The sequence below is a fragment of the Pseudoalteromonas sp. CNC9-20 genome (genome assembly GCF_022347875.1).
Taxonomy (GTDB): Bacteria; Pseudomonadota; Gammaproteobacteria; order Enterobacterales; family Alteromonadaceae; genus Pseudoalteromonas; species Pseudoalteromonas ruthenica.
Map to the genome: position 1 here is coordinate 171,226 of NZ_JAKRFS010000004.1, position 55,258 is coordinate 226,483.

Below are 55,258 nucleotides of genomic sequence, written 5' to 3' on the forward strand. Positions count from 1 at the left end.
TGCGGATGCCATTCGCGACACGGCCAGCGAAAAGTATTTAGCGCAGACGCTACTCGACATGTCCATGGATCACTCTATGAAAACCGGCTTTAAAGTGGCTGAAGAGGCCATCAAAGAATTACGAAAAGTGGCGAAAATGCATAAACGCTATCCGCAAGCGGCGAGTTTAGCAGTACTGAAATCGCCAGATATTCCCTCTATCTTGGTGGAAACTGGGTTTATATCCAACCCTCAAGAAGAGCGGTTGCTGAAAACAGCGGCGCACCAAGAAAAACTAGCTAAGGCGGTGTTCAGATCAATTCGTGGTTATTACCGTAATAACCCCCCTGATGACTCGCTGTTTGCAACGATCAAGGCGCAAAACCCAACACGACATAAGATTCGTCGCGGTGAGTCGTTAAGTGTCGTGGCGAGTCGTTATGGCGTCTCTGTCGGGGCTATTAAACGCGTCAATAAGCTAAAAACAGACACAGTCTACATTGGCCAAGTGTTAACCATTCCTAATACCTAACGAGCGTATATGAGTATAGCGATATTACCGGCGCGATTAGCTAACCAAATCGCTGCCGGTGAAGTAGTTGAGCGTCCCGCTTCTGTCGTGAAAGAGTTGGTTGAAAACAGCTTAGATGCGGGAGCGACACGTATTCGCGTTGATATTGAACGCGGCGGCCATAAACTGATCCGCATTACCGACAATGGTTCGGGTATAGTCAAAGATGAGCTCACCCTCGCGCTTTCACGCCATGCTACCAGTAAATTAAAAACACTGGATGATTTAGAATGTATTAACTCCTTAGGCTTTCGTGGCGAGGCACTCGCCTCCATAAGCTCGGTATCGCGACTAACGTTAAAGTCCAAGCCTGCCCAGCAAAATGAAGCTTGGCAAGCCTTTGCTGAGGGACGCGATATGGCCGTGCAGGTGCAGCCAACAGCGCATCCTGATGGCACCACCATTGAAGTTAAAGACTTATTTTTCAACACCCCCGCACGGCGCAAATTCTTACGAACCGAAAAAACTGAGTTCAACCATATTGATGAGCTGCTAAAGCGCATTGCCTTAAGCCGCTTCGATATTGCCATTACCTTAACCCACAACGCTAAAGTAGTGCGCCAATATCGGCCAGTGTCGGCGGACGACGTGGGTGCAGTAAAGCGTATTGCTCAGGTCGCGGGCAAAGGCTTTGCCAGCCAGGGAATGCATTTACAAAGTGGTGACCAAGGGCTGTATTTGCATGGCTGGATTATGCCTCAGCACACGCAGACAGAGCCGCAGTATACCTATGTTAATGGCCGCATGATGCGCGACAAATTGATTTTACACGCTATTCGTCAAGCCTTTGAAGAACATACCCAACAAGCGCAAGTGCCGGCATTTGTACTTTACCTAGAAGTCGACCCCCGCCAGGTTGATGTTAACGTGCATCCGGCCAAGCATGAGGTGCGTTTTCATCAGGCGCGATTAGTCCATGACTTTATTTTACAGGCGGTGCAACAGCTGGTGGCCAATGAGCAAACACTAATACCGCAACCCTCGATACCACCCGCAACCGCTGCTCACAGTGACAGTCCTGCTTACCCCAAATCGCAATTGCGTCCTAGTCCTGATAATCAGCAATCGGGGCAGTTTATGGGAACGGCCAGTCGCCCTGGTTCAAGCTATCGAGATTCAGCGCCAGCGAGCACGCGAGCGCACCCTGTTGATGCCCAACGTATTGCTCAAGCGAATCAGTTTTATCAAGGGATCAGTGAAGTACAGGCTTATGAGTTTAATCATGTAGCTGAGTCAGCCCCTGCGGTGCATGTAGCCGCTGAGAGTGTGTCACTCTTGCCCTTAACGGATGGCCACTGTGCAGTGAGTGTGCAAGGGCAGTTACACCTTAGCCACTGGCGTCAGGTGTTACCGCTGGCTTGGCAGCAGCAACTCGAAGCTGAAGCGCAGCTAAGTAGTCGCGCATTGTTGTTACCTGTGCGTGTGGCCTTGCAAGATAAGGAGTTGGCGTGTTTGCAAGGACTGCAATCCTGGCTCTCGGTGTTAGGGTTCGATATCCAGCTTGAAAAACAATTTGCCATGGTAAAGCGTCTACCCAGCAGCTTATATGCCAGCGATGCCAAGCGAGTGATTGAGCAGATACTCAGCGCGCAGTTGACGGCTGAGAGTTCACAGCAGGATTTTCTCACGTGGCTTGCGGCATCTACGCCGAGCAATTATTTCAATGGTAATGACTTTGCAACTTGGCAGACACAGTTACAGAATACTCCAGAAATTGTTCAGCAATTACAGCAAAAAGCCGTTAAAATAGAGCTATCTCAATACGTCAGTCAATTAAGTGTTTAAGCCTTGTGAGTTCATTGCCCGTTATCTGTTTAATGGGGCCTACCGCCTCAGGAAAAACCGCCTTAGCCATTGATTTATGCCAACACTTCGATACCGAAGTGATCAGCGTCGATTCCGCCTTGGTGTATAAAGGGATGGACATCGGCACCGCCAAACCTGATGCGCAAGAACGTGCGTTGGCACCCCATCGACTTATTGACATTGTTGACCCGGCACAGAGCTACTCCATGGCTGACTTTCGCCGCGACGCTCTAGCGCACATCGAACAGCTACATAATCAAGGCAAAGTACCCTTGTTAGTAGGTGGTACTATGATGTATTTCAAAGGCTTACTCGAAGGGCTATCGCCACTACCTGAAGCTGATGCAGGCATTCGAGCTGCCCTCGAAGCCGAAGCAAAAGAGCATGGATGGCCGGCGTTACATCAGCAGTTACAACAAGTGGACCCGCAGGCGGCTGCGAAAATTAACGCCAATGATTCACAGCGAATTAATCGCGCCTTAGAGGTATACCGTATCAGCGGTAAGAGTATGACTGAACTGCAACAAACGAAGGCACAATCCTTAGGGTTTCCAGTTCATCAATTTGCTATTGCGCCAAGCGATCGTCGCGTTTTGCACCAGCGTATAGAGAAAAGATTCCAAATAATGCTCGAGCAGGGGTTTGAAAACGAAGTTTTGTCCCTATATAACAGGAAGGATTTGCACCCGGATCTGCCTTCTATTCGTTGCGTAGGGTATAGACAAATGTGGGATTACATCGCGGGTGAAATTGATTATGATGAAATGGTTTTTCGTGGAGTAGCTGCTACGCGTCAGTTGGCGAAAAGGCAGTTAACCTGGCTTCGAGGTTGGCAGAACCTAACGTGGCTTGAAAGCGGGGACCAAGAAAACTTGCAACGTATAGTAAGTTCGCTAAGCTAGTATTATTGGGACGTTTTTTTCTTTAGAGTCAGTCCTGAACTAGATACATAATAACACCTAAAACGAAGGAAAATAACAATGGCAAAAGGCCAATCGTTACAAGACCCATTTTTGAATGCGCTACGTCGTGAGCGTATTCCTGTTTCAATTTTTTTAGTCAACGGCATAAAACTGCAAGGCAAGATTCAGTCTTTCGACCAATTTGTCATTTTGTTAGAGAACACTGTAAATCAGATGGTGTATAAGCACGCAATTTCCACTGTTGTGCCAGCCCGAGCAGTGAATTTTCATGGTGCGCAAGGACTCGACGCACCGGAGTCAGAAGAAGGGAATTATTAAATCAGTAGGAGCATAATGCTTGTTTGACCGTTATGAAGCCGGCGAACAGGCAGTCTTAGTTCACATCGAATTTCCCCATGAAGGCGATAGAGAAGATCTTCATGAGTTGGAAATGTTGGTATCTTCTGCAGGTGTTAGCAGTCTGGCGGTTGTGCAAGGCAGTCGCCAGGCACCACACCCGAAGCTTTTCGTCGGCACGGGGAAGGCAGAAGAGATAGCTGAGATTGTCAAATCCCACAACGCAGATGTCATTATATTCAACCACGAATTAAGCCCATCACAAGAGCGCAACTTGGAAAAGTTGTGTCAATGTCGTGTGCTCGACAGAACTGCCCTTATCCTTGATATTTTTGCTCAGCGCGCCCGCACCCACGAGGGTAAATTACAAGTTGAATTGGCGCAGCTACGGCATATCTCCACCCGTTTAATACGTGGTTGGACGCACTTAGAAAGACAAAAGGGCGGTATTGGCTTACGCGGCCCTGGTGAGACGCAACTTGAGACCGATAGACGGCTGTTACGAGGGCGCATTAAAAGTATTTTAAAACGTTTAGATAAGGTCGCTAAGCAGCGCGAGCAGGGTCGTCGTGCACGTAACCGCAACGAAATCCCGAGTGTCTCTCTGGTTGGCTACACTAACGCTGGGAAATCAACGCTATTCAACCGCATTACCGAGTCTGAGGTATATGCTGCGGATCAATTGTTCGCGACCTTAGACCCAACACTTAGAAAGCTTGAAGTGCCAGACATCGGTAGTGTTATTTTGGCCGATACCGTAGGTTTTATCCGCCACTTACCGCATGACTTAGTCGCGGCATTTAAAGCGACGCTGACCGAGACTCGTGAAGCCGATTTACAGCTCCATGTAATCGATGCGGCAGACTCGCGTCGTAAAGAGAATATAGAGCAGGTGCAAGAAGTACTAGAAGAGATTGAGGCGAACGAAATACCGCAGCTACTCATCTACAATAAGATTGACCAGCTTGAAGACGTTGAGGCGCGCATTGACCGCGATGATGAAGGCAAACCGATGCGAGTTTGGCTATCGGCGCAGCAAGGTCAAGGAATGGAGCTACTGAAGCAGGCTATTAGTGAGTTGCTCGCGAAGCAAATGCTTAATGCCGACTTGCGTGTGCCCCCCTCACAAGGGCGGCTGCGCGGCGCGTTATACAATCTCAATAGCATTAGCTCAGAGGACTTCGATGAGCAAGGAAACTGGCTGCTTAGCGTTAACGTACCAATGAGTGAATGGAATAAATTGAAAAAGGAAATTGGTGAACAAATTGATGGCTACCTTACGTAGTGCATGAAAATGCGCTAAAGTAGCGACAACCATGATTTTCTTGCGTCAACTTGGGGGCATAAATCTGTCGACTAAGTATGACAACAACGGTAATGCTGCGATAGCATTACCCCTAGCAACAAACATTGATAACTATGGAGTATGGCTATGGCCTGGAACGAGCCGGGTAACAATGGCAACGACAAAGATCCTTGGAACAATAAAGGTGGTCGTGACCAAGGACCGCCAGATTTAGATGAAGTACTGAAAAAGTACAGCGATAAGTTTGGTGGCTTGTTTGGTGGTAAAAAAGGGGGCGGTAACAATAAAAACGGCGGTTTAGGCGGCGTTGGATTGCTTATCGTGCTTGTAATTGCTGCGATCATCTGGGGCCTAAGTGGCTTCTACACCGTTAAAGAAGCCGAGCGAGGTGTGGTGCTACAATTTGGTAAGTTTGACCGTATTGCGCAGCCCGGTTTACGCTGGAAAGCGACCTTTATCGAGCGTGTTATCCCTGTTGATATTGAAGCAGTGCGTTCGTTGTCTGCTTCCGGCTTTATGCTCACCGAAGATGAAAACGTCGTGAGCGTTGAGTTTGAAGTGCAGTACCGTGTGGTTGACCCTTATCTTTACAAGTACAGTGTAACTGACGCTGATCACAGCCTGCAGCAGGCGTTGGACAGTGCTCTACGTTATGTTGTGGGCCACTCGCAAATGGACCAGGTACTCACTACAGGTCGTGAAATTGTGCGTCAAAACACCTGGGATGAGCTTAACGACATTATCGAACCATATAACCTTGGCCTGATAGTGACCGACGTGAACTTTAAAGACTCACGCCCACCTGCTGAAGTAAAAGATGCGTTCGATGATGCTATCGCTGCGCAAGAGGATGAAGAGCGCTTTATCCGCGAAGCTGAGGCGTATGCCCGTGAAATTGAGCCACGTGCCCGTGGTCAAGTAACGCGTATGACCCAAGAAGCTGAAGGTTACCGTGAACGCGTTACCCTGGAAGCACAAGGTGAGGTGGCTCGTTTTGAAAAGCTATTGCCTGAGTATGCAGCAGCGAAAGATGTGACCCGCCAACGCTTGTATCTAGAGACTATGGAGCAAGTACTAGGCAGCAGCACGAAGGTGCTTGTTGATGTCGAAGGTGGCAACAACATGATGTATCTACCGCTGGACAAACTGCTAGATAAGCATCAGTCAGGGCAAAAAATCACCTTGCCTAGCGCTAATAGCATTCAAGACTTACGCAACAAGTTAGGTGCCAATGCATCGCGTAACAGCCAAGTAAATTCTGGCAATGATCGTTTCTCTAAAGACCGCTTTAACGGAGGAAGATAGCAGTGAGAAATTTTAGTATAATCCTCATTATTGCTGCAGTAGTACTTTCGTTTTCTTCGGTGTTTGTAGTACCAGAAGGGCAGCGCGCTATTGTGTTGTTATTCTCTAAAGTACAAAAAGACGATACCGACAACGCTGTGGTGTATGAGCCAGGCTTGCACTTTAAGGTGCCTTTCGTGGCGCAAGTGCGTAAGCTCGATGCGCGTATTCAAACCCTAGACGGAACTCCGGATCGCTTCGTAACCAGTGAGAAAAAAGATCTTATCGTTGATTCTTACGTGAAGTGGCGAGTACAAAACTTCAGTGATTTTTACCTACGTACCCGTGGCGATAAAAATTACGCTGAAACGTTACTAAAGCAAAAAGTAAACAATGGCCTTCGTACCAACTTTGGTGCGCGTACTATCAAAGAAATTGTTTCTGGTGAGCGTAGTGAGTTAATGGAAGAAGCCTTGGTTCAAGCCTCTGAAAGTGCGCGCGAGCTCGGAATTGAAGTCCTCGACGTACGGGTTAAACAAATTAACCTACCAGACGAGGTGAGTAATTCTATTTACCAACGTATGCGTGCTGAGCGTACCGCTGTAGCGAAAGAGCACCGCTCTGAAGGTCAAGAAAAAGCGGAAGAAATCCGTGCGTCAGTGGACCGTCGGGTGACGGTTATGCTCGCCGATGCTGAGCGTAATGCGCGTTCTGTACGTGGTCAGGGTGATGCACAGGCGGCAAAAATCTACGCCAACGCTTATAACAAAGACCCTGAGTTTTTTGGTTTCTTGCGTAGCTTAGATGCATACAAGAAAACCTTTAAAAACAAGCAAGACGTGATGGTGATTGAGCCTGATGGTGAATTCTTCAAGTACATGAAGAACGCAGAACCACAGTAATCTCGTCATAGTCAGTAATAGCCCCGAGAGCCATCGCCTCGGGGCTTTTTTGTCACTGAGAGAGTCTAATGAGCTGGCAATTGTTAGTAAGCGCCTTTGCGCTTATGCTTATTTTCGAAGGGCTAGGCCCAGCACTGTTTCCAAAAAAGTGGCGTGCATACATGGCGCAGCTAGCGAGCAGTGATGAACGCACCTTGAAAGTGGTGGGTATCATCTTAATCCTTACTGGCGCGCTTGTGTTCCACCTTATTAACCTCGTCTAGCTTGCTGAGCTAGCAATGAATTTTCTATTAGCGGAAAAAATAACCAAAACGGGGTGATCTGCCCCCGGCTTTTCTGATAAAATCTGCGCCTAATTTTTTCTAAGTGAATTTGCAATGGGTAAAAACGTCGTTGTACTAGGCACCCAGTGGGGTGACGAGGGGAAAGGAAAGGTCGTAGACCTCCTTACAGATAAAGCATCTTTAGTGGTCCGTTATCAAGGTGGGCACAATGCTGGTCACACTTTGGTGATCGATGGCGAGAAAACAGTTCTACACCTGATCCCGTCGGGTGTGCTACGTGACAACGTAAAATGTGTTATCGGTAATGGCGTAGTTCTGGCCCCCGACGCATTGATGAAAGAAATTACCATGCTTGAAGAGCGTGGCGTACCGGTGCGTGAGCGTCTGCTTATCTCTGAAGCGTGTCCGCTTATTCTGCCCTATCACGTTGAGCTTGATATGGCACGTGAAAAGGCGCGTGGCGCTAAAGCCATTGGTACCACAGGCCGTGGTATTGGTCCTGCGTATGAAGACAAGGTTGCACGCCGTGGTCTTCGTGTTGGTGACTTGTTCAACCCTGAGCAGTTTGCCAATAAGTTGCGCGAAATTCTTGAGTACCACAACTTCACTTTAGAAAACTACTACAAAGTTGAGCCAGTCGACTTCCAAAAGACGTTTGATGATGCCATGGCTGTGGCGGATATCCTTAAATCGATGGTCGTTGATGTGACTGAGCTATTGGATCAGACCCGTGAAAAAGGCGACAACATCCTGTTCGAAGGTGCACAAGGCACGTTGCTGGATATCGACCACGGTACATACCCATATGTTACTTCATCTAACACCACCGCCGGTGGGGTGGCGACAGGGGCAGGTTTTGGCCCGCTGAACCTAGATTATGTGTTGGGTATTGTTAAAGCTTACACTACGCGTGTGGGTTCAGGTCCATTCCCAACAGAGCTTTATGATGGCGTTGATAAGCAAGACCCAGTGGGTAAACACCTTGGCGAAAAAGGCCACGAGTTTGGTGCTACGACCGGCCGTTTGCGCCGTACAGGTTGGTTTGATGCTGTGGCTATGCGCCGTGCGGTACAAATCAATAGCATCTCAGGCTTTTGTATGACCAAACTCGACGTACTTGATGGCCTCGAAACTATTAAGATTTGTACTGGTTATCAGCTTGAAGACGGCACTGTTACTAACGTTACACCGCTTGCTGCTGAAGGCTACGAAAAAGTAACGCCAGTGTATGAAGAAATGCCAGGCTGGAGCGATAACACCTTCGGTGTTACTCGTGTTGAAGACTTGCCTAAAGCGGCAATCGACTATATCAAGCGTGTTGAAGAAATCACCGGTGTTCCGGTTGATATTATTTCAACCGGCCCAGATCGTGTTGAAACCATGATTGTGCGCAACCCATTTGCTGAATAAGCGTAGGGTGTGGAAAAAAGCTGCTGCGGCAGCTTTTTTTGTGCCTGTATATACCAATTTTGGCACTGGTTTTGCTATAAATTGATGAGAGAGTTGATTCGTCAAAGGAGCGTCATGCGCCATTTGTTAACCATGTTATTACTGACCAGTGTGCTCAGCACCACAGCTCATGCGGCAGAGCCGTTAGAGGCCGTACAGCTGTATACACAGGATGAGTTGGTTAAATTAATACGAAAAAACGCCCATTTAAAGCGGGTGCAGGATGATGATTGCCAACTTGTGCAAGATATTGCCGCGCGCGCGAGTAAAATGAAGTTGCCCAGTTATCAGTTCCTCTACGGTGATATGCTCGCTTACAATGTGTGCGTTGAACGAGATGTGGACTTAGGTGTTTACTACATGCGCCAAGCCGCTGAGCAAGGCTTAGCCGAGGCGTTAGAGCAGTTGGGACGCTACTATGATATTGGCCGCTTAGTTCAGGCCGATAAAGCCATGGCTATCGTGTATTTGCGTGAAGCTGCTGCACAAGGTAACCTGCCAGCGCAAATGCGTTTGGTAAAGCTGTTTAATCAAGGCTACGGCAGTCCACGCGACTATGAAGATGCTTATCGCTGGCTGTTTCATACCCAAGTTGCAGATCGCAACCTACACAAGAAAATTGGTGCGCAGTTAAGTAAATTGGCGCAAAAAATGCCCGATAGCGTGGTTGCACGGGCACGATTACCCGTTGATCAATAAAGTTTAACAGTATTTACCTGTTGCCTTTTCCCGATATGGGTTAAAATAACACCATAAGTCACCGTATAAGTTATTGAATGACCAAACAGGATCCGTACCTCGATAGAGAACAGCAAAAATACGAAAACCCCGTCCCCAGCCGAGAGTTCATTCTCGACCACATTAAAAAACGCGCTAAGCCTGCTAATTTCAGCCAACTTTGTTCCGAGCTGGATGTATATGACAGTGAGCGTCAAATTGCCTTTAAGCGCCGCCTGCGCGCCATGGAGCGTGAAGGGCAGCTGCATTTCAATAAGCACAAATGCTACGTTATTCCCGATGATAGTGGCTTAGTCAAAGGTAAGGTCATTGGCCATCGTGATGGCTTTGGTTTTTTGCAAGTCGAAGGTGAACCTAAAGACTGGTTTATTGCTCGCCACCAAATGAACACCGTGTTACATGGCGATGTGGTGTTAGCTAAAGCGGGCTCCCGTGGCCAAGGTGGCAAGGTTGAAGCACGCATTGTGAAAGTACTTGAAGGCGAGCGTGCGCCAATCATTGGCCGTTACTTTGTTGAGCATGGTATGGCCGTGGTTGTGCCAGAAGACCCACGCATTACGCAAGATATCATTATTGTCCCTGGGGCAGAAAAAGGTGCGCGCCACAACCAAATGGTGCAAATTGAGATCACCCAAAACCCAAGCCGCCATATGAATGCGGTAGGCAAGGTCACAGAGGTGCTCGGTGAGCATTTAGCACCGGGTATGGAAATTGAGGTAGCGCTGCGAAATCATGAAATCCCTCATCAGTGGCCACAAGAAGTTGAGGAGCAGGTGGCTCCTTTAGGCGAGCAGGTGGCAGAGCAAGACAAACAAGGGCGCGTTGACCTGCGTCATTTGCCCTTGGTCACCATTGATGGCGAAGATGCCCGAGATTTTGATGACGCTGTATTTTGTGAGCGCAAAAAGTCCGGTGGTTGGCGTCTATGGGTGGCGATTGCTGATGTCTCCCATTATGTGCAAAAAGGCTCCCCTTTAGATCAAGAAGCGATTAATCGCGGTAACTCAGTGTACTTCCCTGAGCAAGTTATTCCCATGCTCCCTAAGGTGCTATCCAATGGCTTATGCTCACTGAATCCGAAGGTCGACCGCCTGTGTATGGTTGCGGAAATGACGGTCTCTGCAGCCGGTAAGCTCTCAGGCTATCGTTTTTATCAAGCACTGATGAACTCGCACGCGCGCCTTACCTACACCAAGGTGCACGCAATTTTAGAAGGCGATGAAAAATTGCGTGAAGAGTACGCGCCCCTAGTGGGTCATCTGCAAGACTTGCAGCAGATGTATATGGCGCTAAAAGCAGCGCGTCAAGAGCGTGGTGCCATCGAATTTGAAACCCTGGAAACACGGTTTGTGTTTAACGCGCAGCGCAAAATTGAGTCTATAGTACCCGTCGTGCGTAACGACGCCCATAAGCTTATCGAAGAATGCATGATTTTAGCGAACGTGTCAGCGGCGCGGTTACTAGAAAAGCACGAGGCCAGTGCCTTGTATCGTGTGCATGATGAACCGGACAGTGAGAAGCTTGGACACTTTCGCCAGTTCCTTGGTGAACTCGGCATAGAGAACCCCTTTGGGGATTCTCCCGAGCCAGCGGAGATTACCGCTGCCATCGACAAATTAGCCGATCGCCCAGAGTTGGGACTGATTCAAACTATGTTGCTGCGAGCGATGAAGCAAGCCGTTTATCAGCCTGACAACATTGGTCACTTTGGCTTGGCACTGCCCGCTTATGCGCACTTTACCTCGCCAATCCGCCGTTATCCCGACTTGGTCGTGCATCGCGCTATCAAGGCCATACTCAAAGCGCAAGGGCAGCAAACCAGTGGTGAGTATGAATACAACGATGATGAAGCGGATCAACTCGGTGAGCAGTGCTCAATGACCGAGCGCCGCGCCGATGATGCGACTCGTGAAGTCGCTGATTGGCTGAAGTGCGAGTATATGCAGGATCATGTTGGCATGCACTTTGGCGGGGTTATCTCGTCGGTCACTAATTTTGGTTTGTTTGTGCGCTTAGATGACCTGCAAATAGACGGTCTGGTTCATATTGCTAACCTGGGTGATGAATTTTTCCATTTCGATGGCGCTAAACATTGCCTTGTCGGTGAGCACAGTCGTACTGTGTATCGCATGGGTGATAAAATATCGGTGCAAGTGGCCTCGGTGTCTTTAGAAGAGCGCCGTATCAATCTTGCCCTGGCGCAACAAGAGCCCGATCGTTATGCTCGGCGCAAGGCGAAAAAGCCTTCGGTGCGCGATAAGCTTAAAGCGGGCGATATTCCAGGAAAAGGCAAGAAGCCAACACCCAGTGGTAAGAAAAGTGGCGGTAAAAAGAAAGCCTCTAAAGACAAAAAAACAACAGCTGGCAAAAATGTAAAGGCTAGTAAAAGCAAGAAAAAGTCACGAGCAGGTAAAAATGCTCGTAAGAAAACGAAAAAGTAGAGAGTCCCAGTGAGTAACGAATTAATCTTTGGTTTTCATAGTGTCGAAGCCATCCTCAGCCGCGAGCCCGAGCGCTTCATTGAACTGTATGCTTTAAAAGGGCGCGATGATAAGCGTCTAAATGCGTTGATCAATCAGGCTCGGCAATTCGGTATTTCGGTGCAGTTTATGCAGCGTAAAGCGCTGGATGACAAAGCCCGAGGCGAACAGCATCAGGGCATTATTGCTCGAGTTCGCCAAGGTAAACAATATAACGAGCGTGACTTAGACGCCATTATTAGCCGAGAGCAAACGCCCTTCTTGTTGGTCTTAGATGGCATCACCGATCCCCACAATTTGGGGGCCTGCCTGCGTAGTGCCGACGCTGCCGGTGTGCATGCGGTTATCGTGCCCAAGGATAAGTCGGCGAAGTTAAATGCGACGGTACGAAAGGTCGCTTGTGGTGCCGCCGAAGTGGTGCCGTTAGTGCAAGTGACTAACCTTGCTCGGACCTTGCGCGAAATTAAAGACGCGGGGGTGTGGGTTGTCGGCACGGCAGGAGAGACCGATACCACGTTGTTTGATGCCAACCTCACCGGCCCTATCGCCATTGTCATGGGTGCTGAGGGCGATGGAATGCGCCGTTTAACGCGTGAACACTGTGATGTGCTGGTGAAAATTCCTATGGTGGGCACGGTCTCTAGCCTAAATGTCTCGGTCGCGACCGGCATTAGCTTGTTTGAAGTGCTCAGACAGCGAAGCGCATAACGCCAGTTAGGCATTCACCCCCCTTGATATTTTAAGGTGTGTGCCTGGCTCCGTATTCTATGTCATTACCTCGCATCAATCAGGCGTAATTTACTGGTATTCGCCTTCTTTTAAGTTGCTTAATTTGCCAACAATGCGTAGAATACGCGCTCATTTCGGCCATTTAACATTAATTCCTTGCCTTAAACCGACCGGCCGAAACGGTGGAAGGCTATATTAACCGTAAGGAATACCCATGCGTCATTACGAAATCGTATTCATGGTTCATCCAGATCAAAGTGAACAAGTTCCTGGTATGATCGAGCGTTATACTGGTTCTATCACTGAAGCTGGCGGTAAGATTCACCGTCTAGAAGACTGGGGCCGTCGCCAACTGGCTTACCCAATCGAAAAGCTTCACAAAGCACACTATGTTCTAATGAACGTTGAAGCACCTACTGAAGTAATCAACGAGCTTGAAACTTCTTTCCGCTACAACGATGCAGTGCTTCGTAACCTAGTTATGCGCACTAAAGATGCAGTAACTGAAGCTTCTCCTCTTGCAAAAGAAGAGAAAAAAGAAGCTGCTGAAGCTTAATCGTTCTGCGTGGTTGTAATGGCTGAAACGCCTAGTGAGCAAGCGCTCAATCTAGTCGAATTAGGTGGCACTGTTTGTAAGGCCCCTAAGTTCAGTCAAAGCCCGGCCGGTGTCCCCCACTGTATTTTCGTGCTAGAGCACCGTTCAATACAGGTTGAAGCGCAACTAAACCGTCAAAGTTATGTGCGTATTCAGGTGGTAGCAAGTGGTTCGGAGCATCAATCAGCAACACAATATTTGCAAGTTGAGCAGTCAGTGCGAGTGCGGGGGTTTTTAAACCGCCACCAAGGCCGAAACGGCCTCAGTCAACTGGTACTGCATGCTCAGCAAATTGAAAGAATTAATTGAGGAAAATACTCATGGCACGTTACTTCAGACGTCGTAAGTTCTGCCGCTTCAAAGCGGAAGGCGTAAAACAAATCGATTATAAAGATCTAGCTACTCTTAAAAACTATGTTACCGAAAGTGGCAAAATCGTACCTAGCCGTATCACAGGTACTAGCGCTAAGTATCAGCGTCAGCTAGCAACTGCTATCAAGCGTGCTCGCTACCTAGCCCTTCTTCCATACACTGACTTACACAAGTAAGCAGCGGATTAACAGTTTTTAAAAGGTGTAGAGACATGCAAGTTATTCTACTAGACAAGATCGCAAACCTAGGTGGCCTAGGTGACCAGGTTTCTGTTAAATCTGGTTTCGCACGTAACTTCCTGTTCCCGAAAGGTAAGGCAGTTCCTGCAACTAAAGCTAACATCGAAACTTTCGAAGCACGTCGTGCTGAGCTTGAAGCGAAAATCGCTGAAGAGCTAGCTGCTGCTACAGCTCGCGCTGAGAAACTTGAAGCACTTGCAGAAGTGACGCTAGTTTCTAAAGCTGGTGACGAAGGTAAACTATTTGGTTCAATCGGTACTCGTGACATCGCTGATGCGATCTCTGCAACGGGCATCGAAGTAGCTAAATCAGAAGTTCGCCTACCTAACGGTACTATCCGTGAAACAGGTGAATTCGACGTAGCAATCCAGGTTCACGCAGAAGTGATGGCTTCTATCAAAGTGATCGTTATTGCTGAAGCTTAATCGTCGATTAGCTTTATAAAGACCGCGCTTAGGCGCGGTTTTTTTATGCCTGTCTGATGTTGGCATTGCTCGTTTCTTGCAGAGCTTGTCATCCTCAAGCGGCGACAGTGAAGCTGTTCTTTCTTATACCCGCCTGCAGTCCTATTCGTTGTTTCAAGCGCATTCCACAAAAAGTCTTGATAGACAGCGTGAATCAAAAAGGTTGACTTTTGTAGGTCAGGTTTCAACCTGACAAAGCGCTTTATATTAGGAGGTGATGCTCTGCGTCGAGCAAATGCTTACAGGTAGATCTTGTCGTATTTTTTCGTTACCCAGGCTAATACTATCCTCATACCTATACCTTAGATAAGGGAAAAAACCTACAACTTAGATGTTATTTTTATTCGTTTATAAGTCATTAACGAAATTGCTGTTACTTTTGCATTAAATTAAAGAATAACTTATGCACAAATGTGGAGTAATAAAATTGACTTTGACAGCGTTGTCATTATATCTTAACCCAGTCTTAATAAAATTCTAGGCAAAACAATGCGCTTACAAGGAATGCTTCAACGCGGTTTTACCCTGATAGAAATGATGATAGTGGTCGCTATTATCGGTATTTTGTATGCAGTGGCGATGCCAGCCTACAGCGAGTATATGGAAAAAGGACGCCGTGCGGATATGCAGCAAAATATGCTGCAAGTTGTTGCCGTGCTTGAACGTACATATTCTCGTATGGGCGGATACCCTAGTAACTTTACCCTCCCCACATCTGATTATTACACCTTGCGGTATGCCCCGCAGCCAACTATCTCTAGTAGCGGCGGCGCACATTATGATGCTAAAAAGTTCACCTTGCGGGCTATTCCCAAAGCGGCACAGAGTGGCGACGAGTGTGGCACCCTGAGTATCAACGAAGTCGGTCAGCAACGCGCTAGCGCTGGTGATGACGACGATTGTTGGGGGAATTAACCCAATGCATCAAGGACGATATTCAGCCCTAGGCTTTACTTTAGTTGAGTTAATGGTGGTGGTAGCAATCATCGCTATCGCCGCTATTATCGCCACGCCGTCATATATACAGTTCATAAAGCAAGACCGCATTGTCAATCACGCGAACCAACTTCATAGTGTGTTTAAGTTCGCTCGCAGCGAAGCTGTTAAGCGTGAGCGAGCTATTAATTTGCGCGCTTCAGCCGAACAGTGGCAAGTGGTAGCCAATCCAGGTGAAGCAAATGAAGCCGTGCTAAGAGCTTTTACCAAGCAACATAGCTCGCTAACGATTGCGCTGCCTAACCGCATTGTTGCCATCACTGGTGAGCTTAACAACGCCACTAATATATTGATCACTGACAATGATGCCAGTACCACGGACTATCGCTTATGCGTACTACGCAGCGGCCAAAGCTGGCTAGCTGAGGAAGGTGAAGCATGCGTGTAAAAGCAATCCAGTCTGGCTTTTCGTTATTAGAAATTATGGTGTCGGTGGCGATTGCAGCCATTGCCTTGTTGGGGCTGGGCAGCGCACAACTCAAGTCATTGCAGTATGCGACGAGCAGTTTCAACTACACCATGGCCATTGTACAGGCCAACAATGCTGCAGAGCGCATCTGGCCAAATTTATGCGCGCTCAAGCATGGTGGTGGTTTTAACGGCAACTTCAAAAACACCACCTTGGCACCGCAAATCGATGACTACAGCATTACCTTTCCCGCCAACTTTAATGACGATTTAGCCATTGAAGTGCAGTGGCCAGATAGTCGCCTTGATGATGGCCTGCAATCTAAGTTGCGCATTTTTGCTCAATATCCAACGCTCTCGGCTGCGGAGTGTGGCTTATGAAACGCGCTCATTTAGGTTTTACTTTAGTTGAGCTAATGGTTGCTTTAGCCGTAGGTAGCTTTTTAATCGCTGGCGTTGGGCTTTCTTACGCCACTATCAAAGGCACTGTAAGTGCGACTAAAGAGCTAGAAAATGCACAAGAGGTGGTTCGTTTCACTTCTCAGGTGCTCACTCGCAGCCTTAAACAAACCCCATTTGCGCCTGTGGTCAGTGCTGATGGCAGTACGCTGCGGGTTCAGCAACAGGCGGGCGTTTTATCGTGTTTGGGCACCACGCCTAGCGCTGATTATATTGAGCAATACCGCTTGGTTGATGGGCGTATACAGTGTGATATGGGCGCTGGCGGCGAAGACATCCTGACCGGTGTAACGGCGCTCAGTTTTAGCTATGATGCGACCACTAAGCTCACCACCATTAATGTTACTCCTCAGGGATTGCCGCAGCAGTTTGGAGGCCAAGTACAAATCGATATTGCAGCGTCGCGATTAATTTTAAGTGAACTATACGGAGCAAGTTCATGAAGCAACAGCAGGGCTTCACTCTAGTCAGTGTGATGTTATTAACCGTGGTCGCTGGCGTGGTGGTATTTACTTCACTAAAAGACAGCATCGTGCAAGAGCGCCTCAGTGGCAACTTTCAGAAGAAAGTTAATGCGCGGATGATGTCTGAACGAGCCGTTTTTGCTCAGGCTGAGAAAGTGCAGCAGCAACTGCATGCAAACCCTGATGCTGATATTGACGATCTCGTAGCGCAAACTGAGCAAGCACACAGTGGCTCCATTCATAAGGGAGACCTAAAGTATCGTGCACAACTAAATAAAAATGGGGCGGGTGAGCTGGAAATCGCTGCGTTAGGAGAGCGTTATGCTGGTGAAGCAGAGGCTAATTTAGTGGCCAGATACGCTGTTACCAGTAACGGTGGCTATGCGCCTTTTAACACCGCCATAGTTGGCTGTGATGGAATCTTAAATTCAGCGGGTGGGAACATAGATAGCTATGATTCGCAGCAGCTTGATGGCCAGTACGATCGCGACAACGCCTCAACCCAAGCGCATGTGAAAACGATTTCACCTAATGCGGATATCGTTGTCAGTGGTGGTTCTTCCACGTGGGGTGATGTACGTGCAACAGGAAACATCAACATTACCGGAGCAGGATTTATATCCGGGACTGTTCATGCCAATGGCGATATTGATGTCAGTGGCGGTAGTTCAGGAGATTATACGATACCGCCTGGTTTTCCTGTGAAAACGCGAATTGGCGGGGATATTTTGGCAAAAGGCAGTGTTACTTATCAGGGGCGCCATATATTAGGAGTGGTAAGAGCCGAGCAAGATGTTCATTTTACTCCCTCATTTGCTGTTAGAAATATCAACAATAATGGGTTAGCCGTTCTGTATGGTGGTAACAATACCACGGAAGAAAATAATAAAGACTCTATCGCCGGCACTAATTATAAAGGTGCGCCTTATCACCAAACTGTTACCGTTCCCGCTGTTCCTGCCAGTAATAGCGAGGATCCTAACCACGACCCTAAAGACCCAGACACCAACTGTGATCCTTACTCGTTGCCCTCTGAGTTAGCAAAGCTGCAGCAAAAGTTGCCTCGTCAGGGACTCAATGTGACAGGGTGGGGTAATCATGCACAGTTCGACGACGAACAAGGCCGTGATAGTTTTGGTTCTATCTACATGCCAACCTCAACTTCTATATTGGGGCGGCAATACGGATCGGTATACTTTCTAGATGATCTGATTATTAATGGAGCTGAATTGACGATTGCAAAGGGAGATGTCGTTTTTTACATTAATGGCGATTTCAAGCTTACAACCAATGGTAATAGCGCACTAAATATCAATGAAGGTGCAAGTTTGACGTTATTTGTTCAAGGTAAAAGTCAAATTCAGCAACCCGTTAACGTGCTCAAGAAAACACTTAATAGCAACAAGCTACCGCCTTTCAGTCTGTATTCTGGGTATCAAGATAACTCCACAGCAACCCAATGCGGGGGCGACTTTGGTGTTGAGCTATCTGGCACGGGACAAATGTACGGAACTATTTATGCACCCTATAGCAATGTAAAGTTTGGTGCCAGTGGTGAGCTGTACGGGGCCATTCGGGGGAAAAGGGTCAGTGTATGTGGTGATGGTGATATTCATTACGACACCGCGCTGAAAAAGTCACAAGGTGGAAATTTAGGCGGTCAGCGCCGGGTGATATTCCTTGGCTGGCAGTATAAAACCCCGGAAGAGCTATCACCTTAGCGAGTTTAACTATCCCTACTACCAATCTCAGCCCCTATAAAGGGGCTTTTTAGTGTATTGCATCTATGCGCAAGGTAAAGCCAGTATTTGTATCTAAGGCCAACAACTGCAAGGTAGCTCGGCTAAGTCGCAATGCTTACCTTTGCCGGCACAGCTGGCTGCGTCACATGCTGCGGATGGGTCGCAGCAGTCATGGCGGTTTTCTTTCTTTTTGCGTTTGTTGCTATCTTCTTGAGCGTTGAGTTGCAGTGTGGCGTGAGCCAATTTACAGGCATGCAATCGTGCTTTGATATTGGCATAACCATGAAAAAAGCCGTGTTGCTTTACTATGGCAAGGACGGCATTAGAGCAAGATGCACCTTTATGTAAGCACGCATGGGCGCAACGAAATCCCTTGTAAGGGGAGACAAAGCGTTGATATAGACGTATCACTATGATTGCTATGTTATTCAAATGTAGGCCTTTATAAGTTTTCCCGTTGAGCGTTTGCCATAAATTAATCCTGAGAGGGCTTTTTAAAGCGCATCGACAAGGCCATAGCCGTGCCGGTGACAATACCCATGCCGATAGCGCCAGGTAGCCCCATCGCCACTAAAATCGGTATGAATAGCAGGCGATGCACGAACACCAAAGGCACCACGGCAATAGCCAAAGCAACATAGTTCATGCGAACCTCGAAGTGCGCGCCGCAGTGCGGGCATGTTTTGGTTTTCCCCCAAGAGTTTGCTGCTTTAGAGAAAAAGCTAATGGACTTAAGGCAAGACGGGCATTTAAAAAACTGCTCATTATCTGAGTGCTCAGTGTTAGCTTGTTTAGCGGCAGTATGTTGTGCGCGTTTGATTTGTAGCTCTTGCTTAATCGCTTGCACTCTTTGCGGGTAGGCCTCGCTGTCCACGTGCCTTAATGCGTCTTCAAGTTCGTCTATTGAATAGCTTGCATAGTTGGGCTGTATTTCGTCTATCATCCTTGAATCTCCGTTATTGCTGCGTATTCCTTGCACCACAAGATTATCCTATACGCCCTAAAAATCCAATGTCCTTACACTTTCAGTGAACGCAAAAAAAATAAATAAAAAAATTTAAAACCCATTTAAACCCTTTGTACTTTAGTGCGCGTCTAATACAGTAACAAAGCGAATAACAACAACAGGATATATCGCATGCAGGGTCATGCCGCAGAGGCAAGGGCAACCGCACCACCGCCGCCAAACGAGGCAGAACTGATACAACAGGTGAAAAAGGGCAATCAGCAGGCCTTTGCACAGCTGTATCAGCAGCATATTAAGCGAGTCTATGCCTTGAGTTTGCGTTTGGCGGCTGACACCACTCAGGCGGAGGATGTGAGCCAAGAGGTGTTTGTGCAGTTGTGGCAAAAAATACACAGCTTTGATGGCAAAGCGCAATTTAGTACTTGGTTGCATCGCGTAACCAGCAATATTGCCATTAGCCATTTACGCAAACAAAAAAACTGGCTGCAACGCGTCGTGAGCAGTGAAGAGCAGGGCATGGAGCATGAACAAGTGGCTCAATGCCAAGAGCTTAACGGCCTTGATAAACTCATAGTGCGGCTACCTGAACGGGCACGACAAGTTTTTGTTCTGCACGCAGTAGAGGGCTATCGCCATGAAGAGATAGCCAAGATTATGAATATGGCGGTGGGATCTTCAAAGTCACAATACCATCGCGCCCGAGGGCTGTTAAAGGAGTGGTACGAGCATGAGTAAACCTGATTTTGAGCAGTTTCTAAACCAGCAACTGCAACAACAGCAAAAAGAGATCAGCCCGGAGCGCGATCTTTGGCCCGGTATTGAGCAGGGGATTAATGCGCACACGCATACAGCTGATAAAAGCTGGTTTAAACCAGCTTTGGGTAGTGCCGCCGCTGCCATTTTAGTCGCCGTAATCGGGCTCAATTTACCAAGCCAACAAGGCTCGCAACCGAGTAACCAATTCGCGGTGATAAGCGATGTATTCGAGCAACAAAAGCAGAGCCTACTGGTGCAGTATCAAGCACAACCAGCGCTGACCGATAATTGGCAACAGCAATTGCAAGAGCTCGAGCAAGCGGAGCAAGCAATCAAAACCGCGCTTGAAGAACAACCTAACAACCGCGCTTTGCTTAATATGCTCGCGCAGGTTTATCAACAACAACTGAATTTAATTAACAACGTACACCAGCCCAAGCAGGGCGCAGTATTACAGCGTATTTAGGAGCATAACAATGAAAGCAATTATTTATACATTAGCGCTAGCCCCGGTTTTGGCCTTCGCTGGCGAAAAAATTGATGAGCAACTTGACGTGCCAAAGGATGGTCGTATTTATATCGATAACCAACGTGGCGAAGTCACTATTAAAGGTTGGGACAAAAACACTTTTAAAGTGACCGGCGAGCTGGATGACAAAGCCGAGGGCTATACCCTTGAGAACCGTGGTCAGCGTACGGATTTTATTGTTGATATGCCCAAGCGCTACAATCAAGGTTGGGGGCATAATAATGATAATGACGAGGGGTCTAAGTTAACCATATACATGCCCCATGCCAGTGCCTTGGTGATGGAAGGGGTGAGTGTTGATGTGATAGTCAGTGAACTGCACAATGATACCCGTGTGGAAACGGTGAATGGCGATATTGACGCCAAGCAGTTACAGGGCAAGCTCAATTTAGAGACCGTAAATGGCGATATTGACGGCGTAAACCTAGCTGGAGAGATCCGTTATCAAACCGTCAATGGTGATATCAACGACCTTGATTCACAAGGGCAATTACAAATGACCTTAGTCAATGGCGACGTGGAATCGAGCACCCGCGCTGAAGATATCCGCTTTGAAAACGTCAACGGTGATCTACAGCTCAATGCTCAAGCCCTAGGCAGCTTAAAAATTAATACCGTCAATGGCGAGCTTGAGGTCCGTGTGGCGAAGCTTCATGCCGACGGGCAAATCCGCGCCGAGAGCGTCAGTGGTGATTTAGACCTCTACCTACCCAGCGATCTGTCAGCACGGTTTGATTTAGAAGCCCATGCTGGCGGCGATATTCGCAACGAAATGAGCGATGATAAAGCCGTGGAAGCCAAGTATGGTACGGGTGAAAGCCTGCACTTCACACTAGGCCAAGGCGAAGCCGAAGTGCAAGTAACCACCATTAGTGGCAACACCCACCTACGTAAAAACTAACCCAACCTCGGCGAGCCCTTAGGGCTCGCTATTTTTCTTGTTTACCAGTCAGCAAAAAAGCGAAGCAGTTGTTGCACTGCGATGCCAAGCCGATAAAATAAAGCCATTCACCCCGCCTTTTGAGTATGTATGGCAAAAATAGACAAACAGGTTGATAGCCTAAAAGTTCCTCCCCACTCCATTGAAGCCGAGCAATCCGTGCTTGGTGGGTTAATGCTCGATAACGAGGCCTTTGACCGTGTTGCTGAGTTGGTCGTGGCTCAGGACTTTTATACGCGTACCCACAGACTGATTTTTGAGGCTATGGAGCGCTTGGTTGAAGACAGCCAGCCTATCGATCTGATCACTATTTCCGAGTCGTTAGAGAAAAACAATCAGCTCGACAGTGTGGGTGGCTTTGCTTACCTCGGTGAAATAGCTAAAAACACTCCCAGTGCCGCTAACATTAGCGCTTATGCTGCTATTGTGCGTGAGCGGGCGGTGATCCGCGAAATGATTGGTGTTGCCAATGAAATTGCCGAAGCCGGGTTTAACCCCGAAGGGCGCGGCAGCCATGATTTGCTCGACTTTGCAGAAAGCAAAGTATTCAAAATTGCTGAACAGCGCACTAAAAGCACTGAAGGGCCGCAAAATATCCACACTATCCTAGAAAAGACCGTGGATAAAATTGAAGAGCTTTACCAGTCGCCACAAGACGGGGTTACGGGAGTCAGTACCGGTTACTCTGACCTTGATCAGATGACTGCGGGTTTGCAGCCCTCGGACTTAGTCATTGTTGCAGCGCGCCCATCCATGGGTAAAACCACGTTTGCCATGAACTTGGCCGAACATGCGGCGATGACCCAAGATAAGCCGGTGCTTATTTACTCGTTGGAGATGCCCTCAGAGCAAATCATGATGCGTATGCTCGCCTCGCTCGGGCGCATAAATCAAACCAAGGTGAGAACGGGCCAGCTGGACGACGAGGATTGGGCACGCTTGTCCTCAACCATGGGCTTGTTGATTGAAAAAGGCAAAATGTACATTGATGATGCCTCGGGCCTAACTCCTACCGATGTGCGCTCACGCGCGCGGCGAATTGCTCGCGACCACGGTGGCATTAGCATGATCATGGTCGACTACCTGCAATTAATGCGGGTACCAAGCTTATCGGACAACCGAACCTTAGAAATTGCCGAAATATCGCGCTCATTAAAAGCACTGGCGAAGGAACTCGAGTGTCCTGTTGTGGCGCTCTCGCAGCTGAACCGGACACTTGAACAACGTGCTGATAAGCGCCCAGTTAACTCGGATTTGCGTGAATCGGGGTCAATCGAGCAGGACGCCGACTTAATCATGTTTATTTATCGTGATGAGGTTTACAACGAGGACAGCCCAGATAAAGGCACCGCAGAGATTATTCTTGGTAAACAGCGGAATGGCCCTATTGGTAAGGTCAGGTTAACCTTCCAAGGGCAATACTCACGCTTTGATAATTACGCTGGCCCGGCGATGGACGACGAGTATTAACCACTATGGCGTTGGCAACCGCAACCATTGATTTTTGTGCCCTGCGCGCTAATTTAGCGCGCGTTAAAGGCCTTGCTCCAGATAGCCAAGTAATGGCCGTGCTTAAAGCTAATGCCTATGGCCATGGCTTAGTGCCTATTGCGCAACAGCTCGCCGATGCCGATGCCTTTGCCGTTGCTCGCATTGAAGAGGCTCTGGCCCTGCGCACCGGTGGCATTACTAAGCCCATCGTGCTGCTGGAAGGTTTTTTTAAAGCCAGCGATATCGAAATTATGCTGGCCAATAACTTCCAAACAGTGGTGCATGACGAATATCAGCTTGAAGCCCTAGAGCAGGCCCAGTTAGCAGGGGCCATTAAAGTATGGTTAAAAGTAGACACCGGCATGCATCGTTTGGGCATAAACCCAGACAGCATCAATACCTTCTATCGCCGCTTAAAAGATTGCCCTCATGTGCAAGATGAAGTAAATCTAATGACTCACTTTGCTTGTGCAGATGACAATCAGGATGCCTACAATGAGGCCCAGCTGCAGTTATTTCAAACCTTGGTAGCCGATAAACCTGAGCCGCTGTGTTTGGCGAATTCTGCCGCCATCATTAATTATCCGCAAAGTCACGGTGATTGGGTACGCCCGGGGTTGATGATGTACGGTGTTTCGCCCGTGAAAAATACTTTTTCTGCGCAACTTCAGCTGACCCCCGTGATGACCCTAAGTAGCGAAGTGATTGCCGTGCGTCCGGTACGCCAGGGCGAGCCGGTGGGGTATGGCGGACATTGGCGAGCCGACAAAGATACCTACCTGGCGGTGGTAGCCATTGGCTATGGAGACGGCTATCCGCGTCATGCTCAAAACGGCACGCCTGTGCTTATAAACGCGCAGCGTTACCCGTTGGTTGGGCGTGTGTCTATGGATATGATCACTGTTGATATTGGCCCAGACCCCAGCGCTGTTGCAGTAGGTGATGAAGCCATTATGTGGGGACGTGAGTTAGCCATTGAAGAAATTGCTGCCTGCGCCGACACCATCGCTTATGAACTTCTATGCAATATTACCCCGCGCGTTAGTTATCAATATATCGCATCAAGCTGATACTATTCCCACAATTGTTAAGCAGCTGTTTATTTTTGTTCGAAAAAAGCAGAGAATAAGCCACTCATCCCTTATAATAATAATTAGGTACAAAAGGCGCTTGGAGCGATTATGGCTTACCTTATCGAAGCGGATACGGACAATGTGATTTATTTGCACGCCCACCATAGCTTTGGGCGTTTTCAGTACAGTGTAGACACGCTGATCAGCGACCCTAGCGTGTCAAAAATTCATACCATCATTGAATGGCAGGGGAATGAATGGCAGGTTCGTGACCTCAGCCGTAATGGCACTTGGCTTAATAGCAAGCGCTTAGATAAAGATCACAGCCAAACGCTTAAGCTTCATGATGTGATTGCTCTGCCGGGAAATGATGGCAAGCAATTCAAAGTTGCGAATTTAGATAAGCCGCAAGACTTATTGATTGTTCTTGATGAATACGCCAAGCCTACTTCGGAGTTTATTTGCCTAGCAAATTACAACCTTATCCCTGAAGAGTCCCCAGAAATAGCCGTATTTAACCAACGTGAAAGTGGTTTTTGGTGCTTTGAGCACCTGGATGGGCCGATGCTTGATCACACTATTTTAATAGAGAACGATCAGCTCAGTGATAGCCAGCGAAGTTATCAATTGCATTTAAGCCATCTGGAAGAAGCCACAGCGCTGCGCGATGTAAGCAATACCCAGTTAGCCGACTTAAACTTTATTTTTCACCTTACCCTAGATGAAGAGTCTGCAGAGCTTACGGTCAGAGGCCCAGGTGAGGAAATTGATTTGCATGAGCGTTGCCATCATTATCTAACGTTAAATTTGGCCCGTTACAAGGCTCAAGATGCCGCCAACGGCGTACATGAGCTCAGTCAAGGTTGGGTCGAAACTGAAGTGATAGCCCGCGATTTGGGTATCGATTCTCGCTATCTAAACATTCAAATTCACCGCGCCCGTAAGCAATTTAGCGATGCCCTTGCGCATATAGAGGATGCCGATAGTATCATCGAGCGTAAACTACGTAAGGTGCGCTTTAGCGCCAGTAATTTCGAAATATATAAAGGCCACCAACTCGAAGAGTCGGTTAAACGCGCATCCTCCAACTAGGTAAACTCTATGCGCACGCTTGCTCATTATGAATTGAATAAAGTGGTGTACCAGGGCGGCATGGGCACCATCTACGAAGCTTTTGATACTAAACTAGAACGTACCGTGGCACTTAAGGTGCTTAATACTAGCGGTGAAAGTGAATTAGACGAAGATGCCCTTAGTGAAGCGCGCTTTCTGGCACGCTTAAATCACCCCAATATTATTCAAGTATTTGACTGTGGCCAAAGCGATGGCCAGCAGTACTTAGTGATGGAGTTTTGTCGCGGTAAAAACCTGCTGCAATACCAGAAGCAGCATGTGTTAACGCTTGAACAAAAGCTGGCTATGCTGGTGGATATTGCTAAGGGTTTAGAGCACGCGCATCGCAACAGCATTATTCACCGTGACTTGAAACCGAGCAATATCTTGATCAGTGAAGCTGGGCAAGTCAAAGTGGCTGATTTTGGTATTGCTGGCTTCGTGGGCGGTAACAGCCATGTTAGTCAAAGCGCAGGCACCAAGGGCTATATGTCGCCTGAGCAGTTGCAAGGGCAAGCACTTAGTCACCACAGCGATTGGTTCTCGTTTGCCGTTGTTGCAATTGAATTACTGACAGGCGAGCACCCCTTTGCTGGACAAGGTGGCCAAGATATCAGCGCGGCAATATTGCAAGGACAACACTTAGATCTCAGCACCACGCAATTACCGCAGCAGTTGCAAGCAATATTAGGGCAAGCGCTTAGCGTACAACCTGCGGCGCGCTTAAATCTGCGCCGAGGCCCTTTTAGCAAACAGCTTGAACAGTTACTGCAACAACGAGTTCAAGCCGCTATTCTAGAGCAGCAAACAGAACCGGTTACACCATCAAATAGCACGCAGAAAAGCACACCATTACGAGCAAAAAAGTTGCGCTGGCGTTACCTTGTGATGGCCTTTGTCTGTGCGGCAGTGTTGGTGGGAGGCTACTTGCTACGCCCTTATCTGTTACACCAGCCTGTGGTCGCGATTCTACCCACTCAGATATATAACCTACCTGATGAATTTAAGCATTACGAAAGCGCTTTGAAAGGCTCGGTACAAAGTGCTATGTGGCAGCAGTTGCTCCAGCAAGACCAGCAATTAGTTAGCCGTGCAGAAATGAATATGTTGGCGCAAGGCCGAGATAGTGATCAATTTAGAGACCCTAAAAGCTACTTTCAGAGGCTGGCCGACTACACCGGCGCCGATACCCTGATTAGCAGCTCGTTGGATTGTCAGCAACGCCACTGTAGCGTTGAAATAAGTACGCTACGTGCTCCCAACTGGCAAGTGCAGGAGAGTATGCAGTGGCAGACAGATATTGCAGGCACAACTAATTTACATGACGTGGCGAAATACAATACTGCACGCCTTATTTCCCCGGGCATTGATAGTGAACAGTATCGCTCGCTATCGACAATGAAAAGTAACAGTCCATTATTTGAGATGTATACGTTGTTTTATGTCGACAACGTAGCAACGCCGGAGATGTTTGAGAAAAGCCTGGCGACGGTCAAAGAGAGTGCAACCAGTGTCGAGGGTTATAACCTTCTACGTGAAATTGCGCTGCAGCTGTATCACTCAACCCATGAAAAAACCTATCTTAAGCAGGCAATTTCAGCAATCCATAATGCCCCGGGTGAATTTAAGAAGTTGTCCAGCTACTACAAAAGCCTAGTGCTGCTCAATATAGAGCTGGGGCAAATAGAAGAGGCCAAGCATGCTTTGGATATGTTAACCAAGGTGAGTCATGACCAAGCTGCTATTTTGAATTTGGAGGCTTCAATTCTGCTTGCTGAGGGTAAAGATAAACAGGCCAGAGATAAGTTAGAAGTAGCGTTGAGCTTGAGACCCAATTTGCGGTTACAAAGGAAGCTCGCGCTCGTTTTGTATTGGCTGGGTGATTTTCAGTCAGCGAAAAACCTGCTCGCTGATTTAGTTGAAAAAGTCCCTAGTGATAGAAGAACTCACCAGTACCTAGCTGATATTGCTTTAATTGAAGGTGACTTCACCTCTGCGATAGAAAGCTACAGCAAAACACTCAATGAGAATAGTGACAGCATTGATTTATCAAACCTCTCTATCGCCTACATGATGGTGCAGAACTACCCTATGGCAGAAAAGTTTGCCAAGCAAGCGCTGTTGAGCTCCCCAAAAAACACCGGGATGATGCTCAATATGGCAGACATAAATATGCTCAACGGTAAGCTTGTGGAATCAAAAGAGCTGTATCAGCGCTTATTACAGCTAAATAACGGGCGTGAATCAGCCTTGGCGTGGTCTGAAAATGCGCAGGCCTATGCTCAATTGGGTGACAACGAGCAAGCTATTAAATCACTGAAGCATAGTTTCAAGTTGGCAGAAGATAAGTCAGAGTTAAGTTATACAGCGGCATTAGTGCATGCACTGGGCGGAGACTTTAACTCCAGTCTTTACTATGTGGAAGAGGCTTTAAAAAGTGGTTACCACCAAAACTGGTTTTTACAGCCTTGGTTTAAACCACTTTGCGATTTTGAAAAGTTTAGAGCGATGGTCAGCTCCCACTCTCAGCTCTGTGTGAACTGAGTTAATTAATCTTCATCTGGACGGCGAACTATCACGCGAGGGTCTTGCGACATATAGTATTTACCGTTCGCGGTGTTCTTCGCAGTAAAGCGGAAACCGATACTCAATGGCTCAGCAGTACTCGAAGGGGCAACCTCAATAACTTGATCAAGAGGGCTGTCGTCTGCTTTACCGTAACAAAACGTGGTATCTACTTGATGAACCTTGAGAGTCAGCTGCTTCTTATCGGCACTGATCGACGAGTCGACATTGTAGTTACAGTTGCTGTAGTTTTTTATGTATTCCACACCGTTGCCAAAAAACTCCCAATCATTGTCACTAATGGTGACAACTAACTCAGCATGTTGAGTTGGTTGTAAATCTGCATGAGCTGGGTTGTTAGTGAATAGAATAGGGTAGTCTTGGCCGTTGATATTTTGCTTACTGCCATTAACTACAACATATGTTTGCCAAGGCTCGTTAACGCTTGGGATCAGCTCTAGCTGCTCTTGGACCGAAACATTACCAGGCTCACATGGGACTTGGATTTCAGGGGCTTGTTCAGACATGATCATTTCCTTATTAAGACAATGGACCGTTTTTGATTACTTTATCTGGGAATGGCTATAACTATAGCGCGTAAGTGAGGAAAGTATAGTTTTTGTAATCGCTTGTAAGGCAACAACTTATTGGGGCAATGAAAGGCGCATGCTGCATACGGTTCAAGGCGTTATCGTTCTTAAGTACTGAGTGATTGTTACTTTCGAGCGCTGTTACAGCGACGCAGACACCTAGTTGAAATTAAGGGCTCAGGACGAAGAGCTATTACTGGGGAAGCCTTGGCGTTTTTCTTCGCCACACAGTGACAGGTCCACACCGCTTTATGTCATGCCAACCTTGGCTAAAGTCTGCGCCCAATGCATATCAGTGTAGATAGCGTGAAAAACAAGCTATCTAGAGGTTATTAGCTGTCCCTGCAAGGTGGCAACAATACGACGAGAACCGCCTTGGTCGCGGTGCTCACCCAGGTAAATACCTTGCCATGTGCCTAGCTGCAGCTGGCCATGACTGATTGGCAAGGTGAGTTCACACCCTAAAGTACTGGCTTTAATGTGCGCGGGCATATCGTCATCACCTTCGTAGGTGTGGCGATAAAAAGGTTGGCGCTCGGGAGCGGCCCAGTTAAAGTGTGCTTCCATATCTTGGCGCACAGTGGGATCGGCGTTTTCGTTAATGCTCAAACTTGCAGAGGTGTGTTGCAGCATTAAATGCAGCAGGCCGACCTGATAATCTTGAATTTGCGGCAGCGCGCGCAGAATTTCCTCATCAATTAGATGAAAGCCCCGGCGCTTTGCGCTTAAAGTAATGCTGTGTTGTTGCCAACTCATAAGGTGTCGAAGCTGATCTCGATGTGGGCATTGCCATCACCTGAGGTGAAAGGCATGATAATTGTGGTTCCTTCGCATTTGTGGGTAATGGTGTGGCCAGTGCCTGAAACCACTGCTGGAGTCGCCATATCAAAGTCATAACCTTTTTCACCCAGTAAGTTTTTGGCGCCACCAGTAACCATGTTGGTGATTTCGCCAACCATGTCGGTCACTTCTTCATTAATGGCACTGGGGCGCTCGCCTAGCATACGTTCCATGATGGTAAGCGCTAGGCTTTCATCGAAAGTGATAGAGAGTGAACCCTTTGTTTGAGGGCCGACCATACCGATTAACCCTGACACATCGCCTGCCGCGACCTCGTCCTTTTTAACGCGAGGTTTACCCGGTTTTAGTTCAGTTTGTGCCATCGTGGCCAACACATTGACCAAAGAAGAAAGAAAAGGGTTAATAAACTCGACGTTCATTGTCCATACCTTTGTTCGCAGAAGGTGAATTTTGCTGTTCTTGCAGCACGTGTTTTACCCTAGCAAGTTGTTACTAAGATTGACAGCGTTTACAAATGCCATGCGCTTCAATAGTTTGCGAGCTTACACTAAAGCCGCTTTGTGAGGCGAGCTCACTTAACTCATGCGACAGCACGCTCGAGTGCAGCTCGTCTACATGACCGCATTGATCGCAGATAAGCAACTGCACCGGATGAATTGAATCAAAATGGTGGCACAACATAAACGCGTTGGTGCTTTCTATTTTATGAATAAAGCCTTGTTCAGCTAAAAAGTCCAGTGCGCGATATACCGTCGCAGGCTTTGCGCTGGTTTCTGTCACTTTTAATTGCTCTAATAAGTCATACGCACCAACACCGCTTTTAGTGCTGGCAAGTAAACGGAATACTTTTTCACGGATGGGAGTAAAGCGGGCGCCTTTGCTGTCGCACATTCTTTTAGCTTTACTGACAAGCGCATCTACATTCATAGCTAACCTTCGTTCATCTTAACGCCACCTATACTAGCATACTATGACGCATAAAAATTACTATCTCTGTCTGCATGAGAGCGGTATCATTTTGTTTTAATTTTCAGGAGCAAGTGTGCACGAATTACTGGCCACCTTTATTTTCTTTTTTGCGGTAATTGACCCCATAGGCACAGTGCCGGTATTTATTGCCGTGACGCGCGGCGAAGATGCCGCATTTAAGCGCAAAGTGGCTTACAAAGCGGTGCTGGTATCGGCGCTAGTGCTGCTGCTGTTTGTCGTTGTCGGTGAGTTGCTACTCAACGCTATTAGTATTCCGCTTGCGGCGTTTCAGATTGCCGGTGGCATTGTACTGCTGCTGTTTGCGCTGACCATGATTTTTGGTGAAGGCAAACCCGAGTCGGAAATTAAAAGTGTGCGCGACTCCACAGAAACCGCCATATTTCCTCTAGCCATCCCATCAATAGCCAGCCCAGGGGCTATGCTAGGGGCGGTGCTGATGACTCGTAATAATGAATATACTTGGGTCGAGCAGGCCATTACCTCATCAATGATGCTTAGCGTCTTAGGCGTGGTGTTATTGTTACTTTTGCTGGCGCGCTACGTACATAACCTCATTGGTGATGGCGGTGCAAGCATTATCTCCAGAGTCATGGGGCTGATCCTGAGCTCCGTGGCGGTGACAAATATTCTCGGTGGCATTAAAGACTACTTCGCGCTGTAACTCGCGGCCGCTGCCAAAACTAAGCTACTTATTGGCTGAGTGTGGCAACGCGAACGCCTAAGCCCATTAATATGACACCTAAGGTTTTTTCAATAAGCCGTTGATAACGTTGTAGGGCGTGTACAAATGCAAAGTGGCTAAAAAACATCGCTACCAACACGAACCACAGTAAGTGTGCCAAAGAAATAATAAGCCCATACACAAGCTGGATGGCAACGGGCGTATCGGCGCTCACCAGTTGAGTAAATATACTTAAAAAGAACAACGTGGTTTTGGGGTTTAGGGCATTAGTTATAAAACCTTGACGCAGAGCCGAGATGGCGGATAACGCCTTGCTGGGCGCTGCCTCGTGCGCTAGCTCCAAGGCGATATGGTGCTTTGCTCGCAGGCTTTGATAGCCAAGGTAAATTAAGTACGCTGCGCCGATGTATTTTATTACCGTGAATAGCACCACCGATTGGGCAATGAGCAGCGCCACGCCGGCTATGGAATAAGCAACGTGAATCCAAATCGCTAACCCCACGCCCAGCGCCGAATAAACACCGGCACGACGTCCATATACTAGGCTATTGCGGGTGATCATGACAAAGTCGGCGCCGGGGCTAATAGCCATGATCGTTGCTAGCGTAGCGATGGACAATAACTGGGGTAAATAGGCTGACAGCTCCATAGATTATTCCGTTTACCGGGTTAGGCCTGACACTGTATCTCGAATTACGCCTGTTTGCATGGCTAGCATCGCTCATGCAGGATACTGAGTTGCACTTGCTTGAGGGAGCGCGCATAATTCGCGCTTTCAGGGGCAAGCATATCGGTGACAGCAAGATTAGAGCCGGATGCATACACAGTTATGACGTTGTTATGAGTATTTTCGCGTTAATGCTATTGGCTTTAGCTATGTCGACCGATGCGTTTGCAGCATCGATCAGTAAGGGCGCTTACCTACGCCATCCACGCCTGCTCAGTGCCATAAAAATGGGGCTGATATTTGGTATTATCGAGGGCACCACACCACTTATCGGTTGGCTGATTGGCAATGCTGGAGCCCACTACATCGAAGAATTTGATCACTGGGTGGCGTTTATCTTGTTATTGCTACTTGGTACGCACATGATTGTGGAAAGTGTGAAAGAGGATGACGACACTCAAAGCGAAGCAGCGCAAAAGTCTTCTATTGCCAAAGTGATACTGACTGCTATAGGCACCAGCTTGGACGCACTGACTGCAGGGGTGAGCCTAGCTTTTGTTGCGGTCAATATTTACCTTGCAGCGCTGATGATAGGCTTAGCCACAGCACTGATGGTAACTATGGGCAGTTTACTTGGGCATCGTTTAGCAACGGTGATCGGCAAACGAGCAGAAACCCTAGGCGGTGTTGTGCTGGTCGTGATTGGCTCGTGGATTCTATATTCACATTTGAGTACAGTGGCTTAAATAATCAGCAGTTGTTTTTGTTTTGTGAACTAAATGTTGCCTTTAATGCCGGATGAGCTACTCTAAACCAAAGTTTCTTGGGTAGTTGTACTGGGAATTATTTTGCACTGTTTTAATCTTCGCTCATCAGCACTAGTGCTTATATCGGCGCTCTGCGCAATGTTGTCTTTTGTTGCTTATGGCCAGTACACCTTTGCCGTCGTAGGCAAAACCAAGAACGACAGCTTTTATGAACAATCCTTCAAAGGTTGCCAAGATTTTGCCCAGCGCCAAGCCGATTTGCGCTGTATTTATGATGGCGCTTATGACTACCAAGACGCTCGTACCCAAGCACTGGTAGTGCAAGATTTAGTTGCTCAAGGTGTGGACGGTATATTGGTGTCTACCACCGACTCGCAGCACTTGGTCAATAGAGCGCTAAAAAAGGCTCAGGAGCAAGGGATTGCGGTGATCACTTTTGACTCAGACTTGGCACCACAACATCAAACTTACCGTTTAGCCTATGTGGGCACTAACAACTTTGATTTTGGCGTGGCACTTGGTGAGGCGGCAAAGCAATTTAAACGAGAGCACCCACAAACCTTATGTATTCAATCGGGACATCACACTACGCCGAACTTAAACAAGCGCATCGACGGCGTGCGTTATGCCTTGTCAGGGAGTACCAAACGTTTGAATGGTGAGAATGGTTGGCTGGAGCATCCCCGTTGTCCGCTTTTCACTGCTGGGCGTCGCGATGATGCCCTCAAGCAATTACGCACCATTATCAGTTACCCGCAGCCGACAATCTTTGTTGCCGTCGCTGGCTTTGCACAGTTTAATCCTGATTATCAGCAGGTGATGACAGAGTTTAAACAGCAGCTAGCTAAGAAGCAGCGAGTGATTATCTCTGCCGATACTGAAACACTGCAATTGCAAGCGTTAGCGAGCGGCCTTGGCACCATGAATATCGGTCAAAACCCTTATGAAATGGGCCGTAAGGGCGCACAGCTACTTTATGATGCAGTAAAGCACCAACACCTTCCTGAACAAGAGCAATATTACTTACCTTTTCATTACTGCACCCCTGATAACGCGCAGAGCTGCGCGAAAAACCATTAATACTCAAAGGTAAAATCAGTGAACCTCTTTAGGTGTGGGTTGCTGTGAAAGTCGGTATTGGCCTAGATAATACCAATCAGGGTGTGATTGACGTATAATTGCGCGCCCACAACTCGGCGCAAAGAGCCCGTTGGTTTTCTTGGTAATGCAGGCACAGGTTTATGAACGAAGCGACAACACAGACTCAACTCACCCCTTCTTGGCAACAATCGACTTTTCGTCGCTTCAGTGTCGCGCCAATGCTGGATTGGACCGCTTAGTCTTTATTTTATAGGTCTTATGAATTCAAGGGTGATTATAGGAGGCCCAATAATATTTGAGGGTGACTGTGTTTGGCCCCCTTCACTGAATATACTTCCTATGAACGCTGTGCTTTTCAGATTTCTGAGTTTGTACTGGGAAGCGAATTAATCACTTCGTTATTGCTTACCTAAACTTGTTTGTATTGATAATATTTGCTGAGGAAGGTAGACAACTCGTTTCTTGATTGGGTCGTACCCCGCGCAGTTATTTGTTCCGCAGTATAAGAAGACAAGGTCGTTTTCATAATCTTCAGACTTCATGGTTGCCGCAGATTGGTCGTGTACTTTATCCAAAATCTTATGAGCCATATCTGCTCCTTTACTTTCATGGCTCATCAGAACTAAGGAAACTCCAATAAAGGATAGAAGTACACCAAGTGAAGTCATGACCCGGGCCTCATATTTTTTATGATATGTTTCAGTTTTCTTATTAGTAATGCCGAGTTTGTTTTTAACTTTACTTAAGAAGACTGTGAGCCTAGTGCAAGAACCTATCAGGTCTTTTAGTTCTTGCCACAAAAAGTGCAAAACGGTAAGACAAAAGATGCCCAGCGTAAGCCACAAAAAATTACTTAGGCTAAGGATTAAGCCAGAATATATAGTTTGGTGAAAGCTTCTTTCCAAAAGGTCACTATCCAAACCTAGAGTATTTAAATAGCCGTGGTTGAAAGCAGTACTTGCACAATAGAGATAGGCTGTAATGGCAGCCGCTACGCCTGCACTGTCGAATAATTTCATAAGATTTCCCTGTACTTTTTTAGGTCCACAATCCCTAATTTTACAATTTTTGAAAGTTCTTTCTATTTCAACTTTATATCTAGTTACCTTGAACTCTACGAAAAGTGAGGTTAACTTAAAGTTCATAAATGCTTTTTAAGTACAGATTTTGATTTAAAAACTCAAGGACGATGAGATGCAAGGACAGCAGGAAGAGTACATAACTGTTCAAGAACTTGAACAGGACCTCACCAATGCCACCGGCAACCCAGCATTAGCCAAAGCACAAGCGCAGCAATACGCCATTTTTTATCGTGGTGAAGTTATTGACGCAATGCGTTACCGCAAGGGCCTTATAAGCAAAGAAGAGCTAATTTATAGTAAGCATATTCGCTGGGAACACAATAAGTCACACAGTAAACGTCTGAGCGATAACATGATCGCAGCAGGACGTGGTCCAAGAGAAGAAAATACCGCTGCGCACCATATCGTGTCTTGGAATGATATACGAGCTGCGAAGTCTAGGCTGCGCTTAGCTGCTTTTGGGATAGATATTGATCATGAAGCCAATGGTGTTTTTTTACCCCGCTTCGCTAAGCATAAACCAATGGAGTCTATGCCCAATGCTGAAGCACATTCGAAGATCCATACAAACGAATACTATTTAAACGTCGAAGCTTTGCTTGTTGAGACCATAGGCGAGGGCTTGGGGCGACAAGGTATTATCGATTTATTGCGTGATATTGGTGATGAGCTACAAAGTGGAGAATTCCCAATACATGAAGAACTATCAACTATGCTGCCGAGGTAATTAGACAGTGAGTGATTTTAACAAAGTATATGCTGTGGGTGTGAACGCCGGAGAGTACCTGCTACTTCAAGAGACGATGTTTGAACAATCAGTTCAAATGACAGAAAACGACCTCTACACCTTTGACGGTAAGCGTAAAGGAGATGCTTGGCGCCCGGTGAGTGTTGATTGGTTGGTCGTCGAAGGAGAGACACCAGAAAAGCGGCCTGATATAGCAGGTTGGGGGGCAATGGCGTTTGCTATACCTGAAAGGTTAAAGAGCGCATTCGAAAAAGGACTGGGAGATTGCGTTGAGCTTTTACCTTTGGACCTAAATGGTGAAACCTGGTACGCCCTTAATATTTTGGGTGAACAGGATGCAATTGATCCGGAAAAGACTGAGTACAACATGAAAAACGGGCGCGTGAATCGTGTTCGACGCTTTAAGAAACTCGTCTTAGACAGGGACAAGATAACTTGCGGTACGTTATTTAAAGTGAAAGGAAGTGGTCTTTTTACATTTTCTACAGATGAACCTGGGAGTCTGTACGATATTTGTAGTCAGCTGGACCTAAGAGGTTTGAAGTTTACTGCAGTAGAATTGGGCTGAGCCTAGCAGCAGAAAGCTTCGATTTGTAGTTGATATTTCGGGAGTAACGACTCTTAAGTGGGGTACCGAGCCTTTGCCACTCATCTTAAGCTTCGATTACTACGTTTCATGATAATTCGTTTTGACTCTATTTTTAAAGTAGCAGGAAGTTTTTCGAAAGCTCGTAGCTAACTATAGTAAAAACTTGAAAAGGAAAATTTGGAGATTGTATGAATGGTTTTTTTGCTTATGCTTCGCAGCCCTCTGCTATAGGAGAGACGATTGAAAACGCGGTTGAATCAATAAGAAAAAGCGGTGATATTTCACTAAAAACTTGGAGAGCATTAGACATACCGGGTCACTTCATATCTCAACAAGTGCTTGAAGCCATTGATAATGCTAATTACCTAGTAGCTGATATCTCTGTTCTCAATTTTAACGTTACTTACGAAGTGGCTTACGCCATAGGGGCTGGCAAAAGAATATTAATTACTAAGAATTCATCTGTTAGAGAAAAAGCCCCGACCATTCGCGATGTTGGTATTTTTGATACTCTTGGTTTCCGTGAATATCAAAATGCAAAAGAGCTTGAATCATTTCTTGAAGAGGTTACTAAATCTGAGCCTCTGAAGATATCTAGTAAAATTAACACTAAGTCTCCAGTCTATTTATTAGAGGGATATCATAAGACAGACTTTGCAACTCGCATTATATCTAGAATAAAAAAAGCGCGTTATTTGTTTCGGTCTTTTGATCCCAATGAGCAGCCACGGCTATCAGCAAATGACGCCATCAGTCAAGTTGCTCAATCTCATGGCGTTGTAGTTCCATTTTTATCCAGCGAAACGGTTAACTTTGAAATTCACAATATGCGTGGAGCTTTCATAGCTGGCTTGGCAAATGGTATGGGGAAAGCCTTATGTATGCTGCAACGAGATGAAGATCCAGTTCCGCTTGATTATCGAGATTTTGTTAATGTCGTTTATCACCCTGATGATGTGAACGAGCATATAGCAGAATTTGCAGCGAGTGTGGCTGAGTCAATGCAGTTAGGTGATGACAAAGAGATTGGTAGCGAAGATACTTTTTTACAGGCCCTCGACTTAGGCGCTTCATCTGCAGAAAATGAAATGCGAACACTGCAAAGTTATTATTTAAAAACAGATCAGTTTTTAAAATCCTTGAGAGGCGAGGCAAACATTGTCGTGGGTCGAAAGGGATCTGGAAAGTCTGCAATATTTTTACAGGTTAGGGATAGGGAAAGAAATAAGAAGGGAAATATTGTTTTAGACCTCAAGCCTGATGGGTATAAGCTGATAAAGTTCAAAGAGTTAATTCTCTCTTTTTTAGAGGAAGGCACTTTCCAGCATACGATAATGGCATTTTGGGAATACGTATTACTGTTAGAAATCTGCTACAAAATACTAGAGAAAGATAGAGAACAACATAAACATGATCATGAGTTGTACGAGCCATATCGTCAGCTTGCGGATTTATACCATGCTGATGGTTATGAAACAGAGGGGGACTTTTCTGAGCGCATGAGTGTTTTGATGGAAAAGATCTCCACTGAATATCGTTCAAAGCATGGCGATGCAAAGGGCGTTAGGCTGTCATCTTCCAAATTGACGGAAATGCTATATAGCCACGACGTAAAAGAGCTTTCTCAACAAATAATTAGCTATATGTCGCATAAGGACATGTGTTGGCTTTTGTTCGATAATATTGATAAGGGTTGGCCAACGAGTGGTCTTGAAAATGAAGACCTGTTGATTATTCGCGCACTTATCGATGCCACAAAGAAAATAGAACGATTATTTGGGAAGTCCCACGTTGACGTTAATTCAATTGTCTTTTTAAGGAACGATGTATACGAGCTACTAGTAAAGCATACATCTGACAGAGGAAAAGAAGCGAGCGCTATTTTAGATTGGACTGATCCAGATCTATTACGGGAATTGATAAGGCTCAGGTTGGTTTCAAACGACATAAACGGTAGTGACCGCTTTGAGACGGTATGGCCAAAACTGTGCGTTAGTCACTACTGTGGGGAAGAAAGCTCTCAATACCTTATTGACCGTTCTCTGATGCGCCCGAGGTTTCTACTAAATTTAATCAGTTTATGTAAAAGCTTCGCTATTAATTTGAATCATGACAAAATTTTGGCCGATGATATTAAGAAAGGACTTGTCGCGTACTCAACAGATTTGCTGGCAGATATAGGGTATGAAATACATGATGTTGAGAATAATGTTGACGATGTGTTGTATGCATTTATAGGGAGTAGTTCTCACTTACAAAAAGATGGTGTTCTGTCAACGCTAAGCGAATATGGTGTTGATGAAAGGTTTTTAGAGAGCATCTTCTCACTCCTCTTATGGTATGGCTTTTTGGGAATAGTTGTTAATGATGAGCCTAAATATATCTATGACTTTAGCTACAGTATGAAATTAATGGATGGAGTTATTAAGAAAGATGCTAAAATTCGCTTTGTTATTAACCCCGCATTTTGGCCAGCATTAATGATAGATTCATAGCAGCTAATTTAAGGAGCTCTAACTGTTAAGAGCTCTGTATAGAATACTAATTTTCGCTTTTTGTATATATGGAAGTGCCAGTAAAGGTCTGAACTAAGACAAATAAGCCCTCCCAGAAGTACATATTTCATAGTCAAAGAGCTAATAGACATCCCTCAAGCCTATTTAGAGTATGTAAGCTCATAAAACTTGACTTACATCCATATGGCTCAGAGTGATTTACCTGTAAAAACAACCTTGCCAACGATGGTGCAATTGCCATTGATGGGCATGAGTGGATCCGGCCAGTTGGGGTTGAGCGCTTTTAAGAACTTTTGGCCACCCTCAATAATTAACTGTTTGAATGTGGCTTGGTTCTCGTCATCAAGACGAGCGACAATATAGGAGCCATGCTCTGGTCTTGCTTCAGGGTCAACAAATATTAAATCACCATCTAGGAACTTCGGTTCCATACTAATACCTTGCACCTTCAATACAAATGACTTTTCAGAGCAGTTCACTGGACACATAAAATGTTCAGCTTCTAGCGGATTCACCTCTTGAATATCTGACCAAGCGCCAGCTTGAACCCAACTGATAAGTGGTAGCTGCTTCTTGACTGTAGGGCCAGCGGCAACGTTGCCACCTTCACCGACACCAAAACGCAGGTATTCGGGTGAACAATTAAGAACTCTGGCTATGGTTTCGATATTACGAGGGTTCCTTGTATCACCTTTTTCTATTTTTTGGATTGACGTTTGAGCTGTGCCAACTTGGTCAGCCAATTGATATTGGGTAAGCCCAAGCTCTTTGCGTCTTTGTTTTACTCGTTCGCCAATACTCATAAAAATCCTTTTCTCATCAATTAAATTACTTTTAGTTGTCTTTTTATGATTATCACAACCTTATGTGATTACAGTCAAACAATTAAAAGGTTTCTTTGTGGATAACAAAAAGTGTTCTTTTACGTTGACAATAAAATAAAGTGATCATAGGATAACAAAAAGTTATCAGGACGGTGTTTTTTATGTCAGCTATCAAAAAAGCGGTAGACCTTATTGGTGGCCAAACAGCTACCGCAAAAAATTTGGGAATGGGTATTACTCAAACTCAAGTATGGAATTGGGTTCATCGTCACCAGCAGGCTCCAGCTAAGTATATAAAACGAATTTCCGAGCTTACGCATGGAAGCGTGACAGTAGATGAGTTACTTGCCGACCACGAAAAAGGCAGAGAAGGAGAAAAGCATGGGTAAGCACCAGCCCCGGACAGGCGATATGAATATGACTTTTGCTTTGCTGGCCTGTTTTAACAGCCCCACGGTACCGCTGCGAGAAATCTGCAAAGAGTATTTGGGTATTGAGCCTAAAACTGCAGAGCAAAAAGCGAAAGCCGCTGCGTTGCCATTTCCCACTTTTAAATTAAGAGATTCAGAACGAGCACCAACAATGGTGAACGTGACTGACTTGGGTGCCTATTTGCAGTCGCGTTACGACCAGGCTCGTGACGAGTGGCAACACGTTAACAACTAACAGGAATACTTATGAACGCAGTAGACCAAATCAATAGTGATAGAGAAAAACTATTAGTGAAGTCGAAGAAAATTGAAGCCGAGTTTGCAGCTATTTTTGAATGCCATGCAGATCATGAAAAAGCACACACCAGCGCGATTCTAGCCATCGCCGTTAGAGCTGCGTTGGTGCACTTGAAAAGCAAGCAGCGGTTTACATCGACTCTCGGGCTTAAAGCTGAATTAGCTGAAGCGATTGTGGTAGGGCAGCAAAAAGAGCACGGCAACAGCGTTAATAAAGACAAATTTGAAGCTGTGCTCCTGGGTTTAATTAATGCCAGTAAATAAGAGCTTACCCTAATCCAAGGATATTCCCACTTTGGTTTTTCGTGGAGCTCGTGATTCTAGTTTGTGTTTTTCAATACCTTCAGGAGTTATTACGAATTCGGCTAAGCCTTTGGGATGCGTGCCAGTGGGGATTATTAGGCCGTGATGAACGAGTAAAGCTATGACTCCCCGTCTGTCGGGATTATCTATAGAGATAGCTTCGGCGCTAGGAAATTTAACAGCGAGCTCGCCCAGTATGCCTAACCCCATTGATCTAAGAATTTCATTTTCAAACATGAGTTTTCCTCTTTGTTTTGGTTTGTTAATTGGTCGCACTTGCAACTTACCAAAACAAGGAGGGTTTTACACGATGAAACAAGGATTTATATGGACGCTATCGACATAGCAACAAACGAAACAGAGCGCGAGTTATCTCGCGCTTTAACTTACCGCAAACCAGAGCCGCCCAAGCAAAGCACGGGTCGATGCTGGAATTGCAAAGAGCCAGTCGAGCAAGGGCGCCGCTGGTGTGACAAACAATGTATGACTGAATGGGAGCAACTTCATGACCGCAACCGCTAAGCAGGTAACACAAAACCCAGTGCCAAGCCTTGAGGCGATAGAGGGGAGCCATACACCCCAAGGATTGCGTGAAATCCGTGCCATGTTGGGTGATGAGCGCCATACGCCTAAGCATGTGTATACCCAAGTACTCAGCGAGCGTGAGCGTACCATTTTATGCTTTGCGGCTGGTCTAAAGCGCACCGACATTGATAAGCCATTTAGCCAGCTGAGTTACGAGCAGCGTGATGCATTGCGCAAAGCAGTATTAGAGCTCGATGAAATTGTAACCGCATTCACTTCAGCCAATGCCATGGCACCGGCCAAGTTTTACCAAGGAGCAAAGCGCACCGTAACCAGCGGCCACTTTGACCCAGCCAACCAACTGCAAAAGCAGCACTAGGAGCCGTCATGAGTTCAACGAATCGCGGCGCAGTGCGCAATAAAGATGATTATTACGTGACACCACATTGGCTTATTGAGCAATTCCTAGATGCTATCAAAGGCACGGACTTAGAAAAGTGCCTTATGACGGACGGTGTACTCGATCCTTCTTGTGGCGGTTGCTCATTGTATGAGCCGAGTTACCCGGCAGTGCTCGCACAGCGCTTTAGCGGTATTAACTTAACCACAGCCGATATACGCATCGACGCCAGAACACCGTTTGCGGGCTTAGATTTTCTTGAGTCACGCGGGGTAGGTGATTACGGCGTGGTTATTACTAATCCGCCTTTTAATATCTCTATCGACTTTGTGAACAAAGCATTAGAGCACGTTTGCTCTGATGGCTATGTGGTCATGCTTCAGCGTCTTAACTGGTTGGGCACTAAAGACCGCAAGGCATTTTGGGATACAGCACCACTGCAAAGCGTGTATGTGCATAGCAAACGCCCTTCATTTTTTCCCGATAAAAAAGGGAAAACCGACTCTATCGAATACGCCCACTTTGTATTTAAAAAAGGCAGCAAAAGCATGACGCCGAAACCTGCCACTATTCACGTTATTTAAGGATTAATAATGAACTCGCTTACAACAAAAATAGCTAACGAAGTAATTAATACAGCCAATGAGGCCATTCGCTTTTTTAACAGTAGAGCCACTACAGGCATGCTGATTTATTGCGAAGATACGTTCACCAACTTGCTGCGTATAACTGAAATACTGGCTGCAGAGCAACCAGAAGGTGAGGGCGCAGAGCTACATAATGTGCTGCAACAACGTTTAGATGCGGTGCTCAAAGGTCATGAGCCTGAATTAATCGAACACAGCGCACTGTAAAGTATGCTAGCGAATCAGCCCGTTGATTTGGCGCAGCTGCGCCTATCATCGATGGCACGCGGAATTGTTGCGGCCATTGATGATGTAGACAATTTTAATTATGTGGCACGCAAGCTAGCGGTGATCCCCACGCCTTTACAAGGGCGGATGGCACGCCGCTACATTGACCGCTACAACCAAAAAAAGCAGGGCTCGATTTATCGGGCTAATCGCTGGTTAAGCCGCACGATTGCAAGATTGCAGCCTCGCTTTGAAGTGTTATTCAGGATTACTCAAAGTATGCCTTTGCCTTGGCATATTTTGAGTAGTGTTGAGAAAACCAAAGAATATGGCACTGACGCTGCACGCGAGTGCATGCAGATAGCCATTGATATCAGCGACGAAAATCAGCACCTCAATTATGCAGAGATTGCGACGCTGATACATGAAAAGCTTTCTACCTTCTCCATGTGTCGGGGGGTGAAAGCCCCCTTTTATTCTGAGCAAGGCGATAAGGTGCCCATTGAGCACATCGAAATCGCCTTGCTGAAAATGCAGTGTGAAAAATGGTGGGCGCGCAAGCTCAAATCCGTTCGCCGCCAGTATATTGAACTACTAGAAATTGCCACCGGACAGGTAGGCAAAGACCTTTACCACTGCCCCAAATCGAAGAAGAGTAAACGCCGTGGCATCAGCCCGTATGCCAGTAAAACGGCGCAGCGGGAGTACAGCGCGTCACAAGAAAGTGGCCGACAGTTCCTCGAAATGATGGAACTAGAAGGCAGTGATGGAAGTGTTATAAACCTAATGGATGCAGTGAAAAGCGGCATGGCTAACACAGACAACCGCCGCAATGAGCTAATGCTGCGTATTCGTGAAACAGAAGAACTCGCCGAAGAGATAGGCTATCAAGGTGTGTTTTCGACCATAACAACACCCAGCCGCTTTCATGCAAACTCACCTAAGTATCAAGGAACCACACCGAAGGATGCCAACGCCTATTTGAATAAAGTGTGGTCACGAGTAAGGGCTAAACTAGGCCGCCTTGGTATCAACTATTTTGGTGTGCGTGTGGCGGAGCCCCATGCTGATGCAACCCCGCACTGGCACATGCTCTTGTTTATTCCTAAAGATAAAGTGCAGTGGGTCAACGCCATTATGCGCAAGTACTTTATTGCTGAAGACCGTGAAGAACTAATAGAGCGTTACGCTCGCAAGAAAGAGCTTTTTACTGCTTATAAGAAGCAACGCCAGGCTTGGGGGTTTAAAAAGAGCCAAGGCATCAAAGCTAAGGAGCCTCAGAAATTTCACCGCACTTTTTCACCGCGCTTCGAGGCAATCTTAATTGATAAGAAAAAGGGCAGTGCCGCGAGCTATATCGCAAAGTACATCGCCAAAAACATCGATGGTTATCAAGTATCTGATCATGAGGATGATGAAACCGGCGAGCTTATTAAGAAGCAAGTTAATCCAGTACAGGCCTGGGCCAGTACTTGGAATATTCATCAGTTTCAATTTCAGGGCTCACCGTCGGTGACCGTATACCGGGAGCTGCGCCGAAAGCGTGAAGCCGTTGATGATCCGCAAATAGAAGAGGTGCGTGCGGCGGCCGACTCGGGCAGCTGGAAAGACTATGTGAAATTGCAAGGTGGCATGTGCATTGGGCGAAATGCGCGGTTTAAACCTTTCTACGAACAGACTCCCTTTGGTAACGCCTATGGCGAGCTAGTTAGACGTATTAAAGGCGTAATTAATACCTTTAGCGAATCAGTGCTAATGACGCGTCTTGTGGAATGGACCAGACAACTCAAAGGGACGGCAGAGAAAAATCAGCTTAAAGACAACGCCCTCGTCGGCTCCGCCGACCTATCTTGGACTAGTGGGAATAACTGTACGCCAATAGCGGCGCGGGATAGCACCCAGTTTGCGTTTAACGACTTTGGTTTTGATAAAGACCAGGTGAAAGATCATGAAAAGGATCTAAAAGCGGGTAGGCAGATCGCGATTGATGGGTTCATTTACCGAATACGAGACGGCCAATTACAAGTATTGGATGAACAGCGTGCATTAAATGAACGAAAACGCTTAGACATTGAGTACCACGCACACATCTTTGCCCAACAAGACAGCGAGGCTTTGTCTGAAGAAAGCATGATTGACCCTATCGCTGTGCTTGAGGATATGACAGAGGTAGAACGGCAGGCGCTGAGCGAGGGCGGCAGTGTGGTTCACTATGGCCGCGTCTACTTTATGGAAGTAAACGAATTGAAATCCTTTGCTCAGACCAACCTAGAGCGTGCTACACCAGCACGTCCAATCAAAGTAACAGATACACATTGGCAGCGCGCGCGAGAACTGGTGAACCTAGCTTATGCGCACGCAAATAACGCTGGCCGCAATACCCCAACAGTGGGCGGCGTTGATTCAGGTAGCGACTATGAGTATGCACACCAGGTGCTTGCCGGTGATACCGAGCAAGATTGGTGGGACGTAGCCGCAGCATGGGGTTAGTTGGAGAAATCATGAATAATGTAATGTTAGATTTAGAAACTATGGGTAATGGCTCTAAAGCGGCGATCGTATCTATAGGCGCATGCTTCTTTGAGCCAACAACGGGTGAAATTGGCGCGCAGTTCCACACAATAGTAAACCTTAAAAGCTCAGCATATTACGGTGAAATTGACGCAGGAACCGTGCTTTGGTGGATGGAGCAAAGCGACGATGCGCGTAAAGTGCTATTGGATGATATGGCTGTTTCTCTAAAAGATGCATTAGGTGAATTTGACGAGTGGATCAGCCAAATAGAAAACTTTAAAGAGCGTGTAGTGTGGGGAAATGGTTGCACTTTCGATAACGTTATTTTGGGTAATGCATACAAGGCTTGCCGAATGCGTCAGCCGTGGCCGTATTCTGGTGATCGTGATGTGCGAACACTTGTTGACCTTGGCCGGACCTTGCATGGGTTCGACCCTAAAAATGATATGCCTTTTGTTGGCACGCACCACAACGCCATGGATGATGCTGTGCACCAGGCACGCTATGTTTCAGCAGTTTTTAATAAACTAGGACGAGATGAGAACAGAACTTGCTGACAACCAACCCCTTTAACGATAAACCTTAAGGCAAATGCTCGCCAACGCTTGCTACTTCTCAGGGGGGGGGTATTTTATAACCAAATTGGGTATATAATAGACATTCATTTATAAATATACAGTTAATCTATAGGTTATTTTGCGATTAGTTGTAAAACTATACTCACTTTGTACCTTTTATTGCTTGATGTTTTCGTAACTTATGTTAAATTTAAGTCTGTTATTAGTAGTAAATAATGGACTAAAAATGAAAAAAGTAATTTTCGCATCTCTCTTAACACTCCTTTCCCTACCATCTCATGCTTCCTTGGAGCCAATAAAAACTGAATGTTCGACTTGCTTTTCATTTGAGCAATTCAAAGCAAAGGCAAAAATGAAGGCTCAGCTCAACAAGACTCGCGATGTATATGTCATGAACCTTGAAACAGCTAAAATTGAAAAGTTTGAGGTGACCAAAAAAATTACAGGATACCGGTCCTTGCCTGGCACGGGCGGTGAACCAGACGGAAGGGGCGGTAAACTAGGCGATAGAAAGATTCCTGTCTACTATACGATGGTGAATCAAAAAGGTGTCGAACAGAAAGTTCTAAATAATTTCTATGACTTGTCTGATGCTAAGAAAAAGTTAGTAGAAACTCAGAAGCAATTATCGGGAGAGGAAATTCCACCTGAAATAGCTAAGGGAGTTTGGGATTTAGTTGGTTCGAGTTCCACCCAAAATAAAGTCGCTGAGCATTATAATAAGCATGCCAGTTTAGGTCGTGACATAACTGATTTTGTTAATTCAGCAGCAAAACTGTCTGGTATCTTAGATATTGATAAAGTCATGATGGAAGTTACCTTTAGTGATGGAAGCACTGCGGTATATTCTCTTTACGCTGTTGTGAATGGTAAGCTGATGTGGGAGTTCGTACGTGGTACCGATGTAGACCTAAATACGGTTGAGCCAAACTTCGACACATCTAATTCTGAATCTTATGATTTCAGCAGAGGCGGAGCTAATGCTTTTATGGACTTCTACGACGCAGCTACAAGAGCAGGTGTTGAGTTTCGCAGCGTATCTGGCTCGAAGGCGAGTACTGGTAGAGTTACTTGCGTAAACAAAGGTATTGGTAGATATATTTGTACTTACACATTCTAAATCTATCTGGCTTTAAGGGAGTCCACGAAAAGTGGGCTTCCGATCTAGTAGTGAAATTTAATTATTGAGAGCTTTATATGGGCATTGGTGGTAACACGATATTCTATATTTTATTCTTCACATCGCTACTTCCTGCATTGCTTGCTGTGCGCTTGGCGATTAAGCAGAACCGCTCAAAGTTAACGAGTGGACTAGTCGCTTTCATTTTAGGTTTTACGCTTATAGGTGGTTGGGCCTATTTGGCTGTAATGAATTTACTAGAGCCGAAAGAAAAACCAAATAATGGCAAAGCTCCCGAGTAATGGTAGATATAGCAATTAAACTATTTCATATCCATGAAATATAGAAAAATTTTCCACTTCACCCATCACTTCTCTGGTCAATCCTTCCACGTATTTCCACATTTATTAACCATTAAAAAGATTCAGGCTAGTTATGTGGCTGAAAATTACGAGTCAGTTAGTTTTACATCCCAACTAGTTCTAACTGCTCTTCTTTAGGGAGTTTACTTAGTAGTTCGACTGCAAGTTCTCGTGTACTTTTCAGAGGTGGATTAAGGTAATGATCAAAACTTAATGTCACTCGGAAGGTTGCGCCGCATTCTTTGGTATTAGTGCAACTACAGTAAAGGTGTGAGACACCTGCGGTCTGCGTCTCCCTTGAGGTAACAATAGACTTAGCACCACAGTCTTTGCATGTAACCCTTGCCATGTTAGCTTCTCCCAAAAAAAACCATTAACTGTGATTATATACAGTGTTTGTTGGTTCACCAACATCAGTGACACTCAAGGACCCGAAAAAAATCACTCCTCCTCGCCTTCCGCTTTCGCACAAAAAAGTGATCATTTTGACATAGCCAATGACATAGCTATTTAGCCTTAGACGTTATTCTAAAAGGATCTAACCATGCACTGCAAAGGATCGGGTTTGTCAAACTCGTGACACCAAGTGACAACTTTGGACTTTCGCTGGTATTCGTATAATCTCTTAATGTCTAAAGGGATAGAGAGAGTAAAATGTCAGTTGTAGATTGGGTCAAAGTTATTTCATCATGTCTAACATCTTTATCCGTCATTTCTGGAGTTTTTATCTACTGTGATAGTAGAAGAAATGAGCGTAAAAAAAATGCCTTGAACTTCTGGTACGAATTCGCAGATAGCACTGTGACTGAATTTATTGAAGTTTCAGAAGCACTACCAAAGTACTTTTCGGATACAAACTTAGCGCAAGTGAAGGGCGATAAAGAGCTGAATGCCCGCGTCCATAACCTTCTCAATAAATTTGAACGGTTAGCTCTAGGCGTGAACGTTAAAGCATATGATCCTAATACAATAAAAAAAATAGCAAAGACAGATCTGGTCGGGTGCTACTTAAGGTTATCGCCACTTATTCGATACCACAGATTGGCTACTGGCAAAATGCAGTCCTGGTCTGAGTTTGAAAAACTTTATAACTATTTAATCGAAGAAAGATAAGTTAGTCAGCAAAGAATTCCATAGGGATAAAATTGCAGCTTTCCGGTACTTCTAACTCGAAGGAATATCTTTTGCAAACTATTAATCGAGATTGAGATAAGTCACAAAATTGGTGTCCACAGAAAAACAGTGGATACCAATTTGTATGGAATTTTTACTAGAGCTATTGAGCTTAATTAACGATTACTTCGACTTTACTAAATATGCGGTGAGGTATGCTCTCAAGCTTCTACTTCGTCACGCCTTTAAGCTTTTCGACCGTGCGAAGACTAGCCAACCCCAACATTGCAAGCGAAAGCTCCATCATCGCCTCAAGCGGCAAAGTAGGCGTCCCAAGAGCAGGCAAAAACCACGTAATAATGGGGTTAATAACAAAAGCAAATAAAAAGCCTAGGCCACATACCCACATTAGGAAAGGCCTAGCACCTGCTACAAAAGTGCTTCGATGTTGCGCTTGAACCTTCGTTATTTCAGCTTGTATAAGGGCTGGCCTTTGGGCCAGTCTTTGGCGAACAAGCTCCAGTGACAGTTCTTCTTCATCACTCGTAAATAACTCATCCAGTACATTGCCTACGGCTTCAATCGGCTCCGCTGCGCCTACGCCAAAAAACTTTGTTACCCATCCCATCATTTAGCCCTCGCAAATAATTTAAAAAACGAATGGGGATCTTTACTGAATAGCTTCACCAGTTTATCGAACCCCTCCAAAATATGCGGGGCGGCATAGGCGGTCACGCCAATAACCCCGGTCTTCAAATTCTCATCAAAGCCGCGCCAATCACAAAAGCTTGCTGCTAGGTAAGCAGCAAATATCGCAATCAGTACCGACATAAAGTAATGGAAGTACGTAAAGCGCTTACCGCTCAAGTACATTTGAATAGCTGCGGCTGCTAAGCAAATAAAGCCTAGGCGCCCCCATTGTTTGATAAAGGCAACAATATCAATCCAACTCACGGTTAATCCTTTTCATCAGGTGTGTTAAGTAAATCGCTGTAGGCCGGCACATCAAAATCAATGTGAGCGGAGCGGGGGAGGTAATCGTTTATTTGCAAAATATCTTGCTGCAAGGGCACCACCTCATTGTTGTAATAAGCCGAGGTAATTCGGTCTAAATTACCGAACCCTGCTGAGTCGCCAGAGCTTTGCCCGCTTAATGCTTCTTGGGCTCGGTGCATCGAAAGCATGTCGTTGGTGGTAATGCGCTTGATACGCTCGAACTCGTCCTTGGTAGAGATATCCCCAACCGGTGTGATTTTGATAGCTTTGTCTGCGTCAGTCTTGCCACTTCGGTTGTTAAAGAACAGGCTGCGAAAATTACCCACCCCCTTTGAATCCTTAATCGCTTCTTTGAGTGCGTCTTCATCCTCGGTGGCTAAATTGGGATCTGCCATGGAAAAGATAAAGCCCATGTGGGCGCCGTTCTTGTAATAGCGCCGGCGGAACAAAGTTGCATCTTCGTTGAGCAGCGCCGACTGAATACCGCCATAATACTGCGGGATGCCGTAGATACCTTGGGTGGGGTCATACTCTTTAATCTGGATCACTTCCCCTTCTTTAAACCGAGTGATACTGCCATCACTGCGCAGCTGTGCATATACACCACGCTCTTTGGTGTAACGCATTGTTAGTGCTGGCAGGTGGCGCAGCTTCATGACACCCCCTAAGCGGTTTTTGATGATTTGCAAATAGCCATTCCCTGACCACAAATAATCAAAGGCAAATTTGCCAGCCGTGCGGCGGCTAATAATGGCACTGGGTTTGAGCCACTTCAAAATCATGTTGCGCTTAAAGTACAAAATAGGCCCATGCTGTGCGTTCACATGCAGCAACTTAATAAGGCCATTGAGGCTCACAGGGGGCGCATAGATACCGTTCAAATCGGCAAACACACCAATATAACTGGTCAACCGATTATCTAGGCAGGGCTCGGGATCGCCAAAGCTAAAGCTCACACTGCTGTTTTGTGATTGGTTATATTGCGGCATCTGCCCCGCAACTACAGGAAGTCGTTGTTTCATTAGGCGGCTATCCCTACAGAGGTTCGACGGTTAGCGGTGTTACCGTCCAGTGGTTCAAAAATCATGGCGTGCATAATGGCCCACGCAATATCAGCGTGGCCTATTTCTGCGCTGCGGTTACTGGCATAGGTGATTTGGTCTCCCACCACCTTTTTACGTATGTTGATAAAGCTACTTGCGACCGTCACGGCGTCTTTGTCGTATTCAAAGCGGCCATTCTTAATCACGTTCAGGGCCTTCATCACCATCCGGGCTTTGATTTGTGGGTTGTAATAAATGGGCTCAGCTTGCGGGTAGAACTTGGTGATCAGTTCCCACACGCCATAACCAATGCCGGTGGTATCAACGCCTATGTGCTGTACGTTGTATTTATCGGTGAGCAACTTAATCTCTGCGGCCATGGCTTCGAAGTCATTGCCGCTTAAATCAAGGGTTTCAAGCAGTCGAAATTTCTCACCGGATTGCGGCATGCTGAGTACTGCCACGCTGGCTTTGTCTCGGGTGCGGGCAGGGTCAAAACCAATGAGTACGGGCTTCATTGCAAAGGGCCGTTCCCATTCACTGTTGTAATCCTTCCACTTTGATGAGTCGCCCACACAAGCCATAAGCTGTTTAAGGCTAAAGGCTGAGTGCGCATCATCAATGAACTTACACATAAAGAGGTTATCGAATTCCTCTTGTGAATATTCATTCTCGAGTACATCAATACTGATACGGTCAAAACCCGACTCAACCACATCGTAAACAGTGAGCATTTGTCGCCATATACCATCATCACACAGCACGCCATCTTTTAAAGCTTTGTGGCTAACATCAATGGCAAATTCAGGGTCGTTACAGGCTTTGGTTTTGCGATACCATTTACCATTCCAGTGGTCGTAGGCTTCATGACTGGTGACCGAGGGTGTAGAAAAATAGGTAATGCGGTAGTGCGCGTGGGTTGCCATTGCTTGGGCAAGCTTACGCAGCTCTTTGTATTTGGGTATCCAAAATACTTCGTCAATATATAAGTCGCCCGAATCAGATTGGGCCGTGCGCGCATTGGTACTTTTAAATACCAGCTTGATGGTTTTGCCATGGTAGTTAAGCACCAAGGGCGAGCCGCTGAGCTCAATGCCAAAGTATTCACGCACCATGGCGATGATGTTGGCTTTAAATATCTCTGCCTGGTCGCGCGATGCAGAGATAAAGATTTTGTTGCGCCCGCTTTTCAGCGCATCGTAAAACGCTTCAAACGCAAAGTAGAACGTCGCACCGATTTGGCGTGGCTTTAATATAAAGCGTTGGCGGTGGTCCTGGTTATCAAGCCAATGCAACTGGTGCGGGTAGAGCAGTTCCTGCGCGAGCTCTTCAAGTTGCTCAATGGTGATGCTTGAGCAATCGTTTTTAACCTTCTTCTTTTTGCCTTTCTTGCTGCTTGAACTGCTGTTGTTGCCAGCATCATTGTGCACCGGTGCTCGCTCTTTTGGCTTCGGGGCCAGTTTACTTTTATTGAGCGCAGCGAGTTGGCGTGTGCAAAAGTCTAGCTCTTTATAGTCGCTATCGCTTTTTTCATCCTTTTCAGCCAGCACATTAATGCGCTTAGCAAAAGCCATTTCGGCACTAAAGCTCGGGCACATATCCACCCAGTTTTCATTTTCTGACCAACGGCGAATAGTGCGCGCACTGGGCATGCCTTCCACGTCTGCAATTTCGTCAAACGTAAAGCCTTCAATCACGTAAAGATTACGTGCCTGTGCAATCACTTCGCTGGAGTACTTGGGTTTCATAGACCGCGTCAAATTCAAAACTTAACGGCAGTTTAAAGGCTAAAAAGCAGGAGTACGCGCGGTTAAAATCCTAGACACACCTAGAACAAAAATATAGGAATTTCAAAAGATTAAAAAAATGGCAAGGCAGCCAAATGCGGGGCAAACTGCAATCAAATTTAGAGCATTTATTGCATTTGTAAAGTTTTTAAAGGTAACCCGCCCATGCCACAAAACAGCCAGTTACGCACCAAACCATTATCAATAGCAGCAGAAGGTTTGACCGTGGATGGCCGCGAGATTTCCGAGCAGGATATCTTAGATATTGTCGAGACTTACAATCCTAAAATGTATGGCGCCCGCATCAATTTAGACCACGAACGTGATTGGTCAGGCTGGGCGGCGAAGAACCTAAGCAACGTGGATATCCCTGGCATGCTTGGTGATGTGCTCAGTGTTTTTGCGAAGAAAAATAACGACGGGGTACTGTGTCTATATGCCGTACTCGCTCCCAATGCGTCATTCGTGCAGCTTAACCAAGCAGACCAAGCGGTGTATTTCAGCATTGAGATTAACCGCAACTTCCGGGGCACCGATAAAACCTACTTGGTCGGTCTGGCTGTCACCGATTACCCCGCCAGCTGTTACACCGACCGTGTGAAGTTTTCAAAAGAACAGAATAAAGACCAGGTAAGCGAAGGAGCCGACAAGGATGTTACCCCTATTACCGTTAACTTTCAGCTTGAAGAGCCCGAGCAACCTAGCGCCGACACTCCCGGATTTTTTAAAAAACTGTTTTCAACAAAGGATGACCCCGATATGAAAAAAGAAGATTTAGCACAAGCGATGAAAGACGCGCTGGGCGAACCGCTGCTTAATCTAAGCACCCAAATCAAAACCTTGTCTGACAAAACAGACAAGCTCGAAAAGCACTTTGCTCAACAGGGCGATGAAGAAGGCACTGAAGACGAGCTAGGCGATAAAGAGGAAAACACCGAGTTTGCACAAGTGAAGCAAGAGTTGGCAAGCACCAAGCAGGCGCTGGCTGATTTGAACAGCAAATTGGAAAAGCTATCGGCTGAAGAGCACTCAGATACGACGGACTCAGAAGAAGACCCCGAAGGCGATAAAGCGCAGTACGCAAATTTACTGTAAGCCAACCCAAGCACATTAAGCAGGAAAAAGCATGAAATTAAAGACCTCACAATTATTCGCTAGCCTGATGGCTGGATTGGCTAGCAACTACGGCGTGGCATCAATGTCGGAGCAATTTTCCGTTGAGCCATCTATTGAGCAAAGCTTGTATGACATGGTGTATGAATCTGTAGAGTTCCTACAGATGATCAACACCGCCACGGTGGATGACCTCGTTGGTCAATCAGTATTCATGGGCGTGGGCGGTGGCGTTACTGGCCGTGCTGGCGTTGAACAAGACGGTAACCGAGAGCGAAAAACACGCGATGTGGCGGGCTTGTCAAAACGTGAGTACCGCTGTTATCCCACTGAGTGTGATGTGCATTTGCCTTGGTACAAAATGGATCAGTGGTCCAAGTTCCCCGATTTTGCTAATCGCTATCGAAACCACGTCAAACAAGCTATTGCCTTGGACATCATCAAAATTGGTTGGCATGGCACACATGCCGCAGATGTGACAGATATTGTTGCCAACCCAATGATGGAAGATGTGAATATCGGCTGGTTACAACTAGTTCGTCGCGATGCGCCGGGGCGTGCAATTAGCGAAGGTGAAAAGCAAGCGGGCGAAATTCGTATCGGCACCGGCGGTGACTACGAGAACTTGGACCAGGCGGTGCATGATTTGATTCAAGCAATCCCAGAGCATAAGCGCGTTAATCTGGTTGCGATTGTCGGTGGCGAACTGCATGCCGATGACAAGAACAAGCTGTATGCAAAACAAGCGCATACCCCAAGTGAAAAATCCAAGATTGAGCTGCAACAGGTCATTGATACCTATGGCGGCTTGCCGACATACAAAATCCCGTTTTTCCCAGAGCGTGGCATTTTGGTGACCACTTTTGAAAACCTGAGCTTCTATGTGCAAGAGGGATCAACGCGCACGCACATCGAGGACAACCCGAAGAAAAAACGTGTCGAAGATTACCAAAGCCGCAACGATTGCTACTACGTGGAAGATTTAGAAATGATTGCGTTTTTTGAATCTGCAAACGTGAAAGTCACCAAAGACGGCGGCACGACCTGGTCGTAACGAGCAGCAGCGCAGGTTGGCGCCCTAACCAAACCGTGGGGCGGGCGTCCTTTTTAATCCAAGTGGAGCATTCCTAAATGAGTTTAGTTAAAAAGGCACTCGCGAAAGCTGCTGCACAAAAGCAAGTGCAGCAAGAGGCTGACAACAAAGCGGCACCGGTAAACAGTACCCCAGCACCCGAGTCACCCGCTCAAGACAAGCTGGCGGTAGCCGATGACGGCCCCAGTCGCTACGAGTTCTTTAAAGCGGCTATTGAATCGGACTTAGGTCAATTAAAAACAATTGACGATGTGGCTGATAAAGCCAGCTACAAAAGCGAAGCGCTAGAGCGAAACGAATACCTGGCTTATATCAGCGAGTACCGCCTCAGCGGCCAGAACTTCCCTAACACTGTGCTGGCATGGGTATTCATTTGGCTGGTAGACCTCAAGCGCTGGGATGCTGTGCTCGAGCTATTGCCATTAATGGTCGAGCAAAAGCAGCCACTGCCAACGGCATTTAACACCAAGCATTGGCCCACGTTCTTAATCGATCAGCTCTATGACGAAGGCAGCTACTACCTCAACAAGGGGGCAGAAGCAGTCAGCGACAGTGGTATTGCTTTGGTGATGCACCGCTTGATTGCGCAGCTGCTTACGCAGGATTGGTCAGGGAGTGAAGTGGTGGGCGGCAAGCTGTATGCCATGGCGGCCAAGCTCGAGCAGAGTCAGCACAATTTAGGCTACGCACTGCAATTCGCTGTGCAAGCCACGCTTATCAATGATGGTGCCGGGGTGAAAAAGCTGGCCCGCGATGTGGCTAAACAGCTTAACGTGTCCATTGATATTTAAGTCTCCAACGCCAGCGGGCATGCAATCACACCGGTAGTCATTGAATTGCTTTACAGGTGCAGATTGTAGGCGCCCGCACCCAATAGGAAAAAGTATGAGCTTTAGCGGTATTAACAGCACAACGAGTGATCAGGTCATTGCGAATAATGGCTTTTATCCGGCGGTATCGGTGCAGCAATTTGCTGAGCATTACCACGTGCCGAGCTCATACCGTGAAGCCATGGTGGTGGATGTATTGACTCACCAAGTGCACGCACTTAACGCGGCCTTAGAGCGAGACTACGTCTTGCATTGGGAGCAGTATCCGTCCCTTGCTGAGGTGCCGAGTGAACACATAAATGGGCGAAGCGCCCTGGTGTATTACTACACCAAAGCCCTGTCGTGCTTCGCCAAAGCAGACTTGCTACTCAGCCACCAAAGCATTAGCCAACGCGAGAGTGCATTGGCAGAGAAAGAGCAGCAAACAGAGCACCGGGCTTATTGGTTGAACGAAGGCATTAAAGCGCGCAACTACCTGGTGCAAAGCAAGTATCGCCCGGTGGAATTGCTATGAATAAGTTGCAGCGCATCACTGATTATTTAAGTGCTCACGGACTGAATCAAGCCGCCACCTTGGATGCG

At 46.6% G+C, this 55,258-nt stretch carries 65 protein-coding genes (2 of these 65 running past the window's edge); 51 read left to right on the forward strand and 14 right to left on the reverse strand.

The features are described 5' to 3' along the window. From MHM89_RS11110 to MHM89_RS11210, 21 genes are all read left to right on the forward strand, one after another. Window positions 1-511, forward strand: partial view of an N-acetylmuramoyl-L-alanine amidase gene (locus MHM89_RS11110; protein WP_239408794.1) — the 3' end only. The gene continues 830 nt to the left of window position 1, outside the view; only the last 511 of its 1,341 coding nucleotides appear in the window; its start codon lies beyond the left edge, outside the window; its stop codon occupies window positions 509-511. Window positions 512-520: 9 nt separating this feature from the next. Further along, window positions 521-2,335, forward strand: a complete 1,815-nt coding sequence (mutL, locus tag MHM89_RS11115) for a DNA mismatch repair endonuclease MutL (RefSeq protein ID WP_239408795.1) — start codon at window positions 521-523, stop codon at window positions 2,333-2,335. Between the two features lie 5 nt (window positions 2,336-2,340). After that, window positions 2,341-3,258, forward strand: coding sequence for a tRNA (adenosine(37)-N6)-dimethylallyltransferase MiaA (miaA, locus tag MHM89_RS11120; protein ID WP_026111202.1), 918 nt, complete (start codon window positions 2,341-2,343; stop codon window positions 3,256-3,258). Window positions 3,259-3,336: 78 nt separating this feature from the next. After that, window positions 3,337-3,597: an RNA chaperone Hfq gene (gene hfq, locus MHM89_RS11125; protein WP_022945614.1), complete on the forward strand. Its 261-nt coding sequence runs from the start codon at window positions 3,337-3,339 to the stop codon at window positions 3,595-3,597. Between the two features lie 19 nt (window positions 3,598-3,616). Next, window positions 3,617-4,900: a ribosome rescue GTPase HflX gene (gene hflX, locus MHM89_RS11130; protein ID WP_022945615.1), complete on the forward strand. Its 1,284-nt coding sequence runs from the start codon at window positions 3,617-3,619 to the stop codon at window positions 4,898-4,900. 147 nt (window positions 4,901-5,047) lie between these two features. Further along, window positions 5,048-6,226 carry an FtsH protease activity modulator HflK gene (hflK, locus tag MHM89_RS11135; RefSeq protein ID WP_022945616.1) on the forward strand — a complete coding sequence of 393 codons (1,179 nt, stop codon included), beginning with the start codon at window positions 5,048-5,050 and terminating at the stop codon, window positions 6,224-6,226. 2 nt (window positions 6,227-6,228) lie between these two features. After that, window positions 6,229-7,107: a protease modulator HflC gene (hflC, locus tag MHM89_RS11140; protein WP_022945617.1), complete on the forward strand. Its 879-nt coding sequence runs from the start codon at window positions 6,229-6,231 to the stop codon at window positions 7,105-7,107. Window positions 7,108-7,175: 68 nt separating this feature from the next. Next, a complete protein-coding gene (locus MHM89_RS11145) occupies window positions 7,176-7,370 on the forward strand; it encodes a DUF2065 domain-containing protein (protein WP_045979187.1) in 195 nt (64 codons plus the stop codon). Window positions 7,371-7,484: 114 nt separating this feature from the next. Further along, window positions 7,485-8,801: an adenylosuccinate synthase gene (locus tag MHM89_RS11150; protein WP_022945619.1), complete on the forward strand. Its 1,317-nt coding sequence runs from the start codon at window positions 7,485-7,487 to the stop codon at window positions 8,799-8,801. Between the two features lie 132 nt (window positions 8,802-8,933). Further along, complete coding sequence (locus MHM89_RS11155; RefSeq protein WP_235045749.1) at window positions 8,934-9,539, forward strand: tetratricopeptide repeat protein; 606 nt, start codon at window positions 8,934-8,936, stop codon at window positions 9,537-9,539. Window positions 9,540-9,616: 77 nt separating this feature from the next. Continuing rightward, window positions 9,617-12,019, forward strand: a complete 2,403-nt coding sequence (gene rnr / locus MHM89_RS11160) for a ribonuclease R (protein WP_239408796.1) — start codon at window positions 9,617-9,619, stop codon at window positions 12,017-12,019. A gap of 9 nt (window positions 12,020-12,028) precedes the next feature. Beyond that, window positions 12,029-12,766 (forward strand): 23S rRNA (guanosine(2251)-2'-O)-methyltransferase RlmB, encoded by a 738-nt coding sequence (gene rlmB / locus MHM89_RS11165; RefSeq protein ID WP_239408797.1) that lies wholly within the window; start codon window positions 12,029-12,031, stop codon window positions 12,764-12,766. Window positions 12,767-13,001: 235 nt separating this feature from the next. Then, window positions 13,002-13,343 carry a 30S ribosomal protein S6 gene (gene rpsF, locus MHM89_RS11170; RefSeq protein ID WP_022945623.1) on the forward strand — a complete coding sequence of 114 codons (342 nt, stop codon included), beginning with the start codon at window positions 13,002-13,004 and terminating at the stop codon, window positions 13,341-13,343. An 18-nt stretch (window positions 13,344-13,361) separates the two neighbouring features. Beyond that, complete coding sequence (gene priB, locus MHM89_RS11175) at window positions 13,362-13,691, forward strand: primosomal replication protein N (protein WP_022945624.1); 330 nt, start codon at window positions 13,362-13,364, stop codon at window positions 13,689-13,691. Between the two features lie 11 nt (window positions 13,692-13,702). Further along, on the forward strand, window positions 13,703-13,930 hold the full coding sequence (gene rpsR / locus MHM89_RS11180) for a 30S ribosomal protein S18 (protein ID WP_022945625.1): 228 nt from the start codon (window positions 13,703-13,705) through the stop codon (window positions 13,928-13,930). A 35-nt stretch (window positions 13,931-13,965) separates the two neighbouring features. After that, window positions 13,966-14,418, forward strand: coding sequence for a 50S ribosomal protein L9 (rplI, locus tag MHM89_RS11185; protein WP_022945626.1), 453 nt, complete (start codon window positions 13,966-13,968; stop codon window positions 14,416-14,418). Window positions 14,419-14,946: 528 nt separating this feature from the next. Next, the gene (locus tag MHM89_RS11190) at window positions 14,947-15,372 is read left to right on the forward strand and encodes a type IV pilin protein (protein ID WP_138508041.1); all 426 of its coding nucleotides are present in this window, start codon (window positions 14,947-14,949) and stop codon (window positions 15,370-15,372) included. After that, window positions 15,347-15,841, forward strand: a complete 495-nt coding sequence (locus MHM89_RS11195) for a GspH/FimT family pseudopilin (RefSeq protein WP_239385572.1) — start codon at window positions 15,347-15,349, stop codon at window positions 15,839-15,841. The genes MHM89_RS11190 and MHM89_RS11195 overlap by 26 nt, the downstream gene beginning before the upstream one ends. After that, window positions 15,832-16,242, forward strand: coding sequence for a prepilin-type N-terminal cleavage/methylation domain-containing protein (locus tag MHM89_RS11200; protein WP_022945629.1), 411 nt, complete (start codon window positions 15,832-15,834; stop codon window positions 16,240-16,242). Before MHM89_RS11195 ends, MHM89_RS11200 begins: the two co-directional genes overlap by 10 nt. Further along, the gene (locus tag MHM89_RS11205) at window positions 16,239-16,763 is read left to right on the forward strand and encodes a type II secretion system protein (RefSeq protein WP_022945630.1); all 525 of its coding nucleotides are present in this window, start codon (window positions 16,239-16,241) and stop codon (window positions 16,761-16,763) included. Before MHM89_RS11200 ends, MHM89_RS11205 begins: the two co-directional genes overlap by 4 nt. Beyond that, window positions 16,760-18,505: a hypothetical protein gene (locus tag MHM89_RS11210; RefSeq protein ID WP_239408798.1), complete on the forward strand. Its 1,746-nt coding sequence runs from the start codon at window positions 16,760-16,762 to the stop codon at window positions 18,503-18,505. Before MHM89_RS11205 ends, MHM89_RS11210 begins: the two co-directional genes overlap by 4 nt. A 93-nt stretch (window positions 18,506-18,598) precedes the next feature. Here the strand turns inward: MHM89_RS11210 and yidD are convergent, their stop codons facing one another. After that, complete coding sequence (yidD, locus tag MHM89_RS11215; protein WP_343224228.1) at window positions 18,599-19,060, reverse strand: membrane protein insertion efficiency factor YidD; 462 nt, start codon at window positions 19,058-19,060, stop codon at window positions 18,599-18,601. Continuing rightward, window positions 19,002-19,469, reverse strand: a complete 468-nt coding sequence (locus MHM89_RS11220) for a hypothetical protein (RefSeq protein ID WP_022945633.1) — start codon at window positions 19,467-19,469, stop codon at window positions 19,002-19,004. Before MHM89_RS11220 ends, yidD begins: the two co-directional genes overlap by 59 nt. Window positions 19,470-19,664: 195 nt before the next feature. On the opposite strand from MHM89_RS11220, the gene MHM89_RS11225 reads away from it, so the two are divergent. The 7 genes from MHM89_RS11225 to MHM89_RS11255 all read left to right on the forward strand — a co-directional run bounded on the left by MHM89_RS11225 (window position 19,665) and on the right by MHM89_RS11255 (window position 27,939). Further along, window positions 19,665-20,228: a sigma-70 family RNA polymerase sigma factor gene (locus MHM89_RS11225; protein ID WP_239408799.1), complete on the forward strand. Its 564-nt coding sequence runs from the start codon at window positions 19,665-19,667 to the stop codon at window positions 20,226-20,228. Then, window positions 20,221-20,715, forward strand: coding sequence for a hypothetical protein (locus tag MHM89_RS11230; RefSeq protein WP_022945635.1), 495 nt, complete (start codon window positions 20,221-20,223; stop codon window positions 20,713-20,715). Before MHM89_RS11225 ends, MHM89_RS11230 begins: the two co-directional genes overlap by 8 nt. A gap of 10 nt (window positions 20,716-20,725) precedes the next feature. Then, window positions 20,726-21,679, forward strand: coding sequence for a DUF4097 family beta strand repeat-containing protein (locus tag MHM89_RS11235; protein WP_239408800.1), 954 nt, complete (start codon window positions 20,726-20,728; stop codon window positions 21,677-21,679). A gap of 129 nt (window positions 21,680-21,808) precedes the next feature. Continuing rightward, on the forward strand, window positions 21,809-23,188 hold the full coding sequence (gene dnaB, locus MHM89_RS11240; protein ID WP_022945637.1) for a replicative DNA helicase: 1,380 nt from the start codon (window positions 21,809-21,811) through the stop codon (window positions 23,186-23,188). A 5-nt stretch (window positions 23,189-23,193) separates the two neighbouring features. Beyond that, the gene (gene alr / locus MHM89_RS11245; RefSeq protein ID WP_239408801.1) at window positions 23,194-24,279 is read left to right on the forward strand and encodes an alanine racemase; all 1,086 of its coding nucleotides are present in this window, start codon (window positions 23,194-23,196) and stop codon (window positions 24,277-24,279) included. 111 nt (window positions 24,280-24,390) lie between these two features. Further along, window positions 24,391-25,374 carry an FHA domain-containing protein gene (locus MHM89_RS11250; RefSeq protein ID WP_045979202.1) on the forward strand — a complete coding sequence of 328 codons (984 nt, stop codon included), beginning with the start codon at window positions 24,391-24,393 and terminating at the stop codon, window positions 25,372-25,374. A 9-nt stretch (window positions 25,375-25,383) separates the two neighbouring features. Continuing rightward, complete coding sequence (locus MHM89_RS11255; RefSeq protein WP_239408802.1) at window positions 25,384-27,939, forward strand: serine/threonine-protein kinase; 2,556 nt, start codon at window positions 25,384-25,386, stop codon at window positions 27,937-27,939. Window positions 27,940-27,944: 5 nt separating this feature from the next. On the opposite strand, the gene MHM89_RS11260 is transcribed toward MHM89_RS11255, so the two are convergent. The 4 genes from MHM89_RS11260 to MHM89_RS11275 form a co-directional block, all read right to left on the reverse strand. Further along, complete coding sequence (locus MHM89_RS11260; RefSeq protein WP_022943880.1) at window positions 27,945-28,487, reverse strand: DP-EP family protein; 543 nt, start codon at window positions 28,485-28,487, stop codon at window positions 27,945-27,947. 381 nt (window positions 28,488-28,868) lie between these two features. After that, window positions 28,869-29,306 carry a secondary thiamine-phosphate synthase enzyme YjbQ gene (locus tag MHM89_RS11265; RefSeq protein WP_045979204.1) on the reverse strand — a complete coding sequence of 146 codons (438 nt, stop codon included), beginning with the start codon at window positions 29,304-29,306 and terminating at the stop codon, window positions 28,869-28,871. Beyond that, on the reverse strand, window positions 29,303-29,770 hold the full coding sequence (locus tag MHM89_RS11270; protein WP_022943882.1) for a chemotaxis protein CheX: 468 nt from the start codon (window positions 29,768-29,770) through the stop codon (window positions 29,303-29,305). Before MHM89_RS11270 ends, MHM89_RS11265 begins: the two co-directional genes overlap by 4 nt. A 73-nt stretch (window positions 29,771-29,843) precedes the next feature. Further along, window positions 29,844-30,278 carry a transcriptional repressor gene (locus tag MHM89_RS11275; RefSeq protein ID WP_022943883.1) on the reverse strand — a complete coding sequence of 145 codons (435 nt, stop codon included), beginning with the start codon at window positions 30,276-30,278 and terminating at the stop codon, window positions 29,844-29,846. 115 nt (window positions 30,279-30,393) lie between these two features. On the opposite strand from MHM89_RS11275, the gene MHM89_RS11280 reads away from it, so the two are divergent. Continuing rightward, entirely contained in the window at window positions 30,394-31,002 is a 609-nt protein-coding gene (locus tag MHM89_RS11280; protein ID WP_022943884.1) for a MarC family protein, read from the forward strand. 28 nt (window positions 31,003-31,030) lie between these two features. On the opposite strand, the gene MHM89_RS11285 is transcribed toward MHM89_RS11280, so the two are convergent. Further along, window positions 31,031-31,672 carry a LysE family transporter gene (locus tag MHM89_RS11285; protein WP_239408803.1) on the reverse strand — a complete coding sequence of 214 codons (642 nt, stop codon included), beginning with the start codon at window positions 31,670-31,672 and terminating at the stop codon, window positions 31,031-31,033. A gap of 191 nt (window positions 31,673-31,863) precedes the next feature. Between MHM89_RS11285 and MHM89_RS11290 the strand changes: the two genes are divergently transcribed. Both MHM89_RS11290 and MHM89_RS11295 read left to right on the forward strand, forming a co-directional pair. Then, window positions 31,864-32,436 (forward strand): manganese efflux pump MntP family protein, encoded by a 573-nt coding sequence (locus MHM89_RS11290; protein WP_239408804.1) that lies wholly within the window; start codon window positions 31,864-31,866, stop codon window positions 32,434-32,436. A 159-nt stretch (window positions 32,437-32,595) separates the two neighbouring features. After that, entirely contained in the window at window positions 32,596-33,537 is a 942-nt protein-coding gene (locus tag MHM89_RS11295; protein ID WP_022944348.1) for a substrate-binding domain-containing protein, read from the forward strand. Window positions 33,538-33,956: 419 nt separating this feature from the next. Here MHM89_RS11295 and MHM89_RS11300 read toward each other — a convergent pair whose 3' ends face one another. Beyond that, the gene (locus MHM89_RS11300; protein ID WP_239408805.1) at window positions 33,957-34,577 is read right to left on the reverse strand and encodes a hypothetical protein; all 621 of its coding nucleotides are present in this window, start codon (window positions 34,575-34,577) and stop codon (window positions 33,957-33,959) included. 175 nt (window positions 34,578-34,752) lie between these two features. Between MHM89_RS11300 and MHM89_RS11305 the strand changes: the two genes are divergently transcribed. From MHM89_RS11305 to MHM89_RS11315, 3 genes are all read left to right on the forward strand, one after another. After that, the gene (locus MHM89_RS11305; protein ID WP_239408806.1) at window positions 34,753-35,367 is read left to right on the forward strand and encodes an AHH domain-containing protein; all 615 of its coding nucleotides are present in this window, start codon (window positions 34,753-34,755) and stop codon (window positions 35,365-35,367) included. Between the two features lie 7 nt (window positions 35,368-35,374). Then, window positions 35,375-35,956, forward strand: a complete 582-nt coding sequence (locus tag MHM89_RS11310) for a hypothetical protein (protein ID WP_239408807.1) — start codon at window positions 35,375-35,377, stop codon at window positions 35,954-35,956. 209 nt (window positions 35,957-36,165) lie between these two features. Beyond that, on the forward strand, window positions 36,166-38,472 hold the full coding sequence (locus MHM89_RS11315; protein WP_239408808.1) for a hypothetical protein: 2,307 nt from the start codon (window positions 36,166-36,168) through the stop codon (window positions 38,470-38,472). A gap of 209 nt (window positions 38,473-38,681) precedes the next feature. Here the strand turns inward: MHM89_RS11315 and MHM89_RS11320 are convergent, their stop codons facing one another. Beyond that, the gene (locus MHM89_RS11320; protein WP_239408809.1) at window positions 38,682-39,296 is read right to left on the reverse strand and encodes an XRE family transcriptional regulator; all 615 of its coding nucleotides are present in this window, start codon (window positions 39,294-39,296) and stop codon (window positions 38,682-38,684) included. Between the two features lie 182 nt (window positions 39,297-39,478). Between MHM89_RS11320 and MHM89_RS11325 the strand changes: the two genes are divergently transcribed. The 11 genes from MHM89_RS11325 (at window position 39,479) to MHM89_RS11375 (ending at window position 46,641) form a co-directional block, all read left to right on the forward strand. After that, window positions 39,479-39,706, forward strand: coding sequence for a YdaS family helix-turn-helix protein (locus tag MHM89_RS11325; protein WP_239408810.1), 228 nt, complete (start codon window positions 39,479-39,481; stop codon window positions 39,704-39,706). Next, on the forward strand, window positions 39,699-39,983 hold the full coding sequence (locus MHM89_RS11330) for a pyocin activator PrtN family protein (protein ID WP_239408811.1): 285 nt from the start codon (window positions 39,699-39,701) through the stop codon (window positions 39,981-39,983). The genes MHM89_RS11325 and MHM89_RS11330 overlap by 8 nt, the downstream gene beginning before the upstream one ends. Before the next feature lie 11 nt (window positions 39,984-39,994). Beyond that, window positions 39,995-40,309 (forward strand): hypothetical protein, encoded by a 315-nt coding sequence (locus MHM89_RS11335; RefSeq protein ID WP_239408812.1) that lies wholly within the window; start codon window positions 39,995-39,997, stop codon window positions 40,307-40,309. Window positions 40,310-40,675: 366 nt separating this feature from the next. Next, on the forward strand, window positions 40,676-40,870 hold the full coding sequence (locus MHM89_RS11340) for a hypothetical protein (RefSeq protein ID WP_239385436.1): 195 nt from the start codon (window positions 40,676-40,678) through the stop codon (window positions 40,868-40,870). Next, entirely contained in the window at window positions 40,854-41,252 is a 399-nt protein-coding gene (locus MHM89_RS11345; RefSeq protein ID WP_239408813.1) for a hypothetical protein, read from the forward strand. Before MHM89_RS11340 ends, MHM89_RS11345 begins: the two co-directional genes overlap by 17 nt. Before the next feature lie 8 nt (window positions 41,253-41,260). Further along, entirely contained in the window at window positions 41,261-41,857 is a 597-nt protein-coding gene (locus tag MHM89_RS11350) for an SAM-dependent methyltransferase (RefSeq protein ID WP_239408814.1), read from the forward strand. A 9-nt stretch (window positions 41,858-41,866) separates the two neighbouring features. Continuing rightward, entirely contained in the window at window positions 41,867-42,127 is a 261-nt protein-coding gene (locus MHM89_RS11355) for a hypothetical protein (protein WP_022944360.1), read from the forward strand. 3 nt (window positions 42,128-42,130) lie between these two features. Further along, on the forward strand, window positions 42,131-44,617 hold the full coding sequence (locus MHM89_RS11360; RefSeq protein WP_239408815.1) for a replication endonuclease: 2,487 nt from the start codon (window positions 42,131-42,133) through the stop codon (window positions 44,615-44,617). Between the two features lie 11 nt (window positions 44,618-44,628). Continuing rightward, entirely contained in the window at window positions 44,629-45,198 is a 570-nt protein-coding gene (locus MHM89_RS11365; protein ID WP_239408816.1) for a 3'-5' exonuclease, read from the forward strand. A gap of 247 nt (window positions 45,199-45,445) precedes the next feature. Beyond that, window positions 45,446-46,339: a hypothetical protein gene (locus MHM89_RS11370; protein WP_239408818.1), complete on the forward strand. Its 894-nt coding sequence runs from the start codon at window positions 45,446-45,448 to the stop codon at window positions 46,337-46,339. Between the two features lie 77 nt (window positions 46,340-46,416). Then, a complete protein-coding gene (locus MHM89_RS11375) occupies window positions 46,417-46,641 on the forward strand; it encodes a hypothetical protein (protein ID WP_239408820.1) in 225 nt (74 codons plus the stop codon). 163 nt (window positions 46,642-46,804) lie between these two features. Here MHM89_RS11375 and MHM89_RS11380 read toward each other — a convergent pair whose 3' ends face one another. Then, window positions 46,805-47,050: an ogr/Delta-like zinc finger family protein gene (locus MHM89_RS11380; RefSeq protein WP_239408821.1), complete on the reverse strand. Its 246-nt coding sequence runs from the start codon at window positions 47,048-47,050 to the stop codon at window positions 46,805-46,807. Between the two features lie 305 nt (window positions 47,051-47,355). Between MHM89_RS11380 and MHM89_RS11385 the strand changes: the two genes are divergently transcribed. After that, window positions 47,356-47,814 carry a DUF4760 domain-containing protein gene (locus tag MHM89_RS11385; protein ID WP_239408822.1) on the forward strand — a complete coding sequence of 153 codons (459 nt, stop codon included), beginning with the start codon at window positions 47,356-47,358 and terminating at the stop codon, window positions 47,812-47,814. 229 nt (window positions 47,815-48,043) lie between these two features. Here the strand turns inward: MHM89_RS11385 and MHM89_RS11390 are convergent, their stop codons facing one another. From MHM89_RS11390 to MHM89_RS11405, 4 genes are read right to left on the reverse strand one after another with little or no spacing between them, the layout of a single operon-like run. After that, the gene (locus MHM89_RS11390) at window positions 48,044-48,442 is read right to left on the reverse strand and encodes a 3TM-type holin (RefSeq protein WP_239408957.1); all 399 of its coding nucleotides are present in this window, start codon (window positions 48,440-48,442) and stop codon (window positions 48,044-48,046) included. Continuing rightward, on the reverse strand, window positions 48,442-48,768 hold the full coding sequence (locus MHM89_RS11395) for a phage holin family protein (protein WP_022944366.1): 327 nt from the start codon (window positions 48,766-48,768) through the stop codon (window positions 48,442-48,444). Before MHM89_RS11395 ends, MHM89_RS11390 begins: the two co-directional genes overlap by 1 nt. Window positions 48,769-48,770: 2 nt before the next feature. Then, window positions 48,771-49,832 (reverse strand): phage portal protein, encoded by a 1,062-nt coding sequence (locus MHM89_RS11400; RefSeq protein ID WP_239408823.1) that lies wholly within the window; start codon window positions 49,830-49,832, stop codon window positions 48,771-48,773. Continuing rightward, window positions 49,832-51,601: a terminase family protein gene (locus MHM89_RS11405; RefSeq protein ID WP_239408824.1), complete on the reverse strand. Its 1,770-nt coding sequence runs from the start codon at window positions 51,599-51,601 to the stop codon at window positions 49,832-49,834. Before MHM89_RS11405 ends, MHM89_RS11400 begins: the two co-directional genes overlap by 1 nt. Window positions 51,602-51,805: 204 nt before the next feature. Between MHM89_RS11405 and MHM89_RS11410 the strand changes: the two genes are divergently transcribed. The 5 genes from MHM89_RS11410 to MHM89_RS11430 form a co-directional block, all read left to right on the forward strand. Further along, a complete protein-coding gene (locus MHM89_RS11410; RefSeq protein WP_239408825.1) occupies window positions 51,806-52,735 on the forward strand; it encodes a GPO family capsid scaffolding protein in 930 nt (309 codons plus the stop codon). A 31-nt stretch (window positions 52,736-52,766) separates the two neighbouring features. Continuing rightward, window positions 52,767-53,807: a phage major capsid protein, P2 family gene (locus MHM89_RS11415; protein WP_138547395.1), complete on the forward strand. Its 1,041-nt coding sequence runs from the start codon at window positions 52,767-52,769 to the stop codon at window positions 53,805-53,807. A 77-nt stretch (window positions 53,808-53,884) separates the two neighbouring features. Continuing rightward, complete coding sequence (gpM, locus tag MHM89_RS11420; RefSeq protein WP_239408826.1) at window positions 53,885-54,637, forward strand: phage terminase small subunit; 753 nt, start codon at window positions 53,885-53,887, stop codon at window positions 54,635-54,637. A gap of 94 nt (window positions 54,638-54,731) precedes the next feature. Further along, a complete protein-coding gene (locus MHM89_RS11425; protein ID WP_239408827.1) occupies window positions 54,732-55,190 on the forward strand; it encodes a head completion/stabilization protein in 459 nt (152 codons plus the stop codon). Beyond that, window positions 55,187-55,258, forward strand: the start of a protein-coding gene (locus tag MHM89_RS11430; protein WP_239408828.1) for a phage tail protein. Its footprint extends 372 nt past the window's final position; only the first 72 of its 444 coding nucleotides appear in the window; it begins with the start codon at window positions 55,187-55,189; the stop codon falls past the right edge of the window. The genes MHM89_RS11425 and MHM89_RS11430 overlap by 4 nt, the downstream gene beginning before the upstream one ends.

Excerpts from the sequence above, each read along its gene's own strand:
- mutL (WP_239408795.1), top strand. The coding sequence starts at position 521 with ATGAGTATAGCGATATTACCGGCGCGATTAGCTAACCAAATCGCTGCC.
- hfq (WP_022945614.1), top strand. The coding sequence starts at position 3,337 with ATGGCAAAAGGCCAATCGTTACAAGACCCATTTTTGAATGCGCTACGT.
- hflK (WP_022945616.1), top strand. The coding sequence starts at position 5,048 with ATGGCCTGGAACGAGCCGGGTAACAATGGCAACGACAAAGATCCTTGG.
- MHM89_RS11145 (WP_045979187.1), top strand. The coding sequence starts at position 7,176 with ATGAGCTGGCAATTGTTAGTAAGCGCCTTTGCGCTTATGCTTATTTTC.
- MHM89_RS11150 (WP_022945619.1), top strand. The coding sequence starts at position 7,485 with ATGGGTAAAAACGTCGTTGTACTAGGCACCCAGTGGGGTGACGAGGGG.
- MHM89_RS11155 (WP_235045749.1), top strand. The coding sequence starts at position 8,934 with ATGTTATTACTGACCAGTGTGCTCAGCACCACAGCTCATGCGGCAGAG.
- rnr (WP_239408796.1), top strand. The coding sequence starts at position 9,617 with ATGACCAAACAGGATCCGTACCTCGATAGAGAACAGCAAAAATACGAA.
- rpsF (WP_022945623.1), top strand. The coding sequence starts at position 13,002 with ATGCGTCATTACGAAATCGTATTCATGGTTCATCCAGATCAAAGTGAA.
- priB (WP_022945624.1), top strand. The coding sequence starts at position 13,362 with ATGGCTGAAACGCCTAGTGAGCAAGCGCTCAATCTAGTCGAATTAGGT.
- rpsR (WP_022945625.1), top strand. The coding sequence starts at position 13,703 with ATGGCACGTTACTTCAGACGTCGTAAGTTCTGCCGCTTCAAAGCGGAA.
- rplI (WP_022945626.1), top strand. The coding sequence starts at position 13,966 with ATGCAAGTTATTCTACTAGACAAGATCGCAAACCTAGGTGGCCTAGGT.
- MHM89_RS11190 (WP_138508041.1), top strand. The coding sequence starts at position 14,947 with ATGCGCTTACAAGGAATGCTTCAACGCGGTTTTACCCTGATAGAAATG.
- MHM89_RS11195 (WP_239385572.1), top strand. The coding sequence starts at position 15,347 with ATGACGACGATTGTTGGGGGAATTAACCCAATGCATCAAGGACGATAT.
- MHM89_RS11200 (WP_022945629.1), top strand. The coding sequence starts at position 15,832 with ATGCGTGTAAAAGCAATCCAGTCTGGCTTTTCGTTATTAGAAATTATG.
- MHM89_RS11205 (WP_022945630.1), top strand. The coding sequence starts at position 16,239 with ATGAAACGCGCTCATTTAGGTTTTACTTTAGTTGAGCTAATGGTTGCT.
- MHM89_RS11210 (WP_239408798.1), top strand. The coding sequence starts at position 16,760 with ATGAAGCAACAGCAGGGCTTCACTCTAGTCAGTGTGATGTTATTAACC.
- MHM89_RS11220 (WP_022945633.1), bottom strand. The coding sequence starts at position 19,469 with ATGATAGACGAAATACAGCCCAACTATGCAAGCTATTCAATAGACGAA.
- MHM89_RS11225 (WP_239408799.1), top strand. The coding sequence starts at position 19,665 with ATGCAGGGTCATGCCGCAGAGGCAAGGGCAACCGCACCACCGCCGCCA.
- MHM89_RS11230 (WP_022945635.1), top strand. The coding sequence starts at position 20,221 with ATGAGTAAACCTGATTTTGAGCAGTTTCTAAACCAGCAACTGCAACAA.
- MHM89_RS11235 (WP_239408800.1), top strand. The coding sequence starts at position 20,726 with ATGAAAGCAATTATTTATACATTAGCGCTAGCCCCGGTTTTGGCCTTC.
- dnaB (WP_022945637.1), top strand. The coding sequence starts at position 21,809 with ATGGCAAAAATAGACAAACAGGTTGATAGCCTAAAAGTTCCTCCCCAC.
- alr (WP_239408801.1), top strand. The coding sequence starts at position 23,194 with ATGGCGTTGGCAACCGCAACCATTGATTTTTGTGCCCTGCGCGCTAAT.
- MHM89_RS11250 (WP_045979202.1), top strand. The coding sequence starts at position 24,391 with ATGGCTTACCTTATCGAAGCGGATACGGACAATGTGATTTATTTGCAC.
- MHM89_RS11255 (WP_239408802.1), top strand. The coding sequence starts at position 25,384 with ATGCGCACGCTTGCTCATTATGAATTGAATAAAGTGGTGTACCAGGGC.
- MHM89_RS11260 (WP_022943880.1), bottom strand. The coding sequence starts at position 28,487 with ATGTCTGAACAAGCCCCTGAAATCCAAGTCCCATGTGAGCCTGGTAAT.
- MHM89_RS11265 (WP_045979204.1), bottom strand. The coding sequence starts at position 29,306 with ATGAGTTGGCAACAACACAGCATTACTTTAAGCGCAAAGCGCCGGGGC.
- MHM89_RS11270 (WP_022943882.1), bottom strand. The coding sequence starts at position 29,770 with ATGAACGTCGAGTTTATTAACCCTTTTCTTTCTTCTTTGGTCAATGTG.
- MHM89_RS11275 (WP_022943883.1), bottom strand. The coding sequence starts at position 30,278 with ATGAATGTAGATGCGCTTGTCAGTAAAGCTAAAAGAATGTGCGACAGC.
- MHM89_RS11285 (WP_239408803.1), bottom strand. The coding sequence starts at position 31,672 with ATGGAGCTGTCAGCCTATTTACCCCAGTTATTGTCCATCGCTACGCTA.
- MHM89_RS11290 (WP_239408804.1), top strand. The coding sequence starts at position 31,864 with ATGAGTATTTTCGCGTTAATGCTATTGGCTTTAGCTATGTCGACCGAT.
- MHM89_RS11295 (WP_022944348.1), top strand. The coding sequence starts at position 32,596 with ATGTTGTCTTTTGTTGCTTATGGCCAGTACACCTTTGCCGTCGTAGGC.
- MHM89_RS11300 (WP_239408805.1), bottom strand. The coding sequence starts at position 34,577 with ATGAAATTATTCGACAGTGCAGGCGTAGCGGCTGCCATTACAGCCTAT.
- MHM89_RS11305 (WP_239408806.1), top strand. The coding sequence starts at position 34,753 with ATGCAAGGACAGCAGGAAGAGTACATAACTGTTCAAGAACTTGAACAG.
- MHM89_RS11315 (WP_239408808.1), top strand. The coding sequence starts at position 36,166 with ATGAATGGTTTTTTTGCTTATGCTTCGCAGCCCTCTGCTATAGGAGAG.
- MHM89_RS11320 (WP_239408809.1), bottom strand. The coding sequence starts at position 39,296 with ATGAGTATTGGCGAACGAGTAAAACAAAGACGCAAAGAGCTTGGGCTT.
- MHM89_RS11325 (WP_239408810.1), top strand. The coding sequence starts at position 39,479 with ATGTCAGCTATCAAAAAAGCGGTAGACCTTATTGGTGGCCAAACAGCT.
- MHM89_RS11330 (WP_239408811.1), top strand. The coding sequence starts at position 39,699 with ATGGGTAAGCACCAGCCCCGGACAGGCGATATGAATATGACTTTTGCT.
- MHM89_RS11335 (WP_239408812.1), top strand. The coding sequence starts at position 39,995 with ATGAACGCAGTAGACCAAATCAATAGTGATAGAGAAAAACTATTAGTG.
- MHM89_RS11340 (WP_239385436.1), top strand. The coding sequence starts at position 40,676 with ATGGACGCTATCGACATAGCAACAAACGAAACAGAGCGCGAGTTATCT.
- MHM89_RS11345 (WP_239408813.1), top strand. The coding sequence starts at position 40,854 with ATGACCGCAACCGCTAAGCAGGTAACACAAAACCCAGTGCCAAGCCTT.
- MHM89_RS11350 (WP_239408814.1), top strand. The coding sequence starts at position 41,261 with ATGAGTTCAACGAATCGCGGCGCAGTGCGCAATAAAGATGATTATTAC.
- MHM89_RS11355 (WP_022944360.1), top strand. The coding sequence starts at position 41,867 with ATGAACTCGCTTACAACAAAAATAGCTAACGAAGTAATTAATACAGCC.
- MHM89_RS11360 (WP_239408815.1), top strand. The coding sequence starts at position 42,131 with ATGCTAGCGAATCAGCCCGTTGATTTGGCGCAGCTGCGCCTATCATCG.
- MHM89_RS11365 (WP_239408816.1), top strand. The coding sequence starts at position 44,629 with ATGAATAATGTAATGTTAGATTTAGAAACTATGGGTAATGGCTCTAAA.
- MHM89_RS11370 (WP_239408818.1), top strand. The coding sequence starts at position 45,446 with ATGAAAAAAGTAATTTTCGCATCTCTCTTAACACTCCTTTCCCTACCA.
- MHM89_RS11375 (WP_239408820.1), top strand. The coding sequence starts at position 46,417 with ATGGGCATTGGTGGTAACACGATATTCTATATTTTATTCTTCACATCG.
- MHM89_RS11380 (WP_239408821.1), bottom strand. The coding sequence starts at position 47,050 with ATGGCAAGGGTTACATGCAAAGACTGTGGTGCTAAGTCTATTGTTACC.
- MHM89_RS11385 (WP_239408822.1), top strand. The coding sequence starts at position 47,356 with ATGTCAGTTGTAGATTGGGTCAAAGTTATTTCATCATGTCTAACATCT.
- MHM89_RS11390 (WP_239408957.1), bottom strand. The coding sequence starts at position 48,442 with ATGGGATGGGTAACAAAGTTTTTTGGCGTAGGCGCAGCGGAGCCGATT.
- MHM89_RS11400 (WP_239408823.1), bottom strand. The coding sequence starts at position 49,832 with ATGAAACAACGACTTCCTGTAGTTGCGGGGCAGATGCCGCAATATAAC.
- MHM89_RS11405 (WP_239408824.1), bottom strand. The coding sequence starts at position 51,601 with ATGAAACCCAAGTACTCCAGCGAAGTGATTGCACAGGCACGTAATCTT.
- MHM89_RS11410 (WP_239408825.1), top strand. The coding sequence starts at position 51,806 with ATGCCACAAAACAGCCAGTTACGCACCAAACCATTATCAATAGCAGCA.
- MHM89_RS11415 (WP_138547395.1), top strand. The coding sequence starts at position 52,767 with ATGAAATTAAAGACCTCACAATTATTCGCTAGCCTGATGGCTGGATTG.
- gpM (WP_239408826.1), top strand. The coding sequence starts at position 53,885 with ATGAGTTTAGTTAAAAAGGCACTCGCGAAAGCTGCTGCACAAAAGCAA.
- MHM89_RS11425 (WP_239408827.1), top strand. The coding sequence starts at position 54,732 with ATGAGCTTTAGCGGTATTAACAGCACAACGAGTGATCAGGTCATTGCG.